Origin of the sequence: Pontibacter qinzhouensis (genome assembly GCF_008017455.1) — a bacterium.
GTDB lineage: Bacteria > Bacteroidota > Bacteroidia > Cytophagales > Hymenobacteraceae > Pontibacter > Pontibacter qinzhouensis.
The window spans coordinates 1-43,651 of record NZ_VRTY01000050.1 but is presented as its reverse complement, the minus strand read 5'-3'; the positions used below and the strand labels follow the sequence as shown (position 1 = coordinate 43,651).

The following is a 43,651-nucleotide window of genomic DNA, read 5'->3' as shown; positions in this document are numbered from 1 at the left end:
TAACATTACTATGCGACATAGCATCCCACCACTGCCAGTTACTATGATAATCTGCTGGAAAATTGCTTAGTGCCGGGTGTTTTGGATCGCAAAATATACCCAAGGTATGCGGCGCCTGACCATTCGTCCAGGCCGTGTTCCAGAAAATACTTGAAAAACCGACCGCTATGTTTCCGCCCTTCGACAGCGCTATGCTTGCTTTTGGAAAAGTCAAAAGCACTTTACCACCACTGTTAAGCTTAGCAAGCGCATTATTATCCAGCTTTGAAGTCACAAGTATATCAGTAGAAGCTTTGGGCAATGCTGCCGGGTATACAAAGAAATCCCAGCTGTTTTTAAAGCCTGCCGCATTAACGGTTAACACAAGCTTCTGTGCCATTTTGATCGAGGCCAAAGGTTGTTCAATTAAGCCTGCTTCAAGGCCGTTGCCGATAGCAAACGTCTTAGCTGGAAGGTTACCGGTAAACAAAACTGCTCCGCGGGCATCGCTTATCGTCCATTCAAGTGTGGTATTTTCAAGCGGCTTATAACCGAAATTCGCAAGCTCTACCGGAATACGAAGTGTCTCGGTATTGACCAGATTCATTTTTTCAAATCTTGCCAGCGGAACCACTGTATTCGAAAACGAGCTGTATTCAGCCGGTGTAACATATCCTTTATCTTCCCAAAAAGGGTTTACTACACCAACCAGAGCGGTACCCTGACCGGGAAAATCCTGCAAGCCCAGCAGCTGAAAACCAGCCATGCCTTTGGTACGCAACGACGCTTCAATATCAGCTTTATAACACAATACCTGGAGCTTCCCGGAAGCCAGCAAGAAACTGTCGGCAAGGTGATAGAGCCCGCTTTCTTTAAGGCGATCAGCGAAAATCTCAAAATTCTTTGCTTTTAAAACTCCTGTATATTTAGCAATTTCCTTAAAATCGGGATAAACACACCATTGCCCGATCTCATGACTTACCACCGGGGTTTTATGTTTATTTATGATAGCTGACCAGTCGTAAAGCGTTTGCGGAGGTTTGGCGTTGATGATACTCTTCAAGCCTTGTTCCCATTGCTGTATCCGGGGGTCTGAAATATTTTCAAAATCATTCTCCTTTATAACAGGCCAACCGGCACCAGCTGTATAGAGCCTGCGCTCGTCTTTATTTTTCCAATAGGTGACGAACTTAGCCAGGTAAGCATCGCGATTCTTCCCACCAGGTTCGTTGCCATGCGTCAGCATAATAAACGACGGATGGTTCCCATACGCTTTTACAATACGCTCACTTTCCTCGTATAAATAACTATCAATCTTTTGGCCGTCTCCCAGGCTGGTTCCCCAGTTAGGCCACGAACCACATTCTACCTGAAGATAAAACCCTGCCCTGTCGGCGGCATCAAAAGCTGCTTCCGGCGGACACCAGGAGTGAAAACGTATATGATTCAGTCCATAGGAACGAGCGACTTTAAAAATCTTCGTCCATGAAGCAGCATCTGTAGCAGGGTAACCGGTTAGTGGAAATATGGCGCACTCCAGCGCCCCCCTTAAGAAAACGGCCCTGCCATTTATCGCTACATTGGTTCCGCTTACACCTACTTCTCTAAAACCAAATGTAGTTGTGCTTATTTGCGAGCCAATTTTATCTCCTGATATGGAAACTTTCAGAGCATACAGGTTGGGAGAAAATTCATCCCACAGCGCCGCATCACTGCCCATGTCATACAGCTTTTCAATCACTGCTGAATCCCCTGTTATATGCTCATTCCATTCTATTGTAGGGATAGTAGTATTGCCTCCCGAAATCTGATTTGCCAGAAGCTTAAAATGGAGCTTCTCGGAGCTCCCGCTTTTATTTATCAGATTGATAACGACCCTCACTTTCTTTGTCTGGACATCAGGGTAAAGCCGAACATGATCAATGGATACTTCCGGAACCTCCCTTAAATAAATTTGTCCGGCTATCCCGTTCCAGTTAGTTTGAGTATGATCACTGATGCTGTGGGAGTTTTGTCCGGGATTAATATCTTTTATCCGGTTATCAACACGAACCGCAATACGGTGCTTACCTGTTGTTAATTTATTCCCTAAGTCGTAGCGGTGCTCTGTAGATAAGCTGTTTTGAGTTCCTATGAGGTTCCCGTCTACCCACACTGTCGTTTCCCTATGCGGTCTTTCTAAAACCAGCTGAAGCCGCTTGCCTGCCAGTTCCTTGGTTAAATTTATCTCTTTTTGATACCAGGCCGCACCTACATAGTATTTTACAGGCTGAAGCCAGAAGGGAACCTTTATACTTCCTTCTTGTCTATATTCATGATATTCCGGTTTAACAAAGTAAGATGAATCGAAGATGCTACCTGTCCATTCAGTATCTAACCGAATCTCTTCGCCCTTATTATTAGAGGTCATCGATCCGGGAAGCATGATCATTTCATCTCTTTTTTCTAAGTACCATTTTTGGGCGATACCCACATCGGAAGGATCATCTTTAAACTCCCAGGCACCTGCAAGACTGAGGTCTTGAGTGCCATAGGAATTAAGATAATTTCGCTTGCCGCAAGATACTATAGCAAAAAATGCAAATAGCAGACAGGTTATCTTCCGTTTCATTTAAAAGCTGATAGTGGTTCTATACTCAGGAACAAACTTCACGCTGTTAACTTTAAGTATGGAGGGTTTATTTTCAAAATTGGGGACAGTTGCCGGATCCAGGTCCTTTAAATAAGTTGCATTACTGTAAACAGGACGGAAATAGAATACCATTTCCCGGGTTTTGGTACTGCTCAAAATATTTCTCAGGCCGATATCCCAGGTTGTTCCTTTAAAAAACTCATCGGTAACAAGCTCAGCATCTATAAAGCCCATTCCGGTATCGCCTGTATAATCAATTTGAAGAAAGTAATCATTCAGCCCGGCACTTAGATCCGGAAGCGCAACCGCAAACTTTTTTTCACCGAATTTGGTCATTTGGGCAGCGAAAGTTTTTTCAGGAACCGAAACAGAATAAGAAGAATAGGACTTGTTTTTTAAAGGTCCTGTAGAAAGTGATCCTTCACTTGCGCTCGCTTTTGATGTTAGTCTGGGATACACATCAAAATTAAACTTAGTGTTTCCTTTACTTAAAAGTGTGATGGAGCCATTATCTGGAATAACTACATTATCCGAAAATACAAGTCCTCGTTTTCCGTTTTGCGTTATCTGATAGGCTTTTAATGCTGTCTCTTTGGTTAAGACCAGCACGCTAACTTGTTTATTGCCTTTCGTCAACAAAAATTCCGAACGGTCGCCGGAGCATGTAACCAATTTGCTTGTTTTGTTATCTTTAACGGTCGCAAGATTTAATGCCTTAACAGAAAATCCGCTACCTGTAAAAGAGAATTCCGGTTTTATACCTGCGGGACTGAAAAACACATAAAAAGGCGCTTCGGCATCGCCTCCTTTTGTCAGCAGTTGTGCGGTCGCATACTGGAGGTTAATACCTTCCAAGTCAAAATTGAAAGGGAAAATCACACTTTCATCGCGCTGCAAATCAAAAGAACCTGAAGCGGGAATGTTTACGACACCCGATGAAGTGTTAATTTCAAAGCGTAAATCCTTCTTTACTGTCATCACGGTATCGTCCTGAAAGTTGTTCACGAATAGGAAACCTGACGTGCCGTTGCTGCGGACTGCATACCGGAGATCCGTCACGTTGGTTGATTTTAAGGTCGCAGCGTTTGCAGGAAGCACTGTGTTCATGGGTGCCAGCCTGTTGCCAAAATCATTGAGGAAGAAGTGAAGCAATTTTAATCGCTGATAACCCTCGCGCACCTGCCCGAATTCACCAATCGGGGCCTGAAAGTCATAAGATTTTTTAGGCAATCCATACGCTTCATCGCTGAAATAATAAGCGCCGTTATGCGGTGTAGAACCGCCATGATACATATAATACCCTACGCCGTTTGCCCCACTTCCAAGGCAGCGGTTAATCATGGCATCGAAGCTTTTGTGTACAGCAATTGGTCTGCGGGAATACACGGTCATGATACCTGAACCAAGTTCAGCCGGGAACACCGGGTAGTCCTCGGGCTTATACCGCACGGGCGCATAATCCGGGTGCTTGTTCATGTCTTTGAACAGGAAAAAAGGCGAAATATCTTTTTTGGGTGTCCAGAACGGATAGGCGTATGCTGCTGTAACCGGAATAGTTTCGTCAGGAATAATGGCGGCATTCCCCCAGCCTGTTGCTGTATAAAGCGGTGTAATCATACCGGCTTTTATCGCAAACTCTTTCAGTATTTTCATGTGATCGTTGCCGAGCTCTGTGTACGGGTTATTTTCTCTGGCTATACCAACGCCCTCTTGTGTAAGCGCCAAATCCCGATCGGCAGCTGTCATATCATGTGGCTGACCAGGGTATGTTAAACCCCAGGGAGCGGCAGAGTGCTGGTACTCGTTTTCGAGCTGTATGCCAACGATGTTGCCCCCATCCTTGAAATACAAACCTTTCAGTTGTTCTCCTATCTTGTTGTACAACTTCTCCACATGCGAAAGATACGTTGGGTCATTTGACCGGATAGTAAGAGGTTTGCCTAACAGCCAGTCCGGAAGGCCGCCGTTTCGTATTTCGCCGTGCGCAAAGGGCCCAATACGGACAATAGCCAGCAAGTCATTTTTAGCACACAACTCCATGAATTTTCTTAGGTCGTTGTTTCCTTCCCAATTAAACTTCCCTTCCGTTTGCTCATGCACGTTCCAGAAAACATAAGTTGCTACCGTATTGATCCCTCCAGCTTTCATCTTCTTCAGCGATTCATCCCAGTATTGTTGCGGGTAGCGGCAGTAATGAAATTCGGCTGTAATCGGAATCCATGGTTTCCCGTTGAATTCGAAGTAATCACTGTTTACAGAAATTGAGTTGCCGTTGGGGGCCGAACCACCTAGCTTTAAGTGCTCTGCCCGTGGTTTAGACGGCACGGAAGAGGCATCCAGCACATACTTGTTTGGAGCTTGTGCTATAGCAAGTGAGACGGATAAAAGAAGCGCAAGTAAGATAACTGGTTTCATCATTTCAGTGTAATTTTCCTAAACATTTAATCCTTCAGCCTCTTTCCCTGCTTTTACTAAATTCTGAGCGGACCTTAGCCCAAAATCAGAATTAGTGTGCTGCATGGCCTGTTGCAACGCCTGCTCCGCTTCCTGTGATTGCTGCAGCCCCAGGTGACCGAGCGCGCGCATGTAAAGACAGTTTATTTTATTCCGGATGCTCAGGTCATCGTCGAAAATAAGCAGGTTGGGCAGCGACACGGCAAAGTAATCCAGTTGAATGGCATCAGCTGCATGATCTTTCCCGTACGCAATCAGTTTTTCAAAAATGGCGTTTGCTTTTTCAGGCTCTCCCAGTTTCTGCCACGCCAGCCCCTGGTAAAACACTTTGTCGGGTTGCTGATCGTTGTAGAAAATGGCAATGGCAAGTTCTGCGGAACCGGTAGTGGCTTTATGGAAGTATTCTGTGGCTTTATCGGATTGCCCTAAACCTTCGTAAGCGCAGCCCAGCCAGTAGAAAATGTCGTTTTCCTGAGCGCCGGGCAGTTTGCCTTCACCCAGGTTGTGCGGGTAGACCTGCGCCAGCTCCAGTTGATCGATAGCATCTTCTAACCTGCCCTGCTGTATGTTTTGCTTCGCCCACTCCACCAGGCTGAAAATGTACTGACCGGACACTTTGCCTTCGCCTCCCTCCCAGGGATGAAACTTCCGGTCCATGATAAGGCGGAAAGCTTTTTCAAATTGCCCGAGGTAATTGTACAGGCTGGCGCGCTCCAGGTATACATCGTCACGCTGCGCCACTACCTTCAGGTGTGCTTCCAGGAATGCCAGGCGCTCTTCGGAGCTCCGGTTGAGCCGCTTGTAGAGCTGGTCCAGTTCCATGAGTACACGCGCATCGGCTGTGTCGAGCTCGAATGCTTTTTCGAAACTTGTCAGCGCTTTTTCGGGGTCTTGCTGTTTGTTGAAGTAAGCAATGCCCAGGTTACGGAATACTGTAGGGAAGGCGGCATCCCGTTCCGCTGCAAGTTCCCAAGCTGCCACCGCTTCCGTGTACTGACGTTTGTCGTACCAGAGGTTGCCCAGGAAGTAAGGCGCTTTGGCATCAGCGGGGTTGAGTTGAGCAGCCAGTTGCAGGACGGCAATATCCTCAAGCTTGTTTGGGAAGCAATACTCAGGATTGGCGACTGCAGCTTTTCTAAAATAATCCAGCGCCTCTGCCTGCTTTTGCTGCTTGTGCAGGAGGTGCCCCATGTGGTAGTATACCATTGGGTGGGTGTTTTCCTTCTCCACCGCGTACGCCAGCAGATTGAGCGCCTCCTCGTATAGCCCGGCGGCGGCATAGTCTAACCCATACTCGATGTAGTTGTTAGCGGCTCCGCGTGCCAGCTCTGTCAGTCTGTTTTTTTCGGCTGCACCTGCCTCCACTCCTGCTGCACCTGCTATTTGTGACAGTTGGTGAAATGCGCCCAGGTTAAATCCGTCGCGCTCCAGCGCCTGCCTGCACACCTGCTGCGCCTCTTCCGGGCGGTTGAGTTTGCGAAGGGCTGCTGCTTTGATTACATAGGCTTTGCTGTTGCGGGCGTTGCGGTCCAGCGACCAGTTGATATGCTCCAGCGCCAGCTCGTGTTCCTCCCGCTGCATGTCGATGCGGGCAAGGCAGAAGTAGGCGGCATCCTGACAAGAGGCCGACCAGGTGACTTTGCAGAAGGCATCGTACGCTTCACTTAGGCGGTCCTGGTACCAGAGGCAAAGGCCCAGGTGGTAGTAAGGCTCACTGTCGTAGGGATTAGGGTTGCGTTGCGTCAGGGTTTCAACTGCCTTCCGGAAGTAGGGTTCGCTTTTTGCAAACTGGCCACGGCGCAGGTACCAGGCGCCCAGGGCGTTATTGCAACGGGCATCTTTCGGTTCGCGGCGCAAGGCTTCTTCATAGTACGGCACTGGGCTGTAGGTAGCGTGGCGGTACTGCTCCAGGTGTTGCCCCGTCAGGAACAGCTGCTCGTTGGTTTCCACTTCTGCGGGAGCCAGAGCTGCTTTGGCGGGTTCGGGTATTTCGTTCTTCCGGTTGCCGGCAGGGTCGTATTTCAGCAGCTCCCGGCCTGTTGCATTTGTAAGCGTCAGCAGCAGTTGCTCTTCTGTTACGCCTTCACCAATATTTACCGTCTGCTCAAATACCTGCTCCGGCGAAAGGTCTGTTGTAACCTCCAGCACCTGCTTCCCGTCGGCAAGCAGCTTTATGATTACAGCTTTCTGCACGGAAGTAGCAAACACTTTTATCGTGGCCTTCTCTTGCGACAGCTCCACGCCTACCATAACATCCTTGGTCGCGTTTTTCACCAGGCCTAACTCCCGGTAGGGCATAAAGTACTGCGTGAATGACTTTTCCTCGTAAGGCATGAGCCAGCTGAAGTCGGGTTGGTTATCGGTAAAGACGCCTGTCATGAGTTCAATGTAGGGCCCGTCTTCGTCGGTGAGGTTGCGGTCCCAGGCCTGCCCGAAGTCGCCGTGGCCCCAGGTCCACTGCTTTTTGCCCGGCGATACGTGGTGATTCGCCACGTGCAGCACCCCTGCCTGCGTGTCGTGCTCATACCCGCCCATGAAATCATAGTCCGATGTGATGGCCATGTAAGAGGTCGGCACCGGAATATTCTTGTACCTGGAAATGTCCGTGCCCGGGGAGTAATCTACTTTATAATAGGTGCCTGTAGCGATGGGAAAAGTGGACACGTCGCGCTTGCCGTGGTCGAACACAGCATTCACATCCGGCGGAAACACTGATTGGTAATCGTCGTTTACCTTCACGGCAGGGTTGGCCCACCACAGGAAGGTTTGCGGCAAATCGGTGCGGTTATAAAGCTGAGCTTTTATTTCAAGGTAAGCTTTATCGGGGTGCAGGGTAAAGCCAGCCATTCCTTTGGTGCGGAACATCTTTTCCACCTCGTTCACCCACACTGTTTTGCTGCCGTCAGGGTTTTCTTCCAGTTTGTAATCCACGGGCTCGAAGGTGCTCGGGCGATGGTGCTGCGGCCAGTTAAACTCAATGCCGCCCGAAATCCAGGGACCGGTGAGGCCTACCAGCGCGGGCTTTATCACCTGGTTGTAGTAGATAAAATGACGCTGTTTTATTTTATCGAAGGCCATCTGCACCCTCCCACCCAGTTCAGGCAGAATCATTATTTTGAGGTACTTGCTCTCCAGAAAAAGGCCTGTATATTCCTTATCTTCTTTCTCATCAAAAATCTTTTCCACCACCGGGTTCGGGTACACCACCCCGCTGCTGCCCTGGTACACCCGCTTCTCAAAAAACATAGGGTTCTTGTCCGGAGCGCCAATGCCATAGGTCGGGATAATCACTTTCTCTTCCCAGACGTTCACACTTATATTTTCCATTGGTTTAGTTGTTGTGGTTTTGATGATTTATTTGATGATGGTTTTGATGATTATTCAGACGTTTTCGCTGAGAAGCCCGAAATCATGAAGGTAAAGTTCTGATTGTTCGGATTGGATCTGTGCGGACAGGTTGCGACCTTACCGCACGATGGCCTTTGGATGCAACAACAGCAGATGGTAAGGAATACCGGCCCTGCATGTTTGCTTCAGCAATGGCTCGTCCGGCACGATGGCCGATGCACGATTGGACAGGCTCCGACCTGTCCCTACAAAAAATCACGCCTTCTCTCAGTGCCGCACCAGGTTATGCTCCAGTTCTTCGAGCGTCTGGCCTTTTGTTTCTTTTACTTTAAATTTCACGAACAGGAAGCCAAGGAAGCAGATAATGGCATAGAGGTAAAACGGCCCGTAGGTGCCCAGCGTCTCGGCCAGAATCGGGAAGGTGAAAACCAGCACAAAATAGGCGGCCCAAAGCGACACAATGGCGACAGAAGAGGCAAGTCCGCGGATTTTGTTTGGAAAAATTTCGGAAATGATAACCCAGGTAACAGGCGCCAGGGAGGTAGCATACAGGGCAATGGCAATCAGCACAAATATCGACACCAACCCGGCAGCTGCCTGGTTTTGCAACAGGTAAGCCAGCACAAGGTACACCACCGAGAGGCCGATGGAACCATACAGCATCAGCGGGCGGCGGCCCAGTTTATCTACTTGCCACATGGCCACAATAGTAAACACCAAGTTCACGAGGCCAATGGCTATCGTCTCGAATAACTGCCGGTCCAGGTCGGCTCCCACCGACTCGAAAATAGTAGAGGTATAATTGAACACGACATTGATACCGCACAACTGCTGAAACACAGCGAGCGTTATACCAACCAGCACGGCCGGGCGAACAGCTTTTTGGAACACGTCGCGGTAGGATTGTTTGGTAAGGCCTTCAAAGGACCTGCCTATGTCCCGCATGGTCGTCGACACGAATTCTTCCGCGCCAATCTTTTCAAGAACTGCTTTTGCTTTTGCTTCCCTGCCCGCTTTTACCAACCACCTGGGGCTTTCCGGCAACCAGATAACGCCTATAAAAAACAGGACGGATGGCACTGCTCCCAATCCAAACATCCAGCGCCAGGCTTCCGGACCGCTGCCAGCCAGCATATAGTTGACGATATTTGTTACCAGAATACCAATTACAATGGTTAACTGGTTGATGGCCACGTTACGGCCACGCACCTGGGCAGGTGAAATCTCAGCGATATAGAGCGGGCTCAATATCGAAGCCATTCCTACGCCTATCCCTGCTGCAAACCGCATGGTTACGAAAATCGAGAAGCCTTCCGCCAAAGCCATTCCGATAGAAGAAACAGCAAAAATAGCAGCAGCCAGCATCAATCCCGGTCTCCGTCCGTACCGGTCTGCCAGGTTACCTGCAAGAAGACAACCTACAATGCAACCCAGTGCAAGAGAGCCCGTCAGAAAGCCTTCCCACCAGGCATCTAACTGAAAAGCGGGCCGAAGGAACGGAAGCGCACCGGCAATAACGGCAAAGTCGAAACCGAAAAGATAACCCCCTAATGCCGAAATAAAGGATATGCCAATGATGTAACTGGTATTAAAGCCTGAACGTGAAGGAGCCATAAAAGAAGTATAAATACGTACGAATGTTCGCTATTATTAACAAGTGCAAGTTTACTTTATAAACTGAGTAAAAAAATGGATATTTGTCGCCAAGACATGGACTATCTTACGATTGTATACTGTTATGGTCTTTAGGAAGCTTTCACACAGTTGTGTTAGCATCCGGCAGAGAGAAGACTTTATAGGCAATGAAGCTCAAGGAGCGATTATGTTAGTATAATATTTAAAAACAGTTTAATGGATAATTCACCAGTTGTTCCAATAAAGATAAAAGAAGGATTTGTAGGCCAGCAAATGGTTGTTCTTTCGCCTGACAAGATGAAGATGGCGAAAGAAAATATGTTGTTCGGTTATCTGTATCCAACTGCGGTTGGCTATTACCCCAGAGCTTCTCATCATGACCGCGAGCGGCCAAACGGAAGCGAACAATATATTCTGCTGTACTGTGTAGGCGGACAAGGATGGATAGAAATGGACGGCAATGAAATTGAATTGCATGCGAATACCTTTTATATTATCCCGAAAGGCTTGCCGCACCATTACGGAAGTTCTGAAAAAGAGCCCTGGAGCATCTATTGGATACACTTCTCAGGAGAACAGGCTGCGCAGTTCTACAGGAGGTTTGAGGTTAATGCCGGTAAAGAAGCTATTTATATCGCCTACAAGGAGGCCTGGCTGGAGGAGTTCTATAGTCTGATGGCATCTCTGGAAGACGAGATATCTTCAGAAGCTGCTGAATTCATTTACATAAAGACAGTAAAATTGCTTTCTGATTTAATTTATCATGACAAAAGCCAGCAACTGGCAGAAGATGATGCCATCAGTGCCTCTGTCAGCTATATGAAAAAGCACCTGAAAGAAAATATTCAGGTACAGGAGCTGGCAGCGCAGCAGAATTTATCCGTTTCGCATTTCTCCAGTCTCTTCCGTAAAAAGACTGGCTTCTCGCCCATACAGTTCTTTATTAACCTAAAACTGCAGAAAGCTTGTCAGTTCCTGTATTTTACTCCTTTAAGTATGAAGGAAATTTGCCAGGAGGTGGGGTTCGACGATCCCTTTTATTTCTCCAGAATCTTTAAGAAGCAGATGGGGCAGGCTCCCTCCGATTATAGAAAGCAGTATAAAGGATAATTTATTACCAAAAGTGACGCTGAACCGGTTTAGTGCGGATTTTCTGGCAAGAATCTGTAACGGCCAAAAAAATCATCCAGTAAACCAGTGAAACTCTAATGACGCGAGAACCTATATATCGTAAGCTGACTGTACGTTTGGCCGGGCCTTAACACCGTTGATGGAAAATCAACTTTGTTAGGAGAATCAGGAAAATGCTGCGCTTCCAGACATAGGCCCATGTTTTTTTCTAAACTAATATTATCACTGCCTTTTAGAGATCCATCCATATAGTCGGCCGTGTAGAGCTGTAACCCAGGTTCTGTGGTGTAAACCTCTAAACGTCGTCCCGATTTAGCGTCGAAAACCTCAGCTGCTTTTGAAAGCTCATGACCAAATTTTTTACGAAGAACAAAGTTCATATTGTAGCCATAAGGCAAATTTGTAATCCTTTCACCCACTGAATAGGGTTTGGTAAAGTCAAAATCGGTACCTGCAACCGAGGCTAATTCACCAGTTGGAATCCACGCCTGGTCCGTTGGCGTAATTGAGTCAGCAAAAATTGTCAGCTCATGATCTAAAATAGTGCTCTTGCCAGCAGTCAGGTTAAAATAGCTGTGATGGGTCAAGTTAACAATGGTTGGTTTATCGGTGGTGGCTTCATAATAAATCTTAAGCTCGTTCCGATCATTCAATACATAAGTAACCTGCACATTCAGATTCCCGGGATACCCTTCCTCCATGTGTTTACTTACGTATTGAAGAACAACTCCAACTGAATCTGCTCCGGTTACTTCTGATGCATTCCAAACTACTTTATCGAAGCCCTTCCTGCCACCGTGCGAATGATTTGTGTTGTCGTTGGCTGCCAGCTTATAGGACGTATTGTCTAATACAAATTCGGCACCTGCTATTCGGTTGGCGAATCGCCCAATGGTCGCACCCATAAAATAAGAATTTTGGGTCTTATATTGAGTCAGGTTATCAAACCCTAACACTACATTTTCAAATTCACCGTCACAATTTGGAGTAGAAATACTGACTACAATGGCTCCATAATTCGTAATCTCAACGGTCATGCCGTTGGAATTAGTGAGTTTATATAGCCAAACTTCTTCATCCTGAATGTTACCCCACAATTTCTTGCTGATCGACAGCGGAGGCTCATGATGAGTTGTTGATGCGGAAGCGAAAATCATAAAAAGGAAAATTACAAAAATACCTAACATGATAATTATAATTTTTGGATTCAAAATTATTCTTCATATAGACGGAGACATAACTTATCGGAATCCGAAATGGTATCGTTCCTTGAAAAAGGACACAAGTATCACGACACAAGACTTTTTTTATCTTTTGGATGAAATTGAAATAATAAAAGTTCAAAGTCCAGCAAGAACTGTCGCTGTCTATATTATTGAGTCAATTCTTTAATAAAAATTTCCTATTTCAATTTATTAAATTGCTTTTGCGTGATGCTGATAATACTTCTATGACAGATGCTCCAAAGAAATCCTACTTTATCATTGTCATATGGCCGTTGTTTGTTCGTAATGTGTTCACAATTTCGCAGATCAGGATAAGTCATCAGGCTAAGGACGGCACTTCTTCCATAATACTTGAATATTAAGGCATAAACTTTTCTGTCCCTCAAAAGGAAGAATGGCACTACGACATTCTCGTCTGAAAACTTTAGTGAGTTTACATAGGGGCCTAAAGCATTCTCGGAAGTTACAATTGATATTCTATTCTACTTGTTAATCAGGTTAAACGCATTTAAATATTCCCTTTACTACTTCTAGGAGGTATTCATCATCCCATCCTGCCATTTTTCTTCTGTTCTTCATGCTCTGCTTGTCCTGTACCTGGCCCAGCAGCTGCAGGGCCATTTTCCTGGCAGTAGCCATGTTTTGTGGGGCATTTCCCTGCCTGGTGCGGGACATGTCCTCCCGGAATACGACATCCAGCCGCCAATGCAGCTGGTTTTCAATGCTCCAGTGATTGCGCACCAGTTTGTTAAACTGCGCTGGCCTAGCCTCCAGACTGCTCAGGTAGAAGCGGGTCTCAATAGTCATTTTGCCCAGCTTCTCGCGCTGGCTCTCTACCATCACCACCGACTTGAGATCAGGCCAGCCGGCAAGGCCATCCAGCAGTTCCAGTTGGTTTTCCACATAGCATCGCCTCTTCTCTATCCTGCCACTGCCAAAATCTATCCACTCGTCCACAGGCAAGGTCCCTTTTCTTTCCTCCATCCACTCGGAGAGCTGCTCATAGGCATGCTTCTGGTTCTTTTTGATCGCTAGCAGATAATCTCCCTGCCCCTCTACGATCAACGCTGCGTTACTTGCCTGGCAGCCTGCTGCATCACAACTGACCAGCGCCCCCGGCAGGTCCAAAGATTTGATCAGCTGCGGAATGGCTGTCTTTTCGTTGCTCTTTGCCGCCACTGTCTCCTGGCCCAGCACCAGCTGCTGCTCGGCCACCCAGGCGCTCACGATACAGATGCCGCTCTTTTTAGCCCCTGCCTTAGCTGTAGCTCGCAACACTTTGCCGTCCAGGTTGAAATGGGGCATCTTCTCCTCCAGAAAAGAGAGAAGTTCCCTGGACCAGGTGTAGAGGCACGCCCCGAAAGCATCCTTGTCCATAAACTTAAACACCCGGTTAAAGGTGTCGTGGGAGGGGACACCATTTGCAAGAGCCAGAAAGGTGCGCAAAAAAGGCTCCTTCCTTTTGCCGTAGGCCTCTATCTCCTCAAAATCATCTGCTCCGCTGACGATAGCCAGAAGGGCGATACCTAAAATGTCAACTAATTGGTGCTTCTTGCGCCTGTTCAAACGAAAATCAGGAACTCCAGCAAAAAAGGTAGTTAAGTCCATGCAGAGCTAACACCAAACAAATTCATTTTAGCTCAATAACACTTAAGTTTTAATGCGTTTACCTGTTAAAAATAAGCATTTACAAATAATTTAATACATGGATGAAAAGCTAAGTACATGCAACTAAAACATGTCGGGTAGACCCTTGGCAAAATTCGGCTGCAAAACCTTCTGGAGGCTGTTTTCATTAGAATAATTTAGAAGCGAACACTGAAGCAAATTGATTTATCTGACAGAACTTTCTTGTTTGTACTCAGCAAAAACGCTAAAAGAACTCTAGGTTTTGAAACCTAACCCTGGTGGGGTGAACGGAACATGATATTTCCTCACGCCTTTGGCATGCAGAGGGAACCATACAAAAGCTGCCCTTCTTCATAATGCTGTAGGCTTAGCTATACATCTATACCGATGCCTGCTTGACTTATCTTTAAATTCCAGTTATCAGCACAGGGGTTAAGACCAGGTTGATCGGTTTGATAAGAGTTGGTGCATTCTGTAGTCCTGCGTGCTGTAGTACCTACAAGTAAAAACAGGAGGGCACTAAAAAACAAGGTCGTCTCATTTTTTTATTCCAAGGCGCTGTTTGGTTTTCGTTCCATTCTATTTTAAATATTTCCGCAGTGGCAGCTTTTGCATTTTTACCTCTTGGGCAAATAAGAACGCAATTTGTTTTGCTTCTTCGTGATTCGGGTGCGTTGAGTCGTGCACGCCTTTGGCGCTTCTGCAGTATTCGTCAGACTTGCCGTATTTATAGCGATTATTATCTTTCAGGGCTTAACCCCGTCATCAGCTTTTGGGTTGAGCCGCCGGGGGAAAGGGCCCTGTATTTGTGAGATCCGGTGCCGCCTTGACGGCAGCCTGAGCGCGAGCGAGCCTAAAAGAGGCCCCTGCACCCCTGGAGGGAACACAGCGGCGATAGCCAAAGACGAGGCCCCGCTTAAATAGGCCCCCTTCCCCAAGCTTAAGCGCTAAGTCTTTTACAATGCAACATCTAAGCTTAAGAGCACCGGATCAAGCAGCAACTAAGAGAGTTGAAGCCAAACTTAAAGGCTTTTTTCATAAGCTAAATGCGTAACATCAGTTATTAATTACCATCCGGCTTAATGGAGCTTGACAGTGGGCTTGGAGGCCAGTAGAAGTTTAAAAACGAATCGGGCTTTTTAGGATCGAAGGCAGGCATCTCAACCAGATACTCTGCCAGTTTCAGGTTATTTTCCTTTATTCCCTGGGCAACGATTTTGGCAATCTGGTAAGCGCCGTAGGTGTTGAAATGAGTATTATCGTTCAGACCCAGTTCCGGGTAGATGACGAATGCGGTTTTAGAACCTTCGTCTCCTAGTGTTTCATACATGGTGGTGGTATAGGCAGTAAGGTCGATAAGCGGCACGTTCTCTTCCCGAGCTACTTTTTTGGCTGCATCCGGAAAATCACCATGGGAATTGGTCATTTGTCCATTTTTAAAAGACCTTCGGGCTGTTGGAGTCAGAATGACCAAGGTACCTCCTTTTGCTTTTACTTCTTTGGCAAAGATTTGCAGGCGCTGGGTGTAGGATTTATAGGGACCGGCATGCTCTCCTTTTTCCTTCGCATCATTATGCCCGAATTCAACAAACACAAAGTCGCCAGGCTTCATAACGTTCAGCACTTTTTCCAGCCGGTTGCTGCTGATAAAGCTTCCTAACGATAAACCGGATTCGGCATGGTTGGCAATGGCAACACCAGGCTTAAAGAAGCGGGGAATCATTTGCCCCCATGAAGCCCAGGGCTCCTCATTCTGGTTCACCACGGTAGAGTTGCCTGCCAGGAAAACGGTTATCTGGTCCTCTACTTTTGTAATTTCGATGGCATTCAGGGCTGGCTGCAGATCAAACTCGAGCGTCAGTTTGTTATCCCAGTCTAATTTGGCCAGCTCCCTTTCCTTTAATCTCACCTGTTTGGTACCATCAATGTTCCGGTCTTTGATGTTGACGATGAAGGTTTTGGTTATAAATTCGCCTTCGTTGGTTTGCACGTTCTCGAGCATCAGGCGCCGCGATTCGGCTTTTACGGTGGCTGCTGTTTTCCCTTTTCTATCGCCAAACGTTACAGTTACTTTGTAATTGCCTTCCGGCACATTCACAGAAAAATAGAAAGGCTTGTCACTTGTTACAAAATCCCGTGTTAAGGCATCTTTTCCTTTGCGGTCAACAGCAGTCACGGGGGTTGCCGCCTCAAAGCCATAGCCTGCTTCTTCGGAATAAATATTTTTTGGCGTTAAACCTGTGTAGCCTTTGGCAACTTTTCCGCTTCCTAAATCAAATTTAAAGTCAATGCTTTGTGAAAACGCGGTGTTGCCTGCAAAAAGTAGTGGCAGGCAGAGCAGGGAGATCCAAGTGGGTTTGAACATGTAATTTCAGGTTATGAATGATGTATTATTTCTAAGAAGCAATGCTTGCTACTATTTTATAGACCATGTCACAACATGTCGAAAACAAGGAGGAAGTGTGGTGGCAGCAGTTGCAGCAGATTTTTCTATATCAAATTTCGACAAGTTATGTCGCAGATTATATTGCTGGTTTGTTTATACTTTTACCAGTTCAATTTTCCATTCACGCCAGCATCTGCTTTAGATGAAAAGTCAGGACACAATACTAATAACTATTAGAAGCAATTAACCGGTAAATTGTACCAAAAAGTCCCTCCTCCTGATACATTGCCTATAACTAACAAAAATCTTTAACCTGATTACCAATAAGATATTGTTAGCAGGTATGTTCTCAGTTAAGCGGGCATGTAATCATTCCTCAATTAATTATAAGTATGCTACACCTTCCATCAAAACCATACCTTCAGCTGAAGACGTTTGGTGCGTGTACGTTATATTAACCAAACGTTTTATCTGTCCGCACAACTAGATGTAAGGCTCCTACTGCCTATGCAGGCCATGCTCTTTGCTACGCGCGTTAATCAACCCTTCTGGCTGAAGCAGGTAGTGAACCGTGTTCAGCGCCAGTTCTTTGTTGGCATATAAATCGCCAGTGTGATGGTCGAAGCCGAGCAGGTAAGGCTGGCCTGTTTGCTCGTTTAGTTCATTGCGGGGCAGATCTCCATCGGCGAAAACAGCGATGTGGGACTTTTCGCCTTTTACGCGCATTTTTCCAGCGGCGGCTCCTGCGGGGGTACCCTTGTTTTGGTAGAGCGAGGTAAAGCTGCCCTCCAGCAGATACCCTACCGCTTGCGGTGGTTCAACATACTTTTCCTGCTCCACATAAGCAAGCGCTTCTTCCAGTGTAATTGGTACAGGAGCCTGCACGATGCGGGTATACTTTGAGGAATAAACCAGGGGCGTTTTCCGGATACCAGCTGCCTGTACGGTATCCATGGTTCCTACAAATCTGGCGTAAACAGCATCGATGTTGCGGCTGATCTGATGGTTACTAAAGGTATAAAGCTGCGGGTAAAAGCGCCAGTTTACGGCTTGTGCCACCTTTTCTTCCCCCTCTTTACCCGTGAAAACCGGAATAAAAGCAGAATTAAGGTCCATGATAAGGGTATGGTTTAACCGTACTCCATACTGCAGCAAAAGGTCATCCAGGTTATGAGGAGCCGGCCTCGCAGTGGCTGTACCAATACCAATACTATCCATGGTTGAATGGAGGGCATCGATAAAGAAAAGGGCTTTTCCGCCATGCATGATAAACTGGTCAATTTTATATTTATCAGCCTCTGCATAAGGCTTGGATGGTTTCACAATTATGACCAGGTCAAAGCCCTGTAATGAGGACAGCTCCGGGAGCGTTATCACCTTAACCTGGTAAAACTCCTGCAGCGAGTGCATCAGGTCGGCTACATGGGTGGATTCCAGTTCTCCCTGACCTACGACATAGCCAATTTTCTTTTGAACCGGGAAAGCCACTTTTTTGATTGCCATGGCTAACTCATACTCCACGCCTTCTATCGCCCGGCGCAGGCGATCCTCTTTTGTAACAGCCAGGTTGCCTTTGAGCAGCGTAACACTTGTTTCCTTGCTACCATATTTTACAAGTACCTTCGGGAACTCTAGCCGCCCAAGGTTATTTTCCTGTTCTATAGCTTCCCGGTTTATTGGCATGCGCTCTTTATTGGTTCGTACCGTAGAATCAGTGGATAAGTCTTTATCCGGGGCTGTAACTGTAGCATCCAGGAATGCATAGCGGAGTTTGCCGCCGCTACGGGCACCAAACGCATCCAGCGTTTCACGTACCGACTGCTCCAGAGGTTTAAGGTCTTCCGGCACAGGCTCTTGCAGATGTACTTCTACTACCACTTCGCCTTCCAGTTCACCCAGCAGCTGTACCGTCGCGGGAGCCAGGGAGGTTTGCGTGGCTTCTGTAAGAACAAACCGAAAATAATAAACAGCAAGCAGGCTAGCCAGGAGCACTGTTCCTGCTAACCAGAACAGGTAAGGTGCGGGTTTTTGGCGGCGTTTCGTGGTGTAGGGCATTCTTATTTTAAACCGTTTATTAGCACCTTTCTTTCATGTGTCATTTTCCTAGGCACTTCAAAGCAATAATCTTAAACCAGCTGTTTATACCATCCAAACCAAAAAGCAGCAGTTATGGTGACAGGTGCAGCAATAAAAATGATGGAAGTAAACTGCATGAATTATAAAATTCGATAATTGTGCTGCAAATACAAATATTATATAAAATAGAAGCATTATAACTCCTCCAGGCAAAGTTATCAACTTCAGTAATTGATATAAGCTGCTAAATGATAAAGCGCTGCTTAAGCTTAGGACCTATGCAGCGCTTTATCATTTAGCAGGTGGGCCTATTTTTCAAGCACAAGAGAAACATCATCAACCTGGCAGGTGGCTCCCGCTTTCCCTGCTGCTCTAAAGCCAACTTCGACCTTGCCGTTTTTGACCAATACATTTTTGAGCTCAATTGTTTTCCATTGCGGGTTTGTTCCCTTCACCTTGTGCGTCTTCCGCTTACCTGCGCTTTCGGCATACATTTCAAGCTTTGAAAACTCTTTGCTGTTGCGGATAGTTGCTTTCAGGGTGTAAGAGCCGTCCTGTAGTTTGACATACGGTGAAGAGCTGATGACTTGCGAAACATTGCGCTCGAAAGGTACCTTATCGCTGATATGGAGGCTTCTTTCGCCTACCACTGTTTTCCTGTCTTCTTCTGAATTGGCAAAATTGAGAACGGGTGAACTGAGAGAATCGAGTGAGACTTTGTTCCCTTTCAGGACAGTGGTTTCCCAACCTATCAGATAAGTTTGAACAGGTTTAACATGGCTGGGCATCCTTTTTCGATCGGCTTCAAAACTTCCGTTTTTCACATAGTTGTTATTAACGGCTGCTTCCCATTCGCCTGTTTTAGCATCCAGGTTCCAGGAGTCCAGGGAATTGAAGTATGGCTTTGCCCCGTTAAATGACATGGGCACCCACTGGTTGTAGCCCAGCCCGTTGCCAGCGAAGTTGGACCAACGGTCGCCACAGTAAACAACTGTCTCCTGCTTGCTGCCTTTCAGGCGCACGAAAAAACCTGTTTGCGTTACATGGGCATAATCGTCGCTGGCGCCATCCATTACCGACATATTATTAAGCGGCTCATACGGTCCACGAATATCGTCTGCGACCAGGTAATACGCTAAAGAAGAATCCCATCCATAGATGTTGGAAGCCGCCATGTAGTACTTCCCTTTATATTTAAACATGCAGTTACCTTCACGGCTCGCTCCATGAAATATTTGGGTAACATCAAGCAAATCTACTTTCCCATCTTTTATGCCAATTTCGGAAATGTATATTTTATTTCTACCCCTTCCATAAGAATAAACGAGGTAGGATTTACCCGTGTCATCATCCGTAAAAACAGTCTGATCGCCTGTGTTTGATGTGCCAATCCTGTCGAGCATACTAAACTTCCGGTGCCAGGTAAAGGGACCAACAGGTGAATCGGAAAGGGCGATGAGCTCTTCCATTCCATGTTGAACGAACATGGCATATTGTTTTATTTCTTCCATGTAGGTTACCCCCAAACGTCCTACCCAGGTCCATCTTCCGTCTGGCCATACTACCTCTTTTGTCAGGGCGTCTGCTTCGAAAGTCCAGTTAACCAAGTCGGTGGAGGAGTAGCAGGTAACAGATTCGAAGCTCGCCTTGGGCAATGTTTTGTTAGGGGATTCCCTGTAAGTTTCTGCTTCCTTGTAATGGACGCCGTACCAGTAATATTTCTCCTGCCCGGTTTTCGGATCCTTGAACGTAAATACACCCCCTCCCTGACTATAAATAGGCTGCCCGTCTTCGGTGTTCCAGAACAAATTGTTTTTAATGTTCTGTTTTTGGGCAAAGCCTGGAGTGGCAAGAGAAAAGGCAAGAAGCAGAAATAAAATAAATAGAACGCTATGCTTAAAAGTTGATTTTTGGATGTCTATGTTTTGATACATTCGGAGAGTTTACAAGATTAAAATTTACTTTAAGGGACGCTTACAATATAAATTAATATGACTTTATCCAAAGCATATATTTAGGCAGGCTCTTATAAAGTAAAACCCTTCGGAGTTTCATTTGGCAATAGCCTGTCTAAATATAGAGCGGTTTCGCTACAGAGCTGTGGAAGCTTGCAGGTTTAACCACGGAGCAGTCTTTACTGTGAACGTAAGTGCAGTGTGCGGCAGAGTAGGCGCCAAGGCAGCTCAAAACTTGCCTCCAACCTAAATGAAAAAGGTTGCTATCCGGAATCACCCGGTTATGAAAGAAGCAGGAAAAGGTTCAGCTCTTCTATTCCCAACGGAAAGGCAAGTACCAGTTATGCCGGTCTAACAACTTAGATCTTACTTCCCCGGCACGCGGGTCATTGGCTTTTTCGAACTTCTCGGCCACTTTGTCTGCCAGGAAAGTGGGGTCGTTTCTTCTTCTGGCGATGCGCAGCAAATCTTCCCAGCGGTTGCCTTCAAATGCCAACTCAAGGGCTGCCTCCTGAATAATGGCATCTTCTATTCCCTCTTGCGTAGCTCCTTCAAGATTTATATCCTGCAGACCAGCCCGTGATCTCAGGCCATCGTGGCGGTGCCATGGTGCTCTAAAGTGTGGAAAATCGCCTATCCGGGCATCAAAATCATATGGCGCCGGAAGAAAGGTTTGCTGTGTTCGACTAACATCCGGATTAGTTGTTGTTAAAAGGGAATCTGGGTATGTAAAATTCCTTCTTATACCCCGCTGTACAAAAGACTCAGCCAGTTTCTGATGACCGTCACGGTTGGCGGCCTCTGCAAAACGAAGGTGAATCATAGAGATCCTTGCTAAAAACCAGTTTCCTTTTGTGTCGAAAGGCAGTGCCGGATTAAAATTCTGAAGGTACTTTCCAGCCACAGGCTGTCCAAACTGGTACTGTACGGCCCAGGTTCCTCTTATGTCGCCCGGAGTAAGGGAGGACCTTGTTTGAGCAGCCCAATTGTCGATGGCTTTCTGTGATGGCTTAATCAGGTATTCACCACCTGCGTTTGCGAACAATTTAATAAAGGGGTTGGTTGGGCTGAAGTCTTTGCTGAAAGGCAAATCCCATACCCACTCAAAGTCCCAAGGAGTTGACTGGGTGCCGTTAAACCCAACCTCAGGGTTAAAAGCTTCTGCCCAACTTACCCTGTACATATTGAAGTATCGGGTTGTGTTTCCTGGGTTATCCGATGCGGTTTCCATAATAACCCGGTAGTGGCGGGCAGCATTGGTATAATTCCCTTTCCATAAATGCAGGTCCCCCAGAACCAGGCGCTTGTTGATAAAAAACTTTCGGGTGTTATAACCATCAATATTCACGAGCAGTGAGGTTCCTTCCGGATATACTCCCTTATGCGGAATCTTCTCGGTAAAGTTTATCAGGCTGTCTAGCAGCGTTTCAAATTCTATACGAGGAAAGGCTGCCTGGCTCTTGAGCTCATTTACATTAGCTAAAGGATTGGTTACATAAGGTATACTTCCGAAATGGATACCCAACTGCAGGTATACCCAGCTACGGAGCGCGACAATATCAGAATAGCGATAATTGAACTGATCCTGAGTTATCTTGTTTTCCTTTACCATTTTCCGGAAATTATGCAGCACATCATTGCAGTTAAGGATGACCTCGTAATAAGGCCTTGGGTCAGCATACTTGTTACCTTCGGTAACTGTATGGTAATTAACCTCCATCAGATCTGCGTGAGCAGCAGCATTGGGCGTAACGTTCATTAAATCGGCTCGAAGCTCATTTAAAACTACATTAGCTTCCGCAAGCCTTAAAAACTTTCCATATATGCCGATAACGGCAGCATCGGCATCATAAACATTCTGATAGCTCTTTTCAATATCAAGGGTGGTTTCCGGTTCGATTTCAAACATATCTTTACAGGAGAGTATGCTCAGTCCTAGCAATACAACCGGCACTACCCGCGCAATCGACCTGAATAATTTATTTTTCATGTGATAATATCTTTTGTATTAAACTTTCTGATTATAATCCCAGCCTTACGCCTACCAAGACAGACCTGAACTGTGGTATCATGCCGATGTCTACGCCCTGTGCAAAGATGGATGCGCCTGCACTGAACTCCGGGTCGTAGCCCAGGTAGTTCGTGATGGTAAACAGGTTATTGGCAGACACATAGAATGATGATGACTTTAAAAACTTGGTATTGAGCGGCAGGTCGTAGTTAAGCGTTAACGTACGCAGCCTCAGGTAGGAACCGTCTTCAATCCAACGGTCGGAGAAACGGGTATTGCCCATCGGGTCGCCCCAGTTGGCTCTTGGCATATCAGTTACCTGTCTGTCAGTTCTCCACCTCCGGATAACGGCATTAGTTTGGTTCTCCGTACCGGAAGCAGATTCTAACTGTGCCCTTGTATAGTTGTAGATATCGTTGCCTTTGCTAAACGTAAAGACAGCGTTCAGCGAAAGACGCTTATACCCGAACCGGGTATTAAACATGCCAACAAAATCCGGATTAGGATTTCCGATAACTACCCTATCGTTATCATCAATTAGGCCTTCCGCATCGCCGCTGGTGTTTACAAAGCGCATATCACCGCCCTGAAATGGAACAATCATGCCATTTGGCGTTCTGGTTCTAAGCCCCGCCTGCGCAGCTTCCTCGTTTGTAGCATAAATGCCGTTCGTCTTATAGCCATAGAATAGATTAGCCTGCTGCCCTACGCGCGTAAGGATAGTAGCACCTGCAAACTGAGTGGTAAACTGGTCCGTCGACAGGCTGGTGATTTCATTTCGGTACTTGGAAAGGGTAATGCCTAAATCCCAGGTGAACGCGCTGGTATTAACCACACGGCTGTTAAGCGTCACATCCACGCCCTTGTTTACCATCGAACCATCGTTGGTGAACATAAAATCAATTCCTGCAGGGGTGCTTAACTGCTCGCGTACTAACATATTATCAGTCTGGTTGCGGTACACATCTACCGAAAGAGATACTTTTTCGTTGAACAGGGCCACATCCAGTCCGGCATTCAATTTTCGGCTTGTTTCCCATTGCAAAGCGGGGTTAGCGATATTGCCTCTTACCAGCCCCTGCATACCCAGCAGATTTTGCGTGGTGTAAAACTGGCGGGCAGAGTAATTACCTATATCGTCGTTCCCGCTGATGCTGTAGTTAGTTCGAAGCTTCAGCAGGTCGATAAAGTCTGCAGCGGCCATAAAACCTTCCGAAGAGATAAGCCATGCTGCCCCCACTGAAGGAAATACACCAAATTTACGGTCGAAGAGGCGGATGCCGTCTTCTGCCTCAGTTCCAAAGCGGGAAGAGCCATCTACAGCTAGGTTCACGGAGAGGAAATATTTGTTAAGAAGTCCGTAATTAGCGCCTGCATAATAGTTTAACCAAAGCCATTTGCCAATATCGCCACCGGCCTGGCGCAAGGCAGAAGGTCCTGAACCCAGCAGGCGCAATTCGTCAGCTGCCGAGTTAAATCCGAGGCCTCTGTCGCTTTCGCTGTTATTCTGGCTGTACCTTACCCCAATGTTTCCATCGAAGGAATGAATTGTGTTAAAGGTTTTAGTGTAGGCAAGGCGGCTGTCGCTGAAGATAGCAAACAGGCGTTTCACCTGTGCTCCCATCCTGCTTTCTGCAATGGTATTCTCCAGTACTTCGTGTGTGGTGCCTTTGCGCGGTATAAAAAAGCTCTCCCGAACCTTATCGAAGGTAACGCCAAACTGGGTACTAGCTACCAGGTTCCTGGTGAAGGAATAATTAAAATTAAAAGAGCCAAAAAACCTGTAATTACTACCATTGGCTTGCATATTGTTCGTGATAATGGACGGGTTGCCAATATTAAAAATATCGGTGTCCGACAAGTTCGGGGAAGTAACACCATCGTCTGATCGTTCATTCCTCGACAGGAAAGGCGCTTTAATCTGGCTCAGGTATATAGGATCGGTTTTAAGGGCATTGCCCTGATCAGACAGCTGCTGCTCTGCGTAGGTAAAACCAAGGTTAGTCTGTACTTTCAGCTTAGGCGAAATGTTCAGATCGGCATTGAAGAGGGTATTATAACGGGTAAAGTTATTATTCTCCACAATGCTGCCATTATCCAGATAGCCCATAGACAGCGCGTATTTGGCAATGTTATCGCCGCCGACTACCCGCATGTAGTAGTTCTGGTTATAACTTCTCTTAAATACCTCACGTTGCCAGTCGGTATCGTTCTGGTAGGTATAATACCCCGGCGCCGAAGGATCATCGTTCATAAAAGGACGGGCCTGAATCTGATTATCGGGCATGCCACTGCTCTTGAGCACATCGTTCAGATAGACACGGTAGTTGCGGGCATTCATAAGCGGAAGGCTCTGCGGCTGCATGTTTACACCGGAATAAGCTGCGAAGTCTATTTTAGTATCCATGGTCTTGGCATAGGCGGTCGTGATGATGATAGCGCCGTTTGCTCCCTTGGCCCCATAGGTCGAGGTCGCATCTTTTATGACCGTCATGTTTTCAATGTCTTTCACATCGAGGTTCGCCAGTGGGTTGGTAAAGTGGTTGCTGATAAGCGAACCGCCATAATCGTTCATATCGAAAATCATCCCGTCTACTATAACGAGCGGCTGATTGGTCGTGTAAAGCGAATTAAAACCTCTCAGAAAAAGGTTTGCCCCCATGCCGGGTGTACCGGAACGGCGAACTACATTCAGGCCCGCAACCCGGCCTTGCAGCAAGTTTTCGGGTGTTTCGGCGGAAGTGCTCCACTTTTCCTGCTCCGGTGTTAACGATACCACAGCGGCAGTTACCTGGCTGATTGGCCTGGAGACTGAATTGGGCAGCACGGCTACATCATAGAGGGAATTGAAAATGCCTTCATGTAAACTGACAGTAACAGCACCTCTGCCTTTAACAGCTACTTCTTTCCGATTGTAACCTTCACCTTCCACCATCAGGGTAGAGTTGGAAGAAGGCATGTTAATCTTAAAGTTGCCATTATCGTCGGTGAAAGCAGCCGAATACTCCGGCACGCTGACACTGATACCGGAAATTGGGCGTCCGGTGGCAGCTGCCGTAACCGTACCGGTAACTTCTACACCACCTACCTGCTGTCTGGCTACCACAACGCTGTCGGTATTTGCACCGGCCACGTCGCCTTGTGCAAAGGCACAAACCGGAATACCGGCCAGAGCAAAGAGGAAAGACAACTCTTTTAATCTTTTTATAAAAAAATACATATTCTTCTTCAACAGTTAGATTAATTAAAATACAGGCACCAGTTCCAGGTAATCAAGTGTAAGAGGGTTTAATGCATTATTCGTGGACATGGCGCTACGCAGGTAGACGTTGAGGTTGCCATACCGATCTACGGTATACTCCCCTATTTCCTGCCTAAGCGGGCTTGTGGTAGGCTCTATGTCGATATAAGGCAGCTCCGTGGCATCTGGATTTCTAAAGGCAACCTGCTGTTGGAACAAGGCGGTCTGAAAATCATTATGCACTCGCCAGTAAACTTTATATTTTGTAGCGGGCACATTCGGAAGTGTATACCGGAGCCACAGCCCGGAAATACTATGGGCTGTGGCGCGCAGGTATGTAAACGTGGTGCCGTCTATATCTCTCCTTTGCTGCAACGTTACATTACCAGCTTTATCCGGGTGGCTCATGCGGCTTGTTCTGTTATTAAATATTGCTTCGCCTTCTACGCGCATTGTTTTTATTTTTTGTTCCGGCGCTACCTGCAAATTGTTGACTACAAATACAACCCCATTAGAAGTACGTTCTTCATGTACAATGGCATTTTTATCGATGTGCACCTGTACCCCCGACCTGGACACCAACACTGCAGGAATCGTCTCTTTTGTATAGACACCCCGGAAGACCAGATCTTTGGAAACAGCCCAGTTGGTGAGGGTGGTAGTACTATCGGCAGACCCGGTGGTATAATACTTTCGGAACCTGTCTGTTTCAGCCTCAAAAGCTTCATCGGTTAGCAGCACAAAGCTATAAACAGAATCTTCGTTGGCCAGGTTATATACCTGCTGAAAAAACCGGTTCTGTTGTACATAGCCTGTGTTAGGTTCATACACAGGCATACCGGTTTCGGGTTCAACACCAATCTGGGTAGCCAGACCCGGCACGAACACTGTTTCTTCCAACGATTGCAGATAAGCTTTCTGTCGCTGACCAAAAGCGGTGCCAGCAAGAAACTCCCAGGCGTTCAGACGGGGAAAGAGAGGTGCATTAACGATATGCAGCACACCGTTTCCGGCATACGTGTTGGCCTCCTCAATGCCTGCGCCGTCTACCAGCGCCGCCTGCCTGTCCCAGAAAATAAGTTTCCCGCTCAGCGTTTTAATCCGGGAAGATGCCGGCAGCGGGGTATGAGTAAAATACTGCTGGTAGCTGATGTGGTTGCTTACAAATTGCTTCAGCCTTACCGGGTCGTTAACAATAGCCTGGTCAAGGTTTTGCAGAGCCTCGTTAGAAGGAGCCCATACAGTAAAGGCCTTAGAGGAATTCAGTTCCTGGTCAAGTCCTGCTTTTACCACTAGTTCATTGAACTTACTTAATTTTGGCGTTTCACTGATTACCTGCATTACACTTTCGCCCAATACAGCCTCGTTCGTTGTATGTTCCTCCCACCTATCCTGACAGGCGGTAAAACCTACCAAGAGACAGGCTATTACTATTAATTTCTTGAAAAGGGTCATCTGTATTTTATTTTTTAAGGCATCTTAAACTTTGCATACACTGGCAGTCGCTTTAAGTGCCTGCCAGTGTATGCATTTCATCTTACCGGTTGCTACTATTCGTAAACTAACGTGCCGTCACGCATCAGCTTAGGATAAAGCTGGTCCTGGTCTTCCGGAATGAATTGGATCATATCTATCTGATGTACACCCGTTGGGCCATTAGTTAAGCCTACAAATTTTATCTTGTGTCTTCCGGTGGTTTCTACTTCAATTGTTCCTGCTAAGCGGGCATACGATGCCCCTGGTCTATCATGAATATATAGTTTGGCTCCCTGTGCCAGTGTTTCCCTCTCGATGCCGCCGGGATACCACTGTTGCATATCAATTGTTCTTGGCAGCACCTCGTTATTAAAATAAACCTGTACAGGAGCTGCGATTATTCGTCTGAAGCCAATCCAAACCCTGTATCTGCCCTTCACAATAGCTGGTGTAGTAAATTCTACCAGCCTGGCTACGTTCGCACTCATTCTGACCGAAAGAAAATCGTGATACGCATATCCGTCAGCGCTGGTAGATGAGCCCGAATTGTAAGTGATTGATGAGCTTCCTGCCCCTTCTACATAAATCTCTTTAAAGGAAGTAAGCGCCGGGAATGAAACAGATCCGGATCCTGGTCTTCTGAACTGAGGCAGTATTCTGATTTCAGGCTGATCAGCTAAATCAAAAAATACCCGTACCGGCTCACGCTTTTTAATCTCAAAATCTGATGTAACGGTGTGCAACACACCATTGGTAGCTGTGTTGTCGCTTGCCTTGCGTTCAACAGGTACACCTGGCTCTAATACGCCGTTAAAAATATCTTCGTTAATAAGTACCTGTACCCCTTTAAGCCTGGAGGTAATCACCTCTTGCGGTGCCAGCGTTTCGTGCGAAGGGGACGAAACCAAATCTGCCAGGTATTTCGGATCTTTCAAAATGCGATACGACATGTAAAGGTACAAGCCATCTGTTGGATCAGCAGGATTTCCGGTTGTGGAGTATTGTGCTTTCAGTTCTTCGTAACTAGTGATATTATGGCTGTGAAAGACCGCGTCCGTCTGCGCCAGAACCGTATACCAGGCCCGCTCTGTATTTCCTCCGTTAAGATATAGTTGGTTGAGAGCATTATACAATCCGGTTTCTTTGAGTGCAGCGGTAAATATGGAGTATTCGCTTTTACTTTCCAGCATTTGCGCCAGTGTCTGGCTGGCTGGCTGCAACATTCGGTCAACAGTGTGGATAATGCCATTTCCAGTTCTGATATTGGCTTGTATCACATTGGCCTGGCGATTCACTCTGATTCTGGCTACCCCGTTGATCAGTTCATCTCCTGTTATTATGTACTGCCCGAGCATAGTTACTCGGGGGAGCTTGCCGTCAGTAAAACTGGAACTAGATATTGTATCGTCAATCATATGAAACCGAACCAACTGCTTTAGTTCATCAAGTTCTAACTGATCAATAGTAGAGACTCCTTTCTCCTGCAGATAAGTGGCGACAGCCTCGTTCGTTGGCGCAAAAAAAGTATAAGAACCATACGTTTGCAGGTAACCGGCATTTCCGGTTTTATGCAGGATAGCTGTCAGGCTGGAGAACTGATCAGGATTCTCATCAAAATAGCCCATCATGTTCACATCAGTGGTCGTGCTGATTTCCATGAAATCATCTTTGCACCCCCACAAGGTAGTAAGTACCAGCAGGCTGAGCACCAGCATCCGGGCCGATAAATTTTTCATTTTTTGTACACTGTTCATATTCATACTTTGTTATTTACCTGCCTCTGTAAAAAGGATTTTGCTCCAAACTCTTATTCGTAAAAAGCTCATACTGAAAGATAGGCCAGTAATGGCTATTAGGATCATTGTATTTATTAATGATGGATTGCTGCCGTTCCGACGGGGCGCTGTCGATCACCATCTGGTTTAAGATATCCTGGCGGGCGTATGGCGCACCGCCAGCACCTGCAGGACGACGGGCATTCCTTAAAATATCGTACCATCTTTTCCCTTCGAAGGCAAACTCGCGTGCCCTTTCCTCCAGAATAAAATCTATCATATCCTCTTTCGCATTCGGGTCGAAGCTCTGATTATCTATCGTTGGGTCAGTATTCGGTGAGGCATTGGCTCGTTGGCGGATACGGCGAATAAGCTCCAGCGCTTCTTCACCTCTTCCCATCTCACCAGCTACCAATGCTTCTGCTTTCATCAGGAGCACATCTGCAAAGCGGTAAAAAATCCAGTGCGCATACGAATCATTCAATGTTCTGCTGTCCTGCAACGTGAAACCCAGGTATTTCCACACAGCCCCAGTTGAAACTCTTACAGAAGCCTGTGACCTTATATCCACATTAAAAGGATCAACTGGATCAGGCGGGAATACATCTTCCAGAACCCGGTTAGCGGCAAGGAAACGGCGACCCGTCACGGTGCTGAACATAGAATAGAAAGGATTGGTCTTTTGGGCATTAAATTGAAGCGAGAAAACAGCTTCGCTAGAGTTACCCTGCACATAAAGCTGCTGAAACCATTGCGGGTTGTTACTTCCCTGTACAAGTCCGAACTGACCGGAATTGATAATTTTATCGCATGCAATACGGGCACTGTCGTATTGGTCCTTCCATAGGTACAAGTCAGCCTGTATGGCATTAACAGAATATTTGGTAATACGTCCTTTGTTATGCGCATTATTACCATACGTTAATACTGCCAGTTGTTCTGCCCGCTCCAAATCTTTTGCTACCTGGTTAAATACCTGTGCCTGACTCGATTTAGGTAGGGCTACAGCTTGGTCATCACTGATCGTGGCATTTAACTTCAGAGGTACGTCGCCAAAGCTTCTGCCCAAGTAGAAATACATCAATCCTCGTATTGCATAAGCTTCCCCCAGAAATCCATCCAGCTGTTGCTGTGTAAAGGTTCTGTCTTCTTCCAAAACAGCCGGAGCTAATTCTATTACGGTATTACAGTAGTTAATTATCCGGTAAAATGGTCGCCAATCTGCAATAACATTTGTTTCGACAATATTGCCGTTTATCACTTCCATCTCATTGAACCGGATGCCTGAGTTTTCCATCAGCATATCGGCCCGTAGCTCGCCCCACAAAAACAGCTTTTCGGTCAAGTCGCTGTCCAGCATATTGCCGTAAATACCGATTACGGCAGATTGCACCTGCTCTTTGGTTTTCCAGTAGTCTTGCCGTACTATACCGTTCACAGGCTTCAGTTCAAGCCAGCTATCGCAGGCACTTGCTACCAGGGCAACTACTACCAAAACTGATTTGTATATAAAATTCCTTTTCATGCTCTTATGCTATTATTTTTTTATACTAAAACCTTACATTGAACCCCAATGTCACTGTTTTAACAGGGGGCGTTCTGGAAGTATCAAAACCGATTCTGAATGGGTCAGAACCTGCCAGAGGCACCTCCGGATCCTGCCCGTTATAATTGGTAAAGGTGAAGAGGTTTTCGGTTGTGATATACATACCAACATCCTCAGAGCCAATCTTCTGACTCAGGTTCTTAGGAAGGTTGTAACGCAGGGTAATGGTACGAAATCTTAAGAAGCTGCCATCTTCTACGTAACGGTCTGATGCCAGCCAGTTGTAACCTTGACCAATGAGGGCACGCGGTATATCAGTTTCGTCGCCAGGGCGTCTCCACCTTCTCAGGATAGCAGTGCTCTGGTTATTGTAGTTGTACATGTTCTCTGTCTGCATCCTGGTCTGGTTCACGACGTCGTACTTGTACCGGAAGTTGAAGAACATGTTCAAACGAAAGCCCTTGTAAGTAACAGATGGGCCGAAACCACCTGTTAACTTTGGGTTGGCATTACCTAGGTACACCACATCTTTGTAGTCTATGTTTCCATCCTTGTTAATGTCTTCGTACATGGCGTCTCCCGGCTGGAAAACATAATCGACGGTAGGGTAACCAAAACGCATAGGCACGACCTGCCCGTTAGGACCTGTAACGGCATTCCCATCTTTGTCCCTGGCAATGGTAGCCTCGGCATCTTTGTAGACACCCAGGTAACGGTAGCCATAGAAAGAGCCAAAAGGATTGTTTTTTTGTATGGTTACCAGGTACTGGCCGTTTTGATCCAATCTGCCTCTTTCAAGTGGGTAGTACTCTGATATTTCGCGGATCATGTTCTGGTTATGGGCCAGGTTTACGGCAAAATTAATGGTAAGGTCCTTTGTTTTATAGGGGGTAAAATTCATGGCAAGTTCCCATCCCTGATTATCCATGGTGCCTACGTTCATGTCCACGTTATTGAAACCGGTGATGGACGCAATTTGCAGCCCCCCGAAGAACATGTCTTTTGTTCTTCTTCTGTACAGGTCGGCATCTATTGTGATGCGATTATCGAACAAGGATAGGTTCAAGCCAAAGTTTGATTGATTAACAGTCTCCCATCTCAGGTCCCGGAGTTCCATGTTGGTTGGATAAGTTCCTGAAAGATCCAGGTAGTTCCATGCAAGGCTTTGGTAGAGGTTATAGTGCCCGTAAGCACCCCGTGGCTCATTACCACTCGCCCCGAAGCTGGCCCTGGCGCTCAGGTCATTTATGAAATGGAAATTCTGCATGAAAGACTCACCTGATATTCTCCAGCGGGCGGAAATAGACGGGAAAGTACCGTAACGGTGATTTTGTCCAAATTTGGAGCTGCCGTCGCGGCGTACGCCGACGTTTACTATATAGCGGTCCAGGAAGCCGTATTGAGCGCTAAGCAACATACCTAGACTTCTGCTCTGCACTTCAGATGCCGATAAGTTAAGTTCTTCGTTCTGAATACGAGCAGGTATTGAAGGATCCTGCAGGTAAGCAGAGGCGGTGTTGGAAGTCATTATATTATAGCCTACAGTAGTAGCATCGAATGTCATAAAAGAAGCAAGTCCCTGAAAAGTATGATTTTCGCCCAGCTTAGGTGTGAACAGGAGATTCGATTTGGTGATAACACTGAATTTGTCATAATCCGTGTCGGAAGCCCTATTTATTGTTGTTTCTGTCCAGGGCCTGCCGGTAGCAGTCTGTGGCAGGAACATGTTGGTCTTGCTGTTGTTAATATCGAATTGCACATCTGACGAAGCATTTAATATTCCAGGTACTATATCATAGCGCAGGTTGAACTTTGGTATGATTCGCTCTCCCAACAGCCTGTTTTTGCCCTCCCGCGCCATGGCTACAGGGTTAAATGTACCTGAATACTGCCCCTGCACGTTGCTGACGGGCGAAAAATAATTTGGTGTTACTTCCCCATACTCGTTGTATTCCCACACACTCATGTTGGGCATTTTGTTATAAGCTACGCCCCTGATGTTGTTTGTATAATTTTGGTTATTATCGAGGTGGGTGTAGGAAAGGTCAGTTCTGAACCGGATGCGGTCAGATACGGCAAAGTCGAGGTTAATACGGGCAGAAATACGGGATAGATCGGTACCGATGGTTGTACCCCGCTGGCCCAGGTAACCAATAGAGGTATAATATCTTGCTTTATCACCTCCACCCGATAAGGAAACGTTATGATCCTGAATATAGCCAAGTTGAGTAATTTCATCTATCCAGTTGGTATTGTTGCTATAGTTGTAATAGTTATATGGGTCGTTAGGGTCGTACTGGAACTCTGTTACATCCGCTCTAAGGGGAGTGCCTGTACGGTTCATCCATGCTTCTGGAATGTATTGCGAGTACTGGGCGCCGCTAAGCATTGGGATAGGATCAGGCTGCTGTGTAAGGGATCCTCTGAAGGCGTAGTTTACTGTAGGCTTTCCCTTTGCCCCTCTTTTGGTCGTGATTACTAAAACACCGTTAGAAGCTCTCGCACCCCAAATGGCAGTAGCTGCAGCATCTTTAAGCACAGATATTTCCTTAATGTCAGCAGGTGCAATATTGAGCAGCTGTGCATACCCCTGCTCGTCAGCAGTAGCGAAGTTAAAGTCAGAGGCAATTTCGATATCATAGGGCATACCATCCACCACAATCAAAGGCTCTGACGATGAGTTAATAGACGAGGTCCCACGGATACGGATAGACATTCCTGCCCCCGGGTCGCCGGTGTTAGCCACAATATCCACACCTGCCAGACGTCCCTGCAGGGCCTGGTCGATGGAAGCTGCCGGTAGTTCTGCTAACTCCCTAGCATCTAATCTGCCTATGGAAGAAGTCAGATTCCGTTCTTCTATCTCCATCATACCGTTACTTACAGACTGCTGGGCCACGATCTCTACGGTGCCCAAGGTACTGGCATTCGATTCCAGGGCTACATTAATAGTTGAGCGGTTATTAACATTTAAAGTAATGCTTTTATAGCCTATGTAGGAAACCACTACCTTGTGTTGAGGATTCTTCATACGCAAGGCATACGCACCGTTAATATCAGTCACAACACCTGTTTGGGTACGGTTCTCGTTATCAATCTCGTATACCGAAACCCCAATCAAGGGTTCTTTCGTCACTTGGTCGGTCACTGTGCCACGTAGTACAGCTTGTGTACTCTGTGCATGTGCCGCATTACCACAGCAAAAGTATACTGTGGCAAGGATCAAATATAAAATGCTGTTTAAAATTCTTTTCATATAGAATAGATAAGCGGTTAATGCGATTGAATTAAAATTCACGATACTGCAGGTAATTATCAATCTGGTGGATGACAGCCCTGTTAGACAATATATTGCTGTTTGGACTGATAACTTTTGCAGTTCGGTCATATGCATCTGTTATCACCATTTGGCTTCCGTTATAGGCAACCTGCACAGCACCAATAACGCCATTCACATTTCGAAAAACCGTTTCATAATGCCTGGCATCATCCGGAAGGTTCTTCAACGCGACCTGGTCTTTGGCAATTATGTGGTACTGAATGAACCTAACAACCTTATCCTGATCTGCTGTTGTGCCTGGGGTAAAATTAGGTCCTGCTGCTGTTCCGGGTAATAAACCATCATCTACAGCCTGCTGTATCGCTTCATTGGTAGGAATAAGGTAGGTATAAGGCGTACCTACTGCTGTGCCTTTGATATGGAGGGTAGCAGGATCCCACAATAGAGTCGAATTGGCAATGTAATTGTAGAAGTGGGAAAACGCTGGATTGGCAGCGATGTGCTGGCTGGCTTTAAGATCAGAAAAATTCAGTATACGGTCTACGTAGTAAACAACGCCATTGCTGGTCTGCTCCGGACCGATCAGGTTCACCAGTTCATTCTGATCGGCATTGCCGCCTGCAAATACTTTACCGTCCGTATAACGTATAAACTCTTCTCCAAACGTCCTCATTACACCTTCACCATTCAGGTTGCTGAATACCTGGTTGCGGTTATCACCTGCAGGGACAATATGCTGTTCAATAATTCGCTGTAGTCGCAGTTGCGCCGAAGCACCTGCCAGATTAACACCTCCCGTAGGAGATGCGTAATCCCAGCGGCTAAACCTGGTGTTCCACGAAAAGCCGGCTTCTGTCAGGGCTTTGTCTGAAATCAGGAACAAGGTGTACCGGACATTCGGAATAATAAGGCTCTCCTTATAGGCTTCCAGCGCCCTTATCATCATAGAGTAACTAGGATTCAGGTAAGCTTTGCCGTAAACTGTGTGAAACACATTTGCCTCCTGCACTTTGTTGGTACCATAAAAGAAACCGTTACTCAGCACTTTTGCCTCTGTTACGTGGGTGCCGGCATCCAGCCTGGCATCAGGACTTGTCTTCAGGGGCAGGTTGTTAAATTTAGAGGGCCAGACAGTCATCGGAAACATATGCGCATTCAGGAAGTCACGTATGACATTCACAGGCAACTCCTCAACTGATTTATACTTTTCAGGGTGCGTCAGCACCGTATTAAAATAATTGGTAACAACCTCATTTTTAGGAGCGAAGATTGTATACGTATTACTTTGTCCTTCATTTTCCAGACGGGTTGCACCGCTTACCTCAAAGCCTTCGTCATTTAATGAAAACTCCAGTTGGTTATCATACATTTTTACATACACCGGATTGCCAGACCCGGTCAGCAATTGGTTCCTTTGGGTTGCCTGGGCATTAGGCATATAGTACACCATGTATTTTTCAAACAGATCCCTGAATACACTGTATTCCGGCTTGCCTGCCAGGTGTTCATCAATATTATGAAGCGGCAGAATCACTTCGTCTATTTCATGAATAATGCCGTTCTCGGCAATAATATTAGAAGTCACCACTTTGGCATTCGCCACATGAAATGAATTATTCCAGGCAACGTCCGGGTAAAAGAAGTTATAATCGGCACCCGAGAGTTGTTGTCCCGCAAAATAGGTGTTTATATAGTATGGAATGTACTTGTTGTTATTATCTGTAAAAACAAAGTTGCCATTGCGGTTGGCAGAAATAAGGAACTGATCTGTCAGTACGTTATCACCTTGCTTTACCGTGCCTAAATTAACACCTTTATAATAGGCGGTTTTGCGTTTAAAGGCTTGGCCATCCGCCCATCCTGTCGGCGACTGATAATCATCCAGCCGGTCTGTCATAAAAGCATTATACACCAGCACATACTTTACAATTTGTGTGGCAGTAGCTTTATCAATAGCATCAACACCAGATATCCCTTTACCAGCAAAATACTTCTCAAATGCCGCATCGTTTGGAGCAAAAAGGGTCCAGTAACCGGCTCCGCTCTGCAAGGTAATTTTGTAATCGGCTTTCTCTATTAGTGCTAATAGGTTCTTAAAGTTTCCTCTCGCCTCTAACTGCTGATAAATAGGGTCTTCTAGGCTGTCAGGGCGTACGTAATGTTCATCTTTATCTTTACAGTTCGTTAATAATATTAACAAAGTAAGATAATATAAAAACACTTTTGCAGGTTTGCTCATGATAAAATATTATTGGTAAAAAGTTTACTTATATAAGTCGGTTTAATTTAAATTTTCTAAAATACATCCTTTGTTAACATTCACATTTGTATGCCGAATTAAATTATTCACTATTCGTCAATACTATATCAGATGAGTTTCTGAAAAAATTACCTAGCATAATAATTGCCAGAAGAAAAAACACATCTATTATATGAACTAACATTAATTAAGTATTAAGAGAAATATATAGCCGAGGATTAGCTTATTCAAAAAGCGGTTTAAAGCCCTTTAATAGTGAATCTAAACTAGCAAGGCGTGCTTACAAATGTTCGTAATAGTGTTCCAAAAAACCAGTTCATATGTAACATATTTACCAATTTAAAGGATTATTATACAATATCTGATACATAAGGAGTTCTGATCCAGATCATTATAATTTTATGAAGAAGTAAGGTTCGTTTGTACTGCAGTAAAATTCAGCAGCAAAGCTAAAATCCTTCCATAGTGTTTTTTAAGGCAATAAATATAGTCACTTCAAAAAGATTCCCTCTTACTAACTTTGGCATTGAAAATGCAAAGAAAGCCTGCAAGTACTCGAATAAAGAAAAGGGCTGTCACCGACTGATAGTAATTCCATATAATGACCCGATTCATAACCAAGGATGTTACCCATTGTTATTAAAGCTGTCAGGTCTATATCTTCCAGCATAAAATAAGCAGTACCGGGTGAACGTATTTCAGTTTCTGCACTTTCTCTGATAGCACTTGTTTTAAGATAGAGCTGCCAATACTACAGAATACATTGCACTACTTCAGTTGAATCAAATTTATACTTCGGAAAAATAAACACTAATTTATCGTATTTATGAAGCAGGTCAGTTACAGATAAAAATGCGCTGTATACCGCTGTTTACATTTTATTTGGAACAGCTAAACAGTTTCCTTCCAAACCCATAATAGCTGCTGAAGCCAGTGCTCAATGCATTTATTCATATTTCTTCATCCTCATCTTTCCAAGACTTGCTATGAATTCACAATTAAGTGTAGCAGTTGGTGCTTCACCTTATTAAAAATCAAATAATCAACTTTAAATATGAACCCAAAAATGAATTAGCATCTGTACAAATGCTTCTGTTTAACTGCAACTTGGGACTAAAAAGCCAGGTGCGGAACAACTTTGCAAATATTTTGTAAAGTTGTTCTGCACCTGCCACCACAGCCACTGCTATTATTAAATGAGAGCCTGTTTATGATAAACTCGGATTGGTATTCGTTTCAGCAGAAACAGTCGCTTTCTGTACAGAAGAACGAGTTCCTATCTTACTATAAATTCCGAATAAGGCGAATAGCTCTGCTATTACTGGGCAGCACTAAGGCTTTCTGCCTTTTCGTAAACTTCAATTTCTGTGATACCAAGAGATCCTTTTTCAGTAGTGCTTTCACCTGCAGGTTCTTTTATACCTGTAATCTCCACAAACCCGAAGGTGTCGCCGTCAATGTTTGCATCTATTAGTCTCACCGTAAGCTTTTTACCTGTTGCAGGAGCAAATTTAGCTGTAAAGTAGCCCAGACTGCGTTCCGTGTTGCCACGAAAAACCTCTTTATCGTCAAGCTCAATCACAATGGGGTAGCTTCGGCTGCGCCAGCTGTTCATTTTCATGGCAACTTCGCTCACTGTAGCTGTGCGCTCCAGTTCGTATACAATCCATCCAGTGTTCTGGAAGCCGTCGTTTGACCAATTGGTTAGTTCATTTTCGTCGAAGGAGTGCACAGCCTGCTCCTGGTTAGCGCCTGCTGTTGCTTTCACAATGGCTATCGGCGTGCGCGTCACCACATACGATTGTCCCGGGGGGGTGGGCCCTCGCTCCAGGTAAGAAGGCAGGTTGTTGCCTGGCAAGACAGTTGCCAGCCCGTTTGTCACCTTCACTGGCCTGGTTTTAATCTGCACTGCAGCTGCCTCCAAACCTGCTGCAGTTGCTTTGATTTTTATTTTACCGGCTTTGGACGTGCTACGCACCAATACCCGGTTTACTCCACCCTCTACCGGCAGGCTCTGGGCGAGGATGTAATTGTCCGGCCCCTGCGCAATGCCACCACGCCATTCGGCAGGTCCGTCAAGCGAAAAGTTCACCATGTTCAGGGCGGTGGGGCAGCGGTTGCCTTTGGCATCTACTACCTCTACCTCTACCAGCGCCAGGTCATGACCGTCCGCTTTCATGCCTTCGGGGTGGTTGAGCACGGTTAGGCGTAGCGCTGCGGGCTTGCCTACTGTTTTTTTACTGGCTTCGCTCTCCTGTTTTCCCTCAGCATTGTAGCTTACGGCTTTGATGGTGCCGGGCTTAAACGATATGTTTTTGAACATGTACAGGAAGCGGTGGCTCTGCTCCCCTTTGCCCTGGGACTCACCGTTGATAAACAGCTCCACGGCTTCGCCGTTCGATACGACCATGATGTCTTTCGTCACGCCTTTTTCGTAGTTCCAGTGGCCCATGATATGGGTTCGCGGGTTTTCGGTTTCTACCCAGCCGTCCCACATCACCTGGTGCGAAAAGTAGCCGTCTTTGGGAATGCGCATGGCATCTGTTTCACCACTGGTACGGTAGTTTGATTCTCCCCTGAAGTGGGTGTTGGTGTCGGAGAAGATAATGTTTACGCCACCGGAGCTCACGCGCTTGCCCGTGCCCGGGCGCTCGTGCCAGTAGTCGAACCAATGCACCACGTTTTCCCTGGCATGCGAATCCTGGTTACGGTTGTAGAGGTGGGCATCCGTCCTTTTTTCGGTTGTGTTCGACATCACTGATTTATACTCCTCTGGTCCGTCGCCGTCCTTGTGGTAGGGTGGCGAGAATTCATCCCAGTACTTGCGCAGTCCCTCGTCGCGGGAGTACTCAGTGGCCCACATCGGAATGTTGCTGCTTTTGTTGATGTAAAGCATTTCGCCGCCATATTCAGCTATTTTGCTATCCAGCATCTCACGGGAGCCGATGGCACGACCGCCGTAGGGGTCGTACTTGTCGCGGATATCCTTCATTTCCTGCATGTGCTTCTCGCTAATGGATTCATTGCCACTTTCATAGAAGACAATGCTCGGATTATTTCTATTATAAATGATGGCATCGCGCATGAGCTGGGTCCGCTGCGTCCAGAGAATGCCTTCCACGTCTTTCTCGGCATCACCGGCAGGCATGGCCTGTATAAGACCTACCCGGTCGCACGATTCCACATCCTGCTTCCATGGGGTTATGTGCATCCAGCGCACAGTGTTGGCATTGCTTTCTACCATGAGGCGGTTGCTGTAGTCACTAAGCCAGGCAGGCACCGACATGCCCACACCAGGCCACTCGTTGCTCGTGCGCTGGGCATAGCCTTTTATCATCAATACACGGTCGTTGAGGTGAACCATGCCGTTTTCGAATGCAGTCTTGCGAAAGCCGGTGCGGGTTTTCACTATGTCTACGGGCTTTCCGTCTACTTTAAGCATCGTGTTTACATTGTAGAGGTAGCCGTAGCCCCAACTCCAGAAGTTCAGTTCGCTGATGCGTGCGCTGGCTTGTACTGTTTTAGTTTCGCCAGGTGCGATGGTGACAGTTGCTCCGGTAAAAGTTTTTACCTTTTTGCCTTTCATATCTTCCACCACTACTTCGTATTGCAGCGTTTTGGCCGTGTTGTACTCGTTCCTGATTTCAGAGGAAGCGGTAACGGTGGCTGCTTTACCGGGAATATCGAAATCCTGGGCGTACACATATACGCCGGTTGTACCCAGGTTGGAGTAGAGCGGCAGGGTCTGGTAGAGCTTGTCGGTGATGTGGAGGTATACGTTCTTGGGGATGCCGCCGTAGTTGGCGTTGAAATTATCGTCGCTCCACTGAAACCTGGTGTTGGTGGCTTTTTCACGGTAATCCCAGTCGCTGTCGGTGCGCACGGCTACGATGTTGATGGCAGGAGCAGGCTTTACATGTGCTGTTATATCAAACCCGACGGCCATGGCTCCATTCTCGTGGCGGCCAATGTGCGTTCCATTCACATAAAACTCCCCGCCTTGTCGCACACCCTCGAATTCCAAGAATACTTTTTTACCTTCTGAACCTTTAGGCAGTTTAAACTCTTTGCGGTACCAGGCCACGCCGGTGGTCAGGTTGTGAATGTCTATTTTAAAGGCTTCATCTTCGTTCCAGGCCCAGGGCAGCGTTACCTTCTTCCAGGTGGCATCGTTGAAGTTGACAGCTTCGGCACCGGCCGGATCGCCAACAATTACTTTCCAGTCGGGATTGAAGTTGAATGTTGCCCTTTGCCCCGCTCCTCCCTTCGCAGCTGTCCCGGAAAGAACTGCAAGACTCAGCATCAGGCATGTAAATAAGAGTACTCGTTTTAAAACAAACATTTGTTAATGAGATAAAATTGAATTATAGCAGCATTATCCGGAAATATAAACTTCTTATTTAGCAACAGGAACTGCGCCCTTTAAGGACGAATCTGATGAAATACACCTGTTGCTTTTCAACTTATTACAGGCCTCCTCAATTTGGTTCTGCCCGGGATGTTTGATTTCCTAAAACTGTATTAGCGTAGGTTAATTACAGTCATGCAAAGAAACTAACGAGGAGTATAAAAGAACAGGATAAATATTCCCAATGCCCCTGAAGAATGTTCCAAAGGGCTATATTTATTTCATTTTTCAGTTTATTACTATTTCAAAGGCTAGAACAGGCCTATGCATGTCCCGGCAAACACCAGTTAGAACAGGAAGAAATAATGGCAAAACCAAAATACAATTTAAGACTTTCACGACTTGTTATCTAAAAAACTACATCGCCTTAAAGTGAATTCCGCCTGATGAGGGTGAAAGGGTTTGCCTGTTGTTCTTTCAGGCCGTGCTTCATCAGGTAGGCAGCGGTTTCACCCATTTTTACGTGGTCGGTTGATATGACAGTGATGCCATTTTCCAGTACCTCCTTCAGAGGATTATCATTATAGGAAATCATGCCGTAGTCTTTTCCAAGCGAAAGACCTTTCTGTTTGCCGAGCGCAATCAGATCTACGAGGTCCGATTCATCTAGCACCACAAAAGCTGTTCCTTTCAGTTCAAGCTGTGGTTTTATGGCATCGATGACGTTGTGTTCAAACAGGCTTTGCTGGCAAAAGAGGCGAAAGCCTTTCAGTATCTCTTTTGGATAAGCCATAGAAGAAGGCTGCACCAGCGTCAGTCTGCTGTACCTGGCCAGCAAGTCTTTTCCTTGGTTCAGAGCATTCCGGATATCTCCTTCAAAATCCTGGTATACCGCGGCACATTTACCTTCGTAGTCATCCAGTTTTTTATCCAGTAGCAGGAGTTGCTCTTTCGGAACTTTGCGAATGGCCTGGCGAGCATATTCCATATTTTTATTGAAATGAGGCAAAACGGCAATGTAGCTGTACCGGGCTAGGTTTTCCTCAATTAGCCTTTCGCAGATTTTGCCGTCGGCATGGTGTACATGCAGGTTAACAACCGCACCTGCACCTAGGTTTTTGAGCAGTGCGTAATAAATATGTTTTTTATGAGCGCTTAATTTATTGAGCAGCAGCAACACCGAAAGCCCGGTTGTAATGTAGTTATCTTTTACATAAAAGCCCCCGGTTCTTATAGAGTTGACAACACCACGCTTTCGCAATACATCGTAAGCCTTTGAAACAGTATCGCGCGATATGTAATTGGATTCGCTAAGCTTGTTTATCGAAGGCAACTTGCGGTCACGCTTCAAAACACCTGTTTGGATACCTGTTAAAATGGCATCTGCCACCTGCAGATAAACAGGTATAGCGGAAGCAGCGTTTATGCGGTTTAAAATTTCCATAAAGTGAGCAATTTGCTGTCTAATGCTATCATAATCTTAAAGCGACAGAAGTTCCCAACGCAAAACATTAATCCCAAACATTCTCTAACTCTAATTGAAAACAACAGCCACTGTTGTGCTGGAAAAAGCTGCCTGTTAAAATTATGCGAAGTTACTGGGCAGCACTTGTTAAGCTTTCTGCCGTTTCATACACCTCGATTTCGGTAATGCCCAGCGTACCTTTGGCAGTAGAGCCTTCGCCTGATGGCTCTATCTGGCCTGTGATTTCAACTATACCAAAGGCGTCACCGTCTATATTAGCGCCTGTCAGCCTGATAACAAGTTGCTTGCCGGTATGAGGTGTTAGTTTGAGTGTTACATAACCTAAAGTACGATCGGTGTTGCCGCGGAATACCTCCTTGCCGTCCAGTTCTATCACGATTGGGTAGCTTCTATTGCGCCAGCTGTTCATTTTCATGGTTACTTCACTTACTTTTGCAGGCCGCTCCAGCTCGTACATAATCCAACCTGTGGAGAGCTTCCCGTCGTTAGACCAGTTCGACAGTTCGTTTTCGTCGAAGGAGTGGGCGGCTTTGTCCTGGTTGGCGCCTGCGGTTGCTTTTACGATAGCTACTGCATTACGGGTGACCACATACGACTGCCCCTGCGGGGTTGGGCCGCGCTCCAGGTAAGAAGGCAGGTTGTCGCCAGGCAATACGCTCGCCAGGCCGTCGTTTACCTTTACAGGATTGGTTTTAATCTGTACGGCAGCTGCCTTTAAACCCTCTGCTGCTGCTTTGAGCTTAATTTTGCCAGCTTTGGTAGTCGAGCGCACCAGCACCCGGTTCACGCCACCTTCTACCGGCAGGTTCTGCGCCAGGATGTGGTTGTCCGGTCCCTGGGCAATGCCGCCGCGCCATTCAGCCGGTCCGTCCATCGTGAAGTTCACCATATCCAGGGCGGTGGGGCAGCGGTTGCCTTGGGCATCTACTACCTCTACCTCCACCAGCGCCAGGTCGTGGCCGTCCGCCTTCATGCCATTCGGGTGGTTGATTACGGTCAGGCGTAGCGCTTCTGGCTTACCTGCTGTTGTTTTCTGTGCTTCGCTCTCCTGCTTGCCTTCGGCATTGTAGCTCACGGCTTTGATAGAGCCTGGCTGAAAAGAGATGTTTTTGAACATGAACAGGAAGCGGTGGCTCTGTTCACCCCTGCCTTTTGACTCGCCGTTGATGAACAGTTCCACAGCCTCTCCGTTCGACACTATCATTATATCCTTGGTAACGCCTTCTTCATAATTCCAGTGGCCCATGATGTGCGTGCGCGGGTTTTCTGTTTCTACCCAGCCGTCCCACATCACCTGGTGTGCAAAGTAGCCGTCTTTAGGGATGCGCATGGCGTCTGTTTCGCCGCTACGTCGGTAGTTTTCTTCGCCGCGGTAGTGGGTGTTGGTGTCGGAGAAGACGATGTTTACGCCGCCGGAGCTCACGCGCTTGCCCGTGCCCGGGCGCTCATGCCAATAGTCGAACCAACGCACCACGTTTTCCCTGGCATGCGAATCCTGATTGCGGTTGTACATGGTAGCGGGCTGTCCTTTATGTAGCGGACCAGCCCCGTCTTTGTGGTAGGGCGGCGAGAATTCGTCCCAGTACTTGCGCAGCCCTTCGTCGCGGGAGTATTCGGTGGCCCACATCGGGAACGTGCTGCTTTTGTTGATGTAAAGCATTTCGCCGCCGTACTCAGCCACTTTGCTGTCGAGCATCTCACGGGAGCCGATGGCACGACCGCCGTAGGGGTCGTATTTGTCGCGGATGTCCTTCATTTCCTGCATGTGCTCCTCGCT

The 43,651-nt window shown here is 46.5% G+C and carries 20 protein-coding genes; 1 reads left to right on the top strand and 19 read right to left on the bottom strand.

From position 1 onward, the window contains the following. From FVR03_RS13850 to FVR03_RS13835, 4 genes are all read right to left on the bottom strand, one after another. Window positions 1-2,590 (bottom strand): DUF8487 domain-containing protein (locus FVR03_RS13850; protein ID WP_147922354.1); only part of this gene is annotated, 2,590 nt, incomplete at its 3' end. Then, on the bottom strand, window positions 2,591-5,029 hold the full coding sequence (locus FVR03_RS13845; RefSeq protein ID WP_222707235.1) for a beta-galactosidase: 2,439 nt from the start codon (window positions 5,027-5,029) through the stop codon (window positions 2,591-2,593). It abuts the gene before it with no gap. A 15-nt stretch (window positions 5,030-5,044) separates the two neighbouring features. Further along, a complete protein-coding gene (locus FVR03_RS13840; RefSeq protein WP_147922353.1) occupies window positions 5,045-8,392 on the bottom strand; it encodes a DUF5107 domain-containing protein in 3,348 nt (1,115 codons plus the stop codon). A 288-nt stretch (window positions 8,393-8,680) separates the two neighbouring features. Next, a complete protein-coding gene (locus FVR03_RS13835; protein ID WP_147922352.1) occupies window positions 8,681-10,027 on the bottom strand; it encodes a sugar porter family MFS transporter in 1,347 nt (448 codons plus the stop codon). A 237-nt stretch (window positions 10,028-10,264) separates the two neighbouring features. Here FVR03_RS13835 and FVR03_RS13830 point away from each other — a divergent pair, with 237 nt between their 5' ends. Beyond that, entirely contained in the window at window positions 10,265-11,158 is an 894-nt protein-coding gene (locus tag FVR03_RS13830) for an AraC family transcriptional regulator (protein WP_147922351.1), read from the top strand. A gap of 95 nt (window positions 11,159-11,253) precedes the next feature. Here FVR03_RS13830 and FVR03_RS13825 read toward each other — a convergent pair whose 3' ends face one another. From FVR03_RS13825 to FVR03_RS13755, 15 genes are all read right to left on the bottom strand, one after another. Beyond that, entirely contained in the window at window positions 11,254-12,366 is a 1,113-nt protein-coding gene (locus FVR03_RS13825) for an aldose epimerase family protein (protein ID WP_147922350.1), read from the bottom strand. A gap of 537 nt (window positions 12,367-12,903) precedes the next feature. After that, window positions 12,904-14,013: an ISAs1 family transposase gene (locus tag FVR03_RS13820; RefSeq protein ID WP_147922349.1), complete on the bottom strand. Its 1,110-nt coding sequence runs from the start codon at window positions 14,011-14,013 to the stop codon at window positions 12,904-12,906. Window positions 14,014-15,097: 1,084 nt separating this feature from the next. Further along, window positions 15,098-16,399, bottom strand: a complete 1,302-nt coding sequence (locus FVR03_RS13815) for a rhamnogalacturonan acetylesterase (RefSeq protein WP_147922348.1) — start codon at window positions 16,397-16,399, stop codon at window positions 15,098-15,100. Window positions 16,400-16,918: 519 nt separating this feature from the next. Next, a complete protein-coding gene (gene gldG, locus FVR03_RS13810; protein ID WP_147922347.1) occupies window positions 16,919-18,475 on the bottom strand; it encodes a gliding motility-associated ABC transporter substrate-binding protein GldG in 1,557 nt (518 codons plus the stop codon). Window positions 18,476-18,804: 329 nt separating this feature from the next. Then, window positions 18,805-20,430: a family 43 glycosylhydrolase gene (locus tag FVR03_RS13805; protein ID WP_147922346.1), complete on the bottom strand. Its 1,626-nt coding sequence runs from the start codon at window positions 20,428-20,430 to the stop codon at window positions 18,805-18,807. Between the two features lie 334 nt (window positions 20,431-20,764). Continuing rightward, entirely contained in the window at window positions 20,765-22,441 is a 1,677-nt protein-coding gene (locus FVR03_RS13800; RefSeq protein WP_147922345.1) for a RagB/SusD family nutrient uptake outer membrane protein, read from the bottom strand. A gap of 31 nt (window positions 22,442-22,472) precedes the next feature. After that, window positions 22,473-25,652, bottom strand: a complete 3,180-nt coding sequence (locus FVR03_RS13795; protein WP_222707234.1) for a SusC/RagA family TonB-linked outer membrane protein — start codon at window positions 25,650-25,652, stop codon at window positions 22,473-22,475. A gap of 54 nt (window positions 25,653-25,706) precedes the next feature. Then, window positions 25,707-27,158 carry a fasciclin domain-containing protein gene (locus tag FVR03_RS13790; protein ID WP_147922343.1) on the bottom strand — a complete coding sequence of 484 codons (1,452 nt, stop codon included), beginning with the start codon at window positions 27,156-27,158 and terminating at the stop codon, window positions 25,707-25,709. A 95-nt stretch (window positions 27,159-27,253) separates the two neighbouring features. Beyond that, a complete protein-coding gene (locus FVR03_RS13785; protein ID WP_222707233.1) occupies window positions 27,254-28,933 on the bottom strand; it encodes a fasciclin domain-containing protein in 1,680 nt (559 codons plus the stop codon). Between the two features lie 16 nt (window positions 28,934-28,949). Then, a complete protein-coding gene (locus FVR03_RS13780) occupies window positions 28,950-30,479 on the bottom strand; it encodes a RagB/SusD family nutrient uptake outer membrane protein (RefSeq protein WP_147922341.1) in 1,530 nt (509 codons plus the stop codon). A gap of 25 nt (window positions 30,480-30,504) precedes the next feature. After that, on the bottom strand, window positions 30,505-33,756 hold the full coding sequence (locus FVR03_RS13775; RefSeq protein ID WP_147922340.1) for a SusC/RagA family TonB-linked outer membrane protein: 3,252 nt from the start codon (window positions 33,754-33,756) through the stop codon (window positions 30,505-30,507). Window positions 33,757-33,787: 31 nt separating this feature from the next. Continuing rightward, the gene (locus tag FVR03_RS13770; protein ID WP_187270163.1) at window positions 33,788-35,980 is read right to left on the bottom strand and encodes a fasciclin domain-containing protein; all 2,193 of its coding nucleotides are present in this window, start codon (window positions 35,978-35,980) and stop codon (window positions 33,788-33,790) included. A 1,378-nt stretch (window positions 35,981-37,358) separates the two neighbouring features. Next, window positions 37,359-40,343 carry a glycoside hydrolase family 2 protein gene (locus FVR03_RS13765; protein ID WP_147922338.1) on the bottom strand — a complete coding sequence of 995 codons (2,985 nt, stop codon included), beginning with the start codon at window positions 40,341-40,343 and terminating at the stop codon, window positions 37,359-37,361. A 472-nt stretch (window positions 40,344-40,815) separates the two neighbouring features. After that, window positions 40,816-41,832: a GntR family transcriptional regulator gene (locus tag FVR03_RS13760; RefSeq protein WP_147922337.1), complete on the bottom strand. Its 1,017-nt coding sequence runs from the start codon at window positions 41,830-41,832 to the stop codon at window positions 40,816-40,818. Window positions 41,833-41,983: 151 nt separating this feature from the next. Further along, on the bottom strand, window positions 41,984-43,651 hold a 1,668-nt coding region (locus FVR03_RS13755; protein WP_147922336.1), incomplete at its 5' end, for a DUF4982 domain-containing protein.

Excerpts from the sequence above, each read along its gene's own strand:
- FVR03_RS13805 (WP_147922346.1), bottom strand. The coding sequence starts at position 20,430 with ATGTATCAAAACATAGACATCCAAAAATCAACTTTTAAGCATAGCGTT.
- FVR03_RS13780 (WP_147922341.1), bottom strand. The coding sequence starts at position 30,479 with ATGAAAAGGAATTTTATATACAAATCAGTTTTGGTAGTAGTTGCCCTG.
- gldG (WP_147922347.1), bottom strand. The coding sequence starts at position 18,475 with ATGCCCTACACCACGAAACGCCGCCAAAAACCCGCACCTTACCTGTTC.
- FVR03_RS13785 (WP_222707233.1), bottom strand. The coding sequence starts at position 28,933 with ATGAACAGTGTACAAAAAATGAAAAATTTATCGGCCCGGATGCTGGTG.
- FVR03_RS13830 (WP_147922351.1), top strand. The coding sequence starts at position 10,265 with ATGGATAATTCACCAGTTGTTCCAATAAAGATAAAAGAAGGATTTGTA.
- FVR03_RS13775 (WP_147922340.1), bottom strand. The coding sequence starts at position 33,756 with ATGAAAAGAATTTTAAACAGCATTTTATATTTGATCCTTGCCACAGTA.
- FVR03_RS13815 (WP_147922348.1), bottom strand. The coding sequence starts at position 16,399 with ATGTTCAAACCCACTTGGATCTCCCTGCTCTGCCTGCCACTACTTTTT.
- FVR03_RS13845 (WP_222707235.1), bottom strand. The coding sequence starts at position 5,029 with ATGATGAAACCAGTTATCTTACTTGCGCTTCTTTTATCCGTCTCACTT.
- FVR03_RS13760 (WP_147922337.1), bottom strand. The coding sequence starts at position 41,832 with ATGGAAATTTTAAACCGCATAAACGCTGCTTCCGCTATACCTGTTTAT.
- FVR03_RS13800 (WP_147922345.1), bottom strand. The coding sequence starts at position 22,441 with ATGAAAAATAAATTATTCAGGTCGATTGCGCGGGTAGTGCCGGTTGTA.
- FVR03_RS13840 (WP_147922353.1), bottom strand. The coding sequence starts at position 8,392 with ATGGAAAATATAAGTGTGAACGTCTGGGAAGAGAAAGTGATTATCCCG.
- FVR03_RS13790 (WP_147922343.1), bottom strand. The coding sequence starts at position 27,158 with ATGACCCTTTTCAAGAAATTAATAGTAATAGCCTGTCTCTTGGTAGGT.
- FVR03_RS13820 (WP_147922349.1), bottom strand. The coding sequence starts at position 14,013 with ATGGACTTAACTACCTTTTTTGCTGGAGTTCCTGATTTTCGTTTGAAC.
- FVR03_RS13765 (WP_147922338.1), bottom strand. The coding sequence starts at position 40,343 with ATGCTGAGTCTTGCAGTTCTTTCCGGGACAGCTGCGAAGGGAGGAGCG.
- FVR03_RS13835 (WP_147922352.1), bottom strand. The coding sequence starts at position 10,027 with ATGGCTCCTTCACGTTCAGGCTTTAATACCAGTTACATCATTGGCATA.
- FVR03_RS13825 (WP_147922350.1), bottom strand. The coding sequence starts at position 12,366 with ATGTTAGGTATTTTTGTAATTTTCCTTTTTATGATTTTCGCTTCCGCA.